At 57.0% G+C, this 57,671-nt stretch carries 45 protein-coding genes, 1 tRNA gene and 1 pseudogene (1 of these 47 running past the window's edge); 32 read left to right on the plus strand and 15 right to left on the minus strand.

The window, feature by feature from the left end; translation table 11 throughout:
- Nucleotides 1-300 precede the first annotated feature (300 nt).
- The 4 genes and pseudogenes from IM304_RS14225 to IM304_RS22290 form a co-directional block, all read right to left on the minus strand.
- Nucleotides 301-1,341 (minus strand): NADP(H)-dependent aldo-keto reductase, encoded by a 1,041-nt coding sequence (locus IM304_RS14225; RefSeq protein WP_193354907.1) that lies wholly within the window; start codon nucleotides 1,339-1,341, stop codon nucleotides 301-303.
- Between the two features lie 131 nt (nucleotides 1,342-1,472).
- On the minus strand, nucleotides 1,473-1,691 hold the full coding sequence (locus IM304_RS14230) for a YgdI/YgdR family lipoprotein (RefSeq protein WP_003862794.1): 219 nt from the start codon (nucleotides 1,689-1,691) through the stop codon (nucleotides 1,473-1,475).
- Between the two features lie 128 nt (nucleotides 1,692-1,819).
- Nucleotides 1,820-2,512 carry a DNA mismatch repair endonuclease MutH gene (gene mutH / locus IM304_RS14235; protein WP_193354906.1) on the minus strand — a complete coding sequence of 231 codons (693 nt, stop codon included), beginning with the start codon at nucleotides 2,510-2,512 and terminating at the stop codon, nucleotides 1,820-1,822.
- Nucleotides 2,513-2,667: 155 nt separating this feature from the next.
- Nucleotides 2,668-2,742: pseudogene (locus IM304_RS22290) on the minus strand (hypothetical protein); the annotation flags it as partial.
- Between the two features lie 454 nt (nucleotides 2,743-3,196).
- On the opposite strand from IM304_RS22290, the gene rppH reads away from it, so the two are divergent.
- The 12 genes from rppH (at nucleotide 3,197) to recD (ending at nucleotide 21,536) form a co-directional block, all read left to right on the plus strand.
- A complete protein-coding gene (rppH, locus tag IM304_RS14245) occupies nucleotides 3,197-3,727 on the plus strand; it encodes an RNA pyrophosphohydrolase (RefSeq protein ID WP_063451936.1) in 531 nt (176 codons plus the stop codon).
- A gap of 12 nt (nucleotides 3,728-3,739) precedes the next feature.
- The gene (ptsP, locus tag IM304_RS14250) at nucleotides 3,740-5,986 is read left to right on the plus strand and encodes a phosphoenolpyruvate--protein phosphotransferase (protein ID WP_148421130.1); all 2,247 of its coding nucleotides are present in this window, start codon (nucleotides 3,740-3,742) and stop codon (nucleotides 5,984-5,986) included.
- Between the two features lie 205 nt (nucleotides 5,987-6,191).
- Nucleotides 6,192-7,067, plus strand: coding sequence for a prolipoprotein diacylglyceryl transferase (gene lgt, locus IM304_RS14255; RefSeq protein WP_022649236.1), 876 nt, complete (start codon nucleotides 6,192-6,194; stop codon nucleotides 7,065-7,067).
- Nucleotides 7,068-7,073: 6 nt separating this feature from the next.
- On the plus strand, nucleotides 7,074-7,868 hold the full coding sequence (thyA, locus tag IM304_RS14260) for a thymidylate synthase (RefSeq protein WP_006811817.1): 795 nt from the start codon (nucleotides 7,074-7,076) through the stop codon (nucleotides 7,866-7,868).
- 184 nt (nucleotides 7,869-8,052) lie between these two features.
- A complete protein-coding gene (locus IM304_RS14265) occupies nucleotides 8,053-8,517 on the plus strand; it encodes a prepilin peptidase-dependent protein (RefSeq protein ID WP_193354905.1) in 465 nt (154 codons plus the stop codon).
- Nucleotides 8,508-9,068 (plus strand): prepilin peptidase-dependent protein, encoded by a 561-nt coding sequence (locus tag IM304_RS14270; protein WP_193354904.1) that lies wholly within the window; start codon nucleotides 8,508-8,510, stop codon nucleotides 9,066-9,068. The genes IM304_RS14265 and IM304_RS14270 overlap by 10 nt, the downstream gene beginning before the upstream one ends.
- Nucleotides 9,065-9,463, plus strand: coding sequence for a DUF2509 family protein (locus IM304_RS14275; protein WP_193354903.1), 399 nt, complete (start codon nucleotides 9,065-9,067; stop codon nucleotides 9,461-9,463). Before IM304_RS14270 ends, IM304_RS14275 begins: the two co-directional genes overlap by 4 nt.
- Entirely contained in the window at nucleotides 9,448-9,771 is a 324-nt protein-coding gene (locus IM304_RS14280) for a prepilin-type N-terminal cleavage/methylation domain-containing protein (RefSeq protein WP_148421139.1), read from the plus strand. The genes IM304_RS14275 and IM304_RS14280 overlap by 16 nt, the downstream gene beginning before the upstream one ends.
- A gap of 12 nt (nucleotides 9,772-9,783) precedes the next feature.
- Complete coding sequence (recC, locus tag IM304_RS14285; RefSeq protein ID WP_193354902.1) at nucleotides 9,784-13,158, plus strand: exodeoxyribonuclease V subunit gamma; 3,375 nt, start codon at nucleotides 9,784-9,786, stop codon at nucleotides 13,156-13,158.
- Between the two features lie 139 nt (nucleotides 13,159-13,297).
- A complete protein-coding gene (ptrA, locus tag IM304_RS14290) occupies nucleotides 13,298-16,180 on the plus strand; it encodes a pitrilysin (RefSeq protein ID WP_193354901.1) in 2,883 nt (960 codons plus the stop codon).
- Nucleotides 16,177-19,719 carry an exodeoxyribonuclease V subunit beta gene (recB, locus tag IM304_RS14295; RefSeq protein ID WP_193354900.1) on the plus strand — a complete coding sequence of 1,181 codons (3,543 nt, stop codon included), beginning with the start codon at nucleotides 16,177-16,179 and terminating at the stop codon, nucleotides 19,717-19,719. Before ptrA ends, recB begins: the two co-directional genes overlap by 4 nt.
- Nucleotides 19,716-21,536, plus strand: coding sequence for an exodeoxyribonuclease V subunit alpha (recD, locus tag IM304_RS14300; RefSeq protein WP_193354899.1), 1,821 nt, complete (start codon nucleotides 19,716-19,718; stop codon nucleotides 21,534-21,536). Before recB ends, recD begins: the two co-directional genes overlap by 4 nt.
- A 34-nt stretch (nucleotides 21,537-21,570) precedes the next feature.
- Here the strand turns inward: recD and argA are convergent, their stop codons facing one another.
- Nucleotides 21,571-22,902 (minus strand): amino-acid N-acetyltransferase, encoded by a 1,332-nt coding sequence (argA, locus tag IM304_RS14305; RefSeq protein ID WP_006811807.1) that lies wholly within the window; start codon nucleotides 22,900-22,902, stop codon nucleotides 21,571-21,573.
- A 227-nt stretch (nucleotides 22,903-23,129) separates the two neighbouring features.
- Here argA and amiC point away from each other — a divergent pair, with 227 nt between their 5' ends.
- Complete coding sequence (gene amiC, locus IM304_RS14310) at nucleotides 23,130-24,383, plus strand: N-acetylmuramoyl-L-alanine amidase AmiC (protein WP_193354898.1); 1,254 nt, start codon at nucleotides 23,130-23,132, stop codon at nucleotides 24,381-24,383.
- Between the two features lie 88 nt (nucleotides 24,384-24,471).
- Here the strand turns inward: amiC and IM304_RS14315 are convergent.
- A tRNA-Met gene (locus IM304_RS14315) sits at nucleotides 24,472-24,548 on the minus strand.
- 208 nt (nucleotides 24,549-24,756) lie between these two features.
- On the opposite strand from IM304_RS14315, the gene mltA reads away from it, so the two are divergent.
- On the plus strand, nucleotides 24,757-25,854 hold the full coding sequence (gene mltA / locus IM304_RS14320; RefSeq protein ID WP_148421151.1) for a murein transglycosylase A: 1,098 nt from the start codon (nucleotides 24,757-24,759) through the stop codon (nucleotides 25,852-25,854).
- A gap of 75 nt (nucleotides 25,855-25,929) precedes the next feature.
- Nucleotides 25,930-26,736 (plus strand): tRNA cyclic N6-threonylcarbamoyladenosine(37) synthase TcdA, encoded by an 807-nt coding sequence (tcdA, locus tag IM304_RS14325; protein WP_176609585.1) that lies wholly within the window; start codon nucleotides 25,930-25,932, stop codon nucleotides 26,734-26,736.
- Here the strand turns inward: tcdA and csdE are convergent.
- Nucleotides 26,727-27,173: a cysteine desulfurase sulfur acceptor subunit CsdE gene (csdE, locus tag IM304_RS14330; RefSeq protein ID WP_193356108.1), complete on the minus strand. Its 447-nt coding sequence runs from the start codon at nucleotides 27,171-27,173 to the stop codon at nucleotides 26,727-26,729. The two genes, tcdA and csdE, sit on opposite strands and share 10 nt — an antisense overlap.
- Nucleotides 27,173-28,378, minus strand: coding sequence for a cysteine desulfurase CsdA (gene csdA, locus IM304_RS14335; protein ID WP_193356107.1), 1,206 nt, complete (start codon nucleotides 28,376-28,378; stop codon nucleotides 27,173-27,175). The genes csdE and csdA overlap by 1 nt, the downstream gene beginning before the upstream one ends.
- A gap of 192 nt (nucleotides 28,379-28,570) precedes the next feature.
- Between csdA and IM304_RS14340 the strand changes: the two genes are divergently transcribed.
- The 4 genes from IM304_RS14340 to rlmM all read left to right on the plus strand — a co-directional run bounded on the left by IM304_RS14340 (nucleotide 28,571) and on the right by rlmM (nucleotide 31,591).
- Entirely contained in the window at nucleotides 28,571-28,798 is a 228-nt protein-coding gene (locus IM304_RS14340) for a YgdI/YgdR family lipoprotein (RefSeq protein WP_003862759.1), read from the plus strand.
- 347 nt (nucleotides 28,799-29,145) lie between these two features.
- On the plus strand, nucleotides 29,146-30,063 hold the full coding sequence (gene gcvA, locus IM304_RS14345; protein WP_003862758.1) for a glycine cleavage system transcriptional regulator GcvA: 918 nt from the start codon (nucleotides 29,146-29,148) through the stop codon (nucleotides 30,061-30,063).
- A 39-nt stretch (nucleotides 30,064-30,102) separates the two neighbouring features.
- The gene (locus IM304_RS14350; RefSeq protein WP_148421159.1) at nucleotides 30,103-30,498 is read left to right on the plus strand and encodes a DUF423 domain-containing protein; all 396 of its coding nucleotides are present in this window, start codon (nucleotides 30,103-30,105) and stop codon (nucleotides 30,496-30,498) included.
- The gene (gene rlmM, locus IM304_RS14355) at nucleotides 30,491-31,591 is read left to right on the plus strand and encodes a 23S rRNA (cytidine(2498)-2'-O)-methyltransferase RlmM (RefSeq protein ID WP_176609588.1); all 1,101 of its coding nucleotides are present in this window, start codon (nucleotides 30,491-30,493) and stop codon (nucleotides 31,589-31,591) included. The genes IM304_RS14350 and rlmM overlap by 8 nt, the downstream gene beginning before the upstream one ends.
- A gap of 97 nt (nucleotides 31,592-31,688) precedes the next feature.
- Here the strand turns inward: rlmM and xni are convergent, their stop codons facing one another.
- The 5 genes from xni to queF form a co-directional block, all read right to left on the minus strand.
- A complete protein-coding gene (gene xni, locus IM304_RS14360; protein WP_193356106.1) occupies nucleotides 31,689-32,444 on the minus strand; it encodes a flap endonuclease Xni in 756 nt (251 codons plus the stop codon).
- 112 nt (nucleotides 32,445-32,556) lie between these two features.
- Complete coding sequence (locus IM304_RS14365; RefSeq protein WP_148421165.1) at nucleotides 32,557-33,924, minus strand: L-serine ammonia-lyase; 1,368 nt, start codon at nucleotides 33,922-33,924, stop codon at nucleotides 32,557-32,559.
- A gap of 62 nt (nucleotides 33,925-33,986) precedes the next feature.
- On the minus strand, nucleotides 33,987-35,276 hold the full coding sequence (locus tag IM304_RS14370) for an HAAAP family serine/threonine permease (protein WP_148421167.1): 1,290 nt from the start codon (nucleotides 35,274-35,276) through the stop codon (nucleotides 33,987-33,989).
- Nucleotides 35,277-35,780: 504 nt separating this feature from the next.
- The gene (gene ppnN, locus IM304_RS14375) at nucleotides 35,781-37,145 is read right to left on the minus strand and encodes a nucleotide 5'-monophosphate nucleosidase PpnN (RefSeq protein WP_148421169.1); all 1,365 of its coding nucleotides are present in this window, start codon (nucleotides 37,143-37,145) and stop codon (nucleotides 35,781-35,783) included.
- A 116-nt stretch (nucleotides 37,146-37,261) separates the two neighbouring features.
- The gene (gene queF, locus IM304_RS14380; RefSeq protein ID WP_193356105.1) at nucleotides 37,262-38,104 is read right to left on the minus strand and encodes an NADPH-dependent 7-cyano-7-deazaguanine reductase QueF; all 843 of its coding nucleotides are present in this window, start codon (nucleotides 38,102-38,104) and stop codon (nucleotides 37,262-37,264) included.
- A gap of 69 nt (nucleotides 38,105-38,173) precedes the next feature.
- Here queF and syd point away from each other — a divergent pair, with 69 nt between their 5' ends.
- The 8 genes from syd to IM304_RS14420 all read left to right on the plus strand — a co-directional run bounded on the left by syd (nucleotide 38,174) and on the right by IM304_RS14420 (nucleotide 46,504).
- Entirely contained in the window at nucleotides 38,174-38,719 is a 546-nt protein-coding gene (syd, locus tag IM304_RS14385) for a SecY-interacting protein (RefSeq protein WP_148421173.1), read from the plus strand.
- A gap of 632 nt (nucleotides 38,720-39,351) precedes the next feature.
- Complete coding sequence (locus IM304_RS14390; RefSeq protein WP_148421175.1) at nucleotides 39,352-39,681, plus strand: YqcC family protein; 330 nt, start codon at nucleotides 39,352-39,354, stop codon at nucleotides 39,679-39,681.
- Nucleotides 39,678-40,463, plus strand: a complete 786-nt coding sequence (gene truC, locus IM304_RS14395; RefSeq protein ID WP_193356104.1) for a tRNA pseudouridine(65) synthase TruC — start codon at nucleotides 39,678-39,680, stop codon at nucleotides 40,461-40,463. The genes IM304_RS14390 and truC overlap by 4 nt, the downstream gene beginning before the upstream one ends.
- A gap of 15 nt (nucleotides 40,464-40,478) precedes the next feature.
- Entirely contained in the window at nucleotides 40,479-40,928 is a 450-nt protein-coding gene (locus tag IM304_RS14400) for a flavodoxin (protein WP_148421179.1), read from the plus strand.
- Between the two features lie 310 nt (nucleotides 40,929-41,238).
- The gene (gene gudP / locus IM304_RS14405; RefSeq protein ID WP_148421181.1) at nucleotides 41,239-42,594 is read left to right on the plus strand and encodes a galactarate/glucarate/glycerate transporter GudP; all 1,356 of its coding nucleotides are present in this window, start codon (nucleotides 41,239-41,241) and stop codon (nucleotides 42,592-42,594) included.
- A complete protein-coding gene (locus IM304_RS14410) occupies nucleotides 42,594-43,934 on the plus strand; it encodes an enolase C-terminal domain-like protein (protein WP_193356110.1) in 1,341 nt (446 codons plus the stop codon). Before gudP ends, IM304_RS14410 begins: the two co-directional genes overlap by 1 nt.
- A gap of 15 nt (nucleotides 43,935-43,949) precedes the next feature.
- A complete protein-coding gene (gene gudD / locus IM304_RS14415) occupies nucleotides 43,950-45,287 on the plus strand; it encodes a glucarate dehydratase (protein ID WP_193356103.1) in 1,338 nt (445 codons plus the stop codon).
- A gap of 77 nt (nucleotides 45,288-45,364) precedes the next feature.
- The gene (locus tag IM304_RS14420; protein ID WP_193356102.1) at nucleotides 45,365-46,504 is read left to right on the plus strand and encodes a glycerate kinase; all 1,140 of its coding nucleotides are present in this window, start codon (nucleotides 45,365-45,367) and stop codon (nucleotides 46,502-46,504) included.
- A gap of 85 nt (nucleotides 46,505-46,589) precedes the next feature.
- On the opposite strand, the gene barA is transcribed toward IM304_RS14420, so the two are convergent.
- Entirely contained in the window at nucleotides 46,590-49,349 is a 2,760-nt protein-coding gene (barA, locus tag IM304_RS14425) for a two-component sensor histidine kinase BarA (protein ID WP_148421187.1), read from the minus strand.
- 57 nt (nucleotides 49,350-49,406) lie between these two features.
- Between barA and rlmD the strand changes: the two genes are divergently transcribed.
- The 5 genes from rlmD to eno all read left to right on the plus strand — a co-directional run bounded on the left by rlmD (nucleotide 49,407) and on the right by eno (nucleotide 57,088).
- Nucleotides 49,407-50,705, plus strand: a complete 1,299-nt coding sequence (gene rlmD, locus IM304_RS14430; protein ID WP_193356101.1) for a 23S rRNA (uracil(1939)-C(5))-methyltransferase RlmD — start codon at nucleotides 49,407-49,409, stop codon at nucleotides 50,703-50,705.
- Nucleotides 50,706-50,756: 51 nt separating this feature from the next.
- Nucleotides 50,757-52,988: a GTP diphosphokinase gene (gene relA, locus IM304_RS14435; protein ID WP_193356100.1), complete on the plus strand. Its 2,232-nt coding sequence runs from the start codon at nucleotides 50,757-50,759 to the stop codon at nucleotides 52,986-52,988.
- 66 nt (nucleotides 52,989-53,054) lie between these two features.
- A complete protein-coding gene (gene mazG / locus IM304_RS14440) occupies nucleotides 53,055-53,846 on the plus strand; it encodes a nucleoside triphosphate pyrophosphohydrolase (RefSeq protein ID WP_193356099.1) in 792 nt (263 codons plus the stop codon).
- Nucleotides 53,847-54,069: 223 nt separating this feature from the next.
- Entirely contained in the window at nucleotides 54,070-55,707 is a 1,638-nt protein-coding gene (gene pyrG, locus IM304_RS14445; RefSeq protein WP_003862718.1) for a glutamine hydrolyzing CTP synthase, read from the plus strand.
- Between the two features lie 82 nt (nucleotides 55,708-55,789).
- The gene (eno, locus tag IM304_RS14450; protein WP_006811784.1) at nucleotides 55,790-57,088 is read left to right on the plus strand and encodes a phosphopyruvate hydratase; all 1,299 of its coding nucleotides are present in this window, start codon (nucleotides 55,790-55,792) and stop codon (nucleotides 57,086-57,088) included.
- Nucleotides 57,089-57,140: 52 nt separating this feature from the next.
- Here eno and IM304_RS14455 read toward each other — a convergent pair whose 3' ends face one another.
- Nucleotides 57,141-57,671: the 3' portion of a MurR/RpiR family transcriptional regulator gene (locus IM304_RS14455; protein WP_193356098.1), read on the minus strand. Its footprint extends 294 nt past the window's final position; 531 of the gene's 825 nt are visible here — the last part of the coding sequence; its start codon lies off the right edge, out of view — the gene reads right to left on this strand; its stop codon occupies nucleotides 57,141-57,143.

Raw genomic sequence — 57,671 nt, forward strand, 5'->3', positions numbered from 1 at the left:
CCGGGCTCCCGGCGGTAAATCGCCGCTTCGCGGTGCCTTCGGCTTATTCCTTCCGGCTTATCGGGGACGGGCGGAGGTAACCTCCCTGTAAAGCCGCCCTCTCGGCGCATCCCTGCGCCTCGCCCCGGCCTGCAGGAAACGCCTCAGCGATATACAGCCGGACCAGGGCGTCGCTGTAATTCATTTATTTTCCTGAAACAACATTCGTCGCTTTCGGTAATAAAATTACTGGGGATCCCTTAGCCCGCTGGGAGAGGGTGAAATCACAACAAACGGCAACGCGCGTTGCCGATGCTTTTATTACGGTGCCGGGTAGGTATAAACCTGATGCACCGCTTCAATCTCCGCTAACACCTCTTCGCTGAGGGTCAGGTGGAAACTCTCAATATTGGTTTTAAGCTGCTCCATGGTCGTCGCGCCCAGCAGGGTGCTGGCGACAAACGGCTGACGACGCACAAAGGCCAGCGCCATCTGCGCCGGATCGAGCCCGTGGCGCTTTGCGATGTCCACATAGGCCGCAACGGCTTTTTGCGTCTGCTCGCCGCTGTAACGGGTGAAGCGGCTGAAAAGCGTGTTTCGCGCGCCGGCGGGCTTCGCGCCGTTCAGGTATTTCCCCGTCAGGGTACCGAAGCCCAGGCAGGAATAGGCCAGCAGTTCCACCTCTTCGTACTGCGTCACTTCCGCCAGGCCCACTTCATAGCTGCGGTTCAGCAGGCTATAAGGATTCTGAATGGTGACGATGCGCGGCAGGTCGTGCTTATCGGCCAGATGCAGGTAGCGCATCACGCCAAACGCCGTTTCGTTGGAAACCCCGATGTAGCGGATCTTACCCGCGCGCTGGCACTCCGCGAGCGCCTCCAGCGTTTCCAGCAGGGTCACGGCCGGAGCACTTTCGTTCCACGCGTAGCCGAGCTTGCCGAAGCAGTTCGTCGGACGCTGCGGCCAGTGCACCTGATACAGATCGAGATAGTCGGTTTGCAGGCGCTTAAGGCTGGCATCCAGCGCGTCACGGATATTCTTGCGATCGAGGATCTGGTTAGGGCGGATCCCGGCATCGTTATTGCGGGAAGGGCCGCTGACCTTGGAGGCGATAACCAGCTTTTCGCGATTGCCGCGTTTCGCCAGCCAGTTGCCAACGTACGTTTCGGTAAGGCCCTGCGTTTCCGGGCGAGGAGGAACAGGGTACATCTCCGCCACGTCAATCAGGTTAATGCCCTGGCTGACCGCGTAATCAAGTTGTGCATGGGCATCGGCTTCGCTGTTTTGTTCACCAAATGTCATCGTGCCCAGCCCCAGTTGGCTGATCTCCAGAGCGCTGTGGGGGATACGGTGATAATGCATAGCCGGTTTCCTTTAAAGATATACAGACCGCGTCAGGAACCTCCCGACAAAGGAATATAAACATGGCAGAGGGAAGGCAAAAGGGGAAGGAAAAAATCAAAAAGGCCAGCAAGCCACTGACCTTTATCGGTTTATCGTTCGATAATCTGGGATACTTCGTCGCGATTGATTTGCATTTGATTGCCTTCCCGATCGCGGTAACTCACAAGGCCGGTATCGTCGTCGACTTCGGGTTTGCCATCGGTCAGGATCATGCGGCCATCCTTGGTTGACATGACATAGTCGCTGCTACAACCCGATACCGCAAACGCTAAACCGACTGCTGAGATAATTACTGCCCATTTTTTCATCGTTCTCATCCTCACCTGGCTCGTATCAAATCATAGTGTAGTAATAACCTGATATTACGACAGGTGAAAGGGGGGAAATCTTAAAAAGCGGGAGATTATGTTAGCCGGAGCGCATAATTGGTAAAAAACTATGTTTTCAACAGGAAATGGCGTGCCAGCAGTGCTCCGGTGAAGTTCTTTTTAAGATAGAAGCCGCGCGGCAGCGTCAGGATCGGCTCGCCACGTGCGCCAACCGCTTCAGTGAGCGCTTTGCTGTCGGCGGCCTTCGGGCGCAGTTGCAGCACCTCACCATGCCGGGCGGTGATCCGCTCCACCTGTCCCAGCACGATCATGTCCATCAGTTCCTCCCAGTCCTGGGAAAGCTGCCTCTCTTCTTCTTCGTCAGGGCTCCAGAGCAGCGGAGCGCCAACGCGACGCTCTGCCAGCGGGATCTGCCTGTCGCCCTCAACGGGTACCCACAGCACCCGCTTCAGCTTATGCCTGACGTGGCTGGTTTCCCATGTCACCCCGCTGTTACCCGTTAGCGGCGCAACGCAGACGAAGGTGGTTTCCAGCGGCCTGCCCTGAGCGTCGATGGGGATAGTTTTCAGTTCAACGCCCAGCGCCGCAAAATCTTGCTCGGGCTTACTGCCCGCGCTTGCGCCCAGCCAGCGTTCCAGCAGCACGCCGATCCAGCCCTTATCGCGCTTAAGGTCGTTAGGTATCGTCAGCCCCGCCATCACCGCCAGCTCGCCCAGCGTATAGCCAGCCAGACGCTGCGCCTGCTGGAGCAGCTGGGCTTCACTGACGGGGGCACTGGGCAATGGGGCGAGCGAATGCATGTTAACAACCTTTTTGATTAAAAAATGAGCTGATATTTTATCCCTTGTGGATAGAGTTTACCTTTTTCTGAGTAAATATTCCATGTGGATGATTTTAATAATATTTTTCAGCGCTGAAAGCGTCAGGATACGGCTAAAAAATGGGTTGTTCAATTCTGGTCACTGACAATAAACAGGATCTTACACCATGTTATCCACAGAAAAATGGGATAACTGGGAATAACCCCCACTACTGTTTCAATTTACAGCCTTGACGTGCGATGAAAATCGAATTTTCACACAATTTGTGCCTAACTTATTGGCACAATCTGTGGATAAAACCGACGCTGTTCGATCTTTCATCAGCACGGGGATCTTTGATGTGACGATCGTCACGTTAATCACCTTTTCTCCCTTTTGTATGCTATCAATGTTATGAAATTAAACGGATTTTTCAAAATGGCTAACGGTGGTGATAAGGTGGTCTGAAAGGTTGTTCATCGGTAATTCCGTACTTCTTCACAACTATATCCACAGAAAAGGTGAATAAAAATGGTCTCGATCGCCTTCATCTGTTTATAACTCCCCACAAAATTGTGAGTTATTCAATTGTTATTAGGCTGCAGGCCTGTAAGAGAGTGGTTTACCGCCTCCCTGTAGTGTGAAACAATCATTCATATATCAGATTTAGTTTGGGGTAGTCCGGTGATTGATGACGATGGCTACCGCCCAAACGTAGGAATAGTAATTTGTAATCGTCAGGGCCAGGTAATGTGGGCCCGGCGATATGGTCAGCACTCCTGGCAGTTCCCGCAAGGCGGGATCAACCCAGGAGAGTCCCCAGAACAAGCGATGTACCGGGAGCTGTTTGAAGAGGTTGGTTTAAGCCGGAAAGATGTTCGCATCCTGGCGTCGACCCGCAACTGGTTGCGTTACAAGTTACCGAAACGTTTGGTGCGTTGGGACACAAAGCCGGTTTGTATCGGCCAGAAACAGAAGTGGTTTCTTTTGCAGTTGGTGGGCAACGATTCAGATATCAATATGCAAACAAGCAGCACGCCGGAGTTCGATGGCTGGCGCTGGGTAAGCTACTGGTACCCTGTTCGTCAGGTCGTGTCATTTAAGCGCGATGTTTACCGTAGGGTGATGAAAGAGTTCGCAAGTGCTGTTATGCAGCTTCAGGAGACGCCTCCTAAGCCGCAGAGCGCACCTGCCTGGCGACGTAAAAGAGGTTAAGCTACGCAAATCATGCTCACCCGCTTGCGAGAAATAGTTGAAAAGGTTGCCAGCGCGCCTCGCCTCAACGAGGCGCTAAACATTCTGGTAACGGACATCTGTCTTGCGATGGAAACCGAGGTCTGTTCGGTCTATCTGGCCGACCATGACCGACGGTGCTACTACCTGATGGCGACCCGGGGATTAAAAAAACCGCGGGGCCGTACCGTCACGCTTGCGTTTGATGAAGGTATTGTTGGGCTGGTCGGGCGACTGGCAGAGCCAATCAACCTTGCTGACGCGCAAAAACACCCCAGCTTTAAATATATCCCCTCCGTAAAAGAAGAGCGCTTCCGCGCTTTCCTCGGGGTGCCGATTATTCAGCGCCGCCAGCTGCTTGGCGTGCTCGTTGTCCAGCAGCGCGAGCTGCGTCAGTATGATGAAAGCGAAGAATCCTTCCTCGTCACGCTGGCAACTCAGATGGCCGCAATCCTCTCTCAGTCTCAGCTCGCCGCGCTATTTGGTCAGTATCGTCATACGCGTATCCGCGCGCTTCCGGCCTCGCCGGGCGTCGCCATTGCCGAAGGCTGGATGGACGCCACGCTGCCGCTGATGGAGCAGGTATATGAAGCCTCGACGCTTGATGAAGCACTCGAGCGCGAACGGCTTACCGCCGCGCTGGAAGAGGCGGCGAATGAGTTTCGTCGCTACAGCAAACGCTTTGCCGCAGGCGCGCAAAAAGAGACGGCGGCCATTTTCGATCTTTATTCGCACCTGCTGTCCGATGCGCGCTTACGACGGGAGCTGTTCGCCGAGGTCGATAAAGGCGCGGTGGCTGAGTGGGCGGTTAAAAAGGTCATTGAAAAATTTGCCGAGCAGTTTGCGGTCCTGACCGATGGTTACCTGAAAGAGCGCGCCGGCGATCTGCGCGCGCTTGGGCAGCGTCTGTTGTTCCACCTCGATGATACCATTCAGGGTGCAAACGCCTGGCCGAACCGGTTTGTGCTGGTGGCGGACGAGCTCTCGGCGACGACGCTGGCAGAATTACCGCAGGACAGGCTGGCGGGCGTAGTGGTGCGCGATGGTGCCGCTAACTCCCATGCCGCCATTATGGTGCGCGCGCTCGGAATCCCGACCGTGATGGGCGCGGACATTCAGCCCTCCGTGCTGCACCGGCGCACGCTGGTGGTGGACGGATATCGCGGTGAATTGCTTGTGGATCCTGAGCCGGTTCTCCTCCAGGAGTACCAGCGTCTCATTAGCGAAGAGAATGAATTAAGCAAGCTGGCGGAAGATGACGTCAACCTGCCCGCGCAGCTGAAAAGCGGTGAGCGGGTGAAGGTGATGCTCAATGCGGGCTTAAGCCCCGAGCACGAAGAGAAGCTCGGCAGCCGCATCGATGGCATTGGTCTGTACCGAACCGAAATCCCCTTCATGCTGCAAAGCGGCTTCCCGTCGGAAGAGGAGCAGGTCGCGCAGTATCAGGGCATGCTGCAGATGTTTAACGATAAGCCCGTTACGCTGCGTACCCTGGACGTCGGCGCGGATAAACAGCTGCCCTACATGCCCATTAGCGAAGAGAACCCCTGCCTTGGCTGGCGCGGGATCCGCATTACGCTCGACCAGCCGGAAATCTTCCTGATTCAGGTCCGGGCAATGATGCGCGCCAATGCGGCCACCGGGAACCTCAGCATTTTGCTGCCGATGGTCACCAGCATTGACGAAATCGACGAGGCGCGGCGGCTGATTGAACGAGCAGGACGCGAAGTGGAAGAGATGATCGGCTATGCGATCCCTAAACCACGTATCGGCGTGATGCTTGAAGTGCCCTCGATGGTCTTTATGCTGCCGCAGCTGGCGACCCGCGTTGATTTTATCTCCGTCGGCACCAACGACTTAACGCAATACATTCTGGCGGTAGATCGCAACAACACCCGCGTCGCCAGCATTTACGATAGCCTGCATCCGGCGATGCTTCGTGCCCTTGCGATGATAGCCCGTGAAGCCGAGCAGCATAATATCGATTTGCGCCTGTGCGGTGAAATGGCCGGCGATCCGATGTGCGTGGCGATCCTGATTGGCCTTGGCTTCCGTCACCTGTCCATGAACGGGCGTTCCGTTGCGCGCGTGAAATACCTGCTGCGTCATATCGCACATGACGATGCGCGCGAGCTGGCCGCGCGTAGCCTTGAAGCACAGCTTGCCGCCGAGGTGCGCCATCAGGTGGCTGCGTTTATGGAACGACGCGGCATGGGCGGGTTGATCCGCGGCGGCCGCTAAACCCTCTTTATCCCGCCTGTTGAATAAGAGAGACGGGGGAGGGCATCAGTATGCACCATTCCATATACACATCTTTTACATCTCAGGCGCATCCTCCGCGCCTGCCTTATGCTATTATTCGCAACTTTGGAGCACCTGCCAGTGGCGGGAATGCAATTCAGCCGCTGTCCACTTTCAGCGGAATAACAACATCTTGTGGTGACAGATGAACAGTGGTTATCTGCATTTTCCGGAATTCGATCCGGTTATTTTCTCAATTGGTCCCGTAGCGCTTCACTGGTACGGTCTGATGTACCTGGTGGGCTTTGTCTTTGCCATGTGGCTTGCTGGCCGTCGCGCCAGTCGTCCGGGCAGCGGCTGGACGAAGAACGAAGTGGAAAACCTGCTTTATGCTGGCTTCCTCGGCGTGTTCCTGGGCGGGCGCATCGGCTATGTCCTGTTCTATAACTTCCCGGTATTCCTGAACGATCCGCTCTATCTGTTCCGCGTCTGGGACGGCGGCATGTCCTTCCACGGCGGGCTGATTGGTGTGATCCTGGTGATGGTGATCTTCGCCAAACGCACCAAACGTAACTTCTTCCAGGTGGCTGATTTTATTGCGCCGTTAATCCCGTTTGGCCTGGGCGCAGGGCGTCTGGGCAACTTCATCAACGGGGAACTGTGGGGTCGCGTCGATCCGAGCGTGCCGTTTACCATGCTGTTCCCGGGCTCCCGCGCAGAGGATATCGCGCTGCTGCCTTCGCATCCTGAGTGGCAATCCATTTTCGATACCTACGGCGTTCTGCCGCGCCATATGTCCCAGCTTTACGAGCTGGCGCTGGAAGGCGTGGTGCTGTTTATCATCCTGAATCTGTACATCCGCAAACCGCGCCCAATGGGGGCCGTCTCCGGTCTGTTCCTGATTGGCTACGGCGCGTTTCGTATCATCGTCGAGTTCTTCCGCCAGCCGGATGCACAGTTTACCGGCGAATGGGTACAGTACATCAGCATGGGGCAAATCCTCTCCATTCCGATGATTGTCGCGGGTGCCATTATGATGATTTGGGCGTATCGCCGTCGTCCACAGCAACAACTTTCCTGAGGAATCATGAAACAGTATCTTGAATTGATGAAAAAAGTGCTCGACGAGGGCACGCCGAAAAACGACCGCACCGGCACCGGGACGCTCTCCATTTTTGGCCACCAGATGCGCTTCAATCTGCAGGAAGGCTTTCCTCTGGTGACGACGAAGCGCTGCCACCTGCGCTCGATCATTCATGAACTGCTCTGGTTCCTGCAAGGCGATACCAACGTTGCTTATCTGCATGAAAACAATGTCTCAATCTGGGACGAATGGGCAGATGAGAACGGCGATCTTGGGCCGGTTTACGGCAAGCAATGGCGCGCGTGGCCTACGCCAGACGGTCGCCATATCGACCAGATCACCACGGTAATGAACCAGCTGAAAAATGACCCGGACTCGCGCCGTATCATCGTTTCGGCCTGGAACGTCGGTGAGCTGGATAAAATGGCGCTGGCCCCGTGCCACGCCTTCTTCCAGTTCTACGTGGCGGACGGCAAGCTCTCCTGCCAGCTTTATCAGCGTTCCTGCGACGTGTTCCTCGGCCTGCCGTTTAACATCGCCAGCTACGCGCTGTTAGTGCACATGATGGCCCAGCAGTGCGATCTTGAAGTGGGCGATTTTGTCTGGACGGGTGGGGATACTCACCTCTACAGCAACCATATGGAACAGACGCATCTCCAGCTGACGCGCGAACCGCGCGCGCTGCCGAAGCTGGTGATCAAACGTAAACCGGACTCGATCTTTGACTATCGTTTTGATGATTTCGAGATTGAGGGCTACGACCCGCATCCCGGCATCAAGGCGCCTGTCGCCATCTGATACGGCAAATCCTGACACAACCGGCGCTCCCTGGCGCCGGTTTTTTTTTGCGTCCGTTGCGTTCTTCGAGCCTGTTTCCAGAGAATATGCAACGCGCTGCAACAGACCACATTCTCCGGAATGCGCCTCGTAACGCTATGGTTTGCCGCTCGCGCCTAAACGGGCATTCCGCCACACTCCCGCCATGAAAAATGAACATGGCTTTACGCTGACAGAAACCCTTATTGCCATCTCGCTGGTGGTGATCCTCAGCGCCACAGGGCTTTCCGGCTGGGACCGCTGGCAGCAGCGGCAGCGGCTCTGGCAAACCGCCTGTCAGGTGCGGGATTTCCTGGTGTTCCTGCGTAATGACGCTAACCGTCACAACCGCGAACATACGATCGCGCTTCAGAGTGACGGGGAAAACGCCTGCCTGGTCAGCTCTGCGGCTTCGGGGTGTGATAGCGCCAGCCCCTTTGCGATGAAGCCGCTGTGGCCCGGGATCGCGATGGGCGACATCACGCCATCGCTGGGGTTTTACGGCTTAAGGGACACCGCGTGGGCCGGACATATACGGGTGGAGAGCCGTGCCGGTACGTGGTGGGTGATTGTCTCAAACGGCGGGCGTATCCGGCTGTGCAATGCCGCAGGAGAAGCTGGATGTCAGTAAATCAAAAAGGGTTCTCGCTCACGGAGGTGCTGATTGCAATGGCAATAGGCAGCATTCTGTTACTCAGCACGTCGCGTTTGCTGCCGGGGCTTCAGCGGAGCGTTTTGCTGCAATCCGGGCAGCTTGAGCTGGAGGATGAGGTCTGGCAGCGTCTGCTCGCGATCGGTAAACAGCTACAGAGAGCAGGCTACTGTGCCGGGCATTGCCAGGGGCAGGGAATGGTTCTCGGCAGGCAAGGGCAGTGTCTTATTGTGCGATGGGATGCCAACAGCAACGGCCAGTGGGATGCCACCGCGTCAGAAAATGACAGCACGGGGTATCGGCTTGAGGCCGGTTCGCTTGAAACGCTGCGGGGCGCGACATCCTGTGAAGGTAAAGGGTGGGATAAACTCACCGACCCTGAGCGGATCTTCATAGAGCAGTTCAGGGTCAGCAAATCCGACCATCCTGGCTTTGCACCGGTAATGACGCTTGAGTTGATCGGCCGCAGCAAAGGTGCACTGACCGTGCCCTTTTCGGCCCGCTATAGCGTAACGGGATTTAACCTGTGAGTCGCCAGAGGGGAATGGCGTCGCTGGCGCTGGTTCTGCTTATGCTGATGCTCGGCACGCTGATCCTCACCGGATTAAACCAGCAGCTGCAAACCTATAGCACGCTGGTAAGTGGCGATAGCCATTTTGTCCGCCAGCAGGCTGCCGTGCAATCTGCCCTGGAGTGGGGACGGGTTCAGCGCTGGGCTTTGCAGCCGGAGGTGCAGTGCAGGCAGGTGCAGCGTGTGCGGGTTTGCTTACGGCGGTTTGACGAGCGCGTGTTGCTCATCGCCGGCAATGACGACCTGCTGCTGTGGCGAGGAGGAGAGGTGGCGGGAGGGCAGATACGGTTTTCCACCCACGGCTGGAGCGATTTCTGCCCGCTTAAGGAGAATGCGCTATGTCAGTTACCCTGAGTAAGCAACAAGGATTTAGCATGGTGGAAGCTTTGCTGGCAATGATGCTGCTGGTTGTGGTTGTCACGGCATTGACCGGGTATTATCGCGCGCTGGCAACGCGGTTTACGGCGCTGAGCCAGTATCGGCAGCTGTGGCATCATGCCTGGAATCAGTCGCAGCTCTCAACGTTGCCGCTTCCGCCTGGCTGGCAGGTCAGTCGGGGGCAGACAACGCAGTCCGGATGTGTCAGCATCACGGTCACACTTATTTCTCCTCTGGGGCGGCAGGGCGCGTTAACGCGTCTGCATTGCCCGGTTAGCCGGTAGTCGGGAGCGTTTATGCTAAGGGTTTACCACTCAAATCGTCTGGATGTGCTGGAAGCACTGATGGAGTATATCGTCGAGCAAGAGCGTCTTGACGATCCGTTTGAGCCAGAAATGGTGCTGGTGCAGAGCACCGGTATGGCGCAGTGGCTGCAAATGTCCCTTTCGCAGAAATTCGGCATTGCGGCGAACATCGACTTTCCGCTGCCCGCGAGCTTTATCTGGGAGATGTTTGTACGCGTGCTGCCGGATATCCCTGAGCAGAGCGCTTTCAACAAACAGAGCATGGCCTGGAAGCTGATGACGCTGCTCCCGGACATGCTGGAGCAGGATGAGTTTGCCATGCTGCGCCACTATCTGAATGACGACACCGACAAGCGCAAGCTTTTCCAGCTGGCCTCACGCACCGCCGACCTCTATGACCAGTATCTGGTTTACCGCGCGGATTGGCTGATTCGCTGGGAAGCCGGTGAACTGGTGGATGGCTTGCCGGAAGCGCAAATCTGGCAGGCTCCGCTCTGGAAAGCGCTGGTTGAGCATACCGAAAAACTTGGTCAGCCTAAGTGGCACCGCGCTAATTTATACGATCGGTTTATCTCAATTCTTGAGAACACCCCGGAACGGCCCGCTCGCCTGCCGTCACGCGTGTTCATTTGCGGTATCTCCGCGCTGCCGCCGGTCTACCTGAACGCGCTAAAAGCGCTGGGTAACCATACTGATATCCATATTCTCTTTACCAACCCGTGTCGACACTATTGGGGGGATATTCAGGATCCGCGCTGGCTTTCACGACTGGTCACCCGCCAGAGAAAGCGCCTCTTTGAAGAACGCGCCGTGCCCCTGTTTAAAGACAGCGAAAACGCGGCGCAGCTGTTTGATGAAGAGGGGATCCAGAACCTGCCGAACCCGCTGCTGGCCTCGTGGGGCAAGCTTGGGCGCGACTATATCTATCTGCTTTCGGAAATCACCTCCTCAGGTGAAGGCGATGTGGATGCGTTTGCGGACATAACGCCGGACAGCCTGCTGCACAACATTCAGCTCGATATCCTGGATTTAGAAAACCGTGCCGTTGCCGGGCTCACCGCCGAGGAGTTTGCCCGTAGCGATAAGAAGCGCAGGCTCGATCCCGACGATCGCAGTATCGCGATCCACGTGTGCCACAGCCCCCAGCGTGAAGTTGAAATTCTGCACGATCGCCTTCTGGCTATGTTGCACGACGACCCAACCCTGACGCCGCGCGATATCGTGGTGATGGTGGCGGATATCGACAGCTACAGCCCGTTTATCCAGGCGGTATTTGGCAGCGCAACGGGCGATCGCTATCTGCCGTACGCGATCTCAGACCGCCGCGCCCGCCAGTCTCATCCGGCGCTGCAGGCCTTTATCAGCCTGCTTTCGCTGCCCGATAGCCGGTTTATTTCTGAGGACGTGCTGGCCTTGCTGGATGTGCCGGTGCTGGCGGCACGTTTCGATATCAACGAAGAAGGGCTGCGCTACCTGCGCCAGTGGGTCAACGAATCCGGCGTCCGCTGGGGAATTGACGATGATAACGTCCAGGAGTTCGAGCTTCCTCCGACAGGCCAGCATACCTGGCAGTTTGGCCTGACGCGCATGCTGCTGGGGTATGCGATGGAGAGCAGCCAGGGCGAATGGAATGACGTGCTGCCCTATGACGAATCCAGTGGGCTAATCGCGGAGCTGGTCGGCCATTTAGCCTCGCTGCTGATGCAGCTCAATCGCTGGCGTCGTTCGCTGATGCAGCCTCGTCCGCTTGAAGAGTGGCTGCCGATTTGTCGCGAAATGCTGAACGATTTCTTCCTGCCTGACAGCGAAACGGAAGCCGCCATGGCGCTTATCGAGAAGCAGTGGCAGGCCATCGTTGATGAGGGCGTAAATTCACACTATCACGAGGCGGTTCCCCTTTCGCTTTTGCGCGATGAGCTGACGCAGCGTCTCGATCAGGAGCGTATCAGCCAGCGCTTCCTGGCGGGGCCGGTGAATATCTGTACCCTGATGCCTATGCGTTCCATTCCGTTCAGGGTGGTGTGTCTGCTCGGCATGAACGACGGCATTTATCCGCGCGCGCTGCCACCGCTGGGCTTCGATCTCATGAGCTCGCAGCCGAAGCGGGGCGACCGCAGCCGCCGCGATGATGACCGTTATCTGTTCCTGGAAGCGCTGATTTCTGCGCAGAGCAGGCTGTATATCAGCTATATCGGGCGGTCAATTCAGGACAACAGCGAGCGTTTCCCGTCCGTGCTGGTGCAGGAGCTGGTGGACTACATCGGGCAGAGTCACTACCTGCCTGGGGATGAAGCCCTTAACTGCGACGAAAGCGAGCGTCGGGTGAAAGCGCATATCACCTGTCACCATTCACGTATGCCGTTTGATCCGGTCAACTATGTCCCTGATGAACAGCAGAGCTACGCCCGGGAGTGGCTTCCCGCCGCGAAGAAAGCGGGGACGCCGCAAACCGATTTTATTCAGGAGCTTGAGCCGCGCGTCATTGACGCTCTGACCTTTGAGCAGCTGCAGCGCTTTTGGGCGCACCCGGTTCGGGCCTTTTTCCAGCAACGCCTGCAGGTGAACTTCCGCTCCGAAGAGAGCGAAATCCCGGATGCCGAACCGTTTATTCTGGACGGGCTGGAACGCTTTAAGCTCAATTCCCAGCTTCTGAATGCGCTGGTCGATGAGGAAGATGCCAGCAAGCTGTTCCGTCGTTACCGGGCATCCGGGCTATTACCGTACGGGGCTTTTGGAGAGATCGTCTGGGATGCCCAGTGCGAGGAGATGCGAGCCCTTGCTGACCGCGTTATCGCATGTCGGCAGCCTGGAAGCAGCATTGAAATCGATCTCGATTGTAACGGTGTGCACCTCAGCGGTTGGCTCACCCACGTGCAGTCTGACGGGCTGCTGCGCTGGCGTCCATCCCTGCTCAGCGTTTCACATGGCCTGCAACTCTGGCTCGAACATCTTGTCTACAGTGCGGGTGGTAACGAAGGCGAAAGCCGGCTGTTTGTGCGTAAGGACGGCGAGTGGCGCTTCCCACCGATGAAGCCTGAGCAGGCGCTGTCGTATCTGTCGCTTTATATTGAAGGTTACCGGCAGGGAATGAACAAACCTCTGCTTTTGCTGCCTGAAAGTGGGGGGGCGTGGATAAAAGCCTGTTACGACGCGCAGAATGATGCCATGTTAACGGATGATGCTTCGCTGCAAAAAGCGCGCAGCAAGTTTTTGCAGGCCTACGAAGGGAACATGATGGTGCGTGGCGAAGGTGAAGATGTCTGGTATCAGCGCTTATGGCGCACGCTTGAGCCAGAATACTTCGACATTATCACGGAAGAGGCACAACGCTACCTGTTACCGTTGTTTAAATTTAATCAGTCCTGAGCGCTGTATAAAAATTGCGCAGTATGAGGTGTTCATTTATGATGCACCTCTTATCACGGACTGATGTACCTAAAGAAAGAGATGCTGGCACGTCCAGCACGCACGTTGTTAATGATGTAGCCGTGATAAAGAGGTCGTAATGCCAGGCAGCACCCTGTTCAAAGCGTTTGTTTTGTTTATCGCCCTTTGGGCTCCCGTCACTCAGGCAGCTTCCGGTTGGCAACCCGTTCAGGAAACAATCCGTAAGAGCGAGAAGGATACCCGCCAGTACCAGGCTATTCGTCTTGATAACGGGATGACCGTGCTGCTGGTTTCCGATCCGCAGGCGGTAAAGTCGCTCTCCGCACTGGTTGTGCCGGTTGGATCGCTGGAAGATCCTGACGCCCATCCTGGGCTGGCGCACTATCTCGAACATATGACGCTGATGGGCTCTAAAAAATACCCGCAGCCGGATAGCCTGTCCGAATTTCTGAAGATGCACGGCGGCAGCCATAACGCCAGCACCGCACCGTATCGCACCGCGTTTTACCTTGAAGTGGAAAATGATGCGCTTGACGGAGCGGTGGACCGACTGGCGGATGCCATTGCCGCACCGCTGCTGGATAAAAAATACGCCGACCGTGAACGCAACGCCGTGAACGCTGAGCTGACGATGGCGCGCACCCGAGACGGTATGCGCATGGCGCAGGTTAGCGCTGAAACCATCAACCCTGCTCACCCGGGCTCGCGCTTCTCCGGCGGCAACCTTGAAACGCTGAGCGATAAACCGGGCAGCCCGGTGCTCGACGCGCTGCATGCGTTTCGCGATAAATACTATTCCGCCAACCTGATGAAGGCCGTCATCTACAGCAACAAACCGTTGCCGGAGCTGGCTGCCATGGCGGCGAAGACCTATGGCCGGGTGCCAAATAAAAATATCGATCTGCCGAAGATTAACGTGCCGGTTGTCACCGACGCGCAAAAAGGCATCGTTATCCACTACGTGCCGGCATTGCCGCGCAAGGTGTTACGCGTTGAGTTTCGTATTGATAACAACACGGCGCAGTTCCGCAGCAAAACCGACGAGCTGGTGACCTATCTTATCGGCAACCGCAGCCCGGGCACGCTTTCCGACTGGCTGCAAAAGCAGGGGCTGGTGGAAGGTATTCGCGCTGACTCCGATCCCGTGGTGAACGGTAACAGCGGCGTGCTGGCCATCTCCGCCACGCTGACGGATAAAGGGCTGGCGCACCGTGACGAGGTCGTTGCGGCCATTTTCAGCTATCTCGCTCTGCTGCGGGAGAAAGGCGTCGATAAACGCTATTTTGACGAGCTGGCCCACGTGCTGGATCTCGACTTCCGCTACCCGTCTATTACGCGTGACATGGATTACGTTGAGTGGCTGGCAGATACCATGATCCGCGTGCCGGTGGAGCATACGCTGGATGCGGTAAATATTGCCGACCAGTATGACGCCGCAGCGCTTAACGCACGTCTGGCGATGATGACGCCGCAGAACGCCAGGGTCTGGTATATCAGCCCGAACGAACCGCATAACAAAACGGCCTATTTCGTCGATGCCCCGTATCAGGTAGAAAAAATTAGCGAACAAACCTTCGCTGGCTGGCAGAAAAAGGCTGGTGAGATTGCGCTGAAGCTGCCGGAGCTTAACCCCTACATCCCGGATGACTTCTCGCTAATCAAAACCGCCAAAGCTTATCCGCACCCGACGCTGATTGTTGATGAGCCGACGCTGCGCGTGGTTTACACCCCAAGCCGCTATTTTGCCGACGAGCCCAAAGCCGACGTCAGCGTGGTGCTGCGCAATCCAAAGGCGATGGACAGCGCCAGAAATCAGGTGATGTTTGCGCTCAACGATTATCTGGCCGGTATTGCCCTCGATCAGCTCAGCAACCAGGCCGCCGTTGGCGGTATCAGCTTCTCGACCAACGCCAATAACGGCCTGATGGTTAATGCCAACGGCTACACCCAGCGTTTGCCGCAGCTGTTCGAGGCGCTGCTGGACGGCTATTTCAGCTACACGCCAACGGAAGAGCAGCTGGAGCAGGCCAAATCCTGGTATGCGCAGATGATGGACTCTGCGGAGAAGGGCAAAGCCTTCGATCAGGCCATTATGCCCGCCCAGATGCTGTCGCAAATTCCTTACTTCCAGCGCGAAGATCGCCGCGCGTTACTGCCCTCAATCACCTTAAAAGAGGTGCTGGCTTACCGCGATGCGCTGAAAAGCAATACCCGTCCAGAGTTCCTGGTGGTGGGGAACATGAGCGAAGAGCAGGCAAAAACGCTGGCGCAAAACGTGCGTAAGCAACTGGGCTCGAAGGGCGATGAGTGGTGCCGAAATCAGGACGTGCTGGTGGAGAAAAAGCAGAACGTTCTCTTCGAGAAGGCGGGGAGCAGCACCGACTCCGCGCTGGCCGCCGTGTTTGTCCCTACCGGTTATGATGAATATACCAGCTCGGCGCAGAGCGCCGTGCTCGGACAAATTATTCAGCCGTGGTTCTACAACCAGCTGCGCACCGAAGAACAGCTGGGCTACGCGGTGTTCGCCTTCTCCATGAACGTGGGCCGTCAGTGGGGGCTGGGCTTCCTTCTGCAAAGCAGCGACAGGCAACCGGCTTATCTGTGGCAGCGCTATCAGGCCTTCTTCCCGCAGGCAGAAGCCAAGCTTCGCGCCATGAAGCCGGAAGAGTTTGCCCAGATCCAGCAGGCGGTCATTGCCCAGGTAATGCAGCCACCGCAGACGCTGGGTGAAGAGGCGTCGCAGCTGAGCAAAGATTTTGATCGCGGTAATATGAAATTCGATTCGCGTGATAAAATCGTGACCGAAATAAAACAGCTAACGCCACAAAAGGTTGCCGATTTCTTCCATCAGGCGGTGGTAAAACCGCAGGGTATGGCCATCCTCTCCCAGGTCTCTGGTAGCCAGAGCGGGAAAGCGGACTACGTGAAGTCGAAGGAGTGGACCCTCTGGAAGAGCGTTAGCGCACTGCAACAAACTATGCCCTGGAGTAAAAAAGAATGACCCATACCGCTGAGCCGCTTGATCCCCTCAGATTACCACTACAGGGTGAGCGACTGATTGAAGCCTCAGCGGGAACGGGAAAAACCTACACTATCGCCGCGCTATACCTGCGCCTGCTGTTAGGGCTGGGCGGTAACGCGGCTTTTTCACGCCCGCTAAGCGTGGAAGAGCTGCTGGTGGTGACGTTCACCGAAGCGGCCACTGCCGAGCTGCGCGGCCGTATCCGCAGCAATATTCATGAACTGCGCATCGCCTGTCTGCGCCAGACCACGGATAACCCCCTCTACGCAAGCCTGCTGGACGAAATCGCGGATAAGCAGCAGGCTGCGCAATGGCTGCTGCTGGCCGAACGGCAAATGGACGAAGCCTCGGTCTTCACCATTCACGGCTTTTGTCAGCGCATGCTGAGCCTGAATGCGTTTGAATCCGGCATGCTGTTTGAGCAGCAGCTTATCGAAGATGAATCCGAGCTTCGGTATCAGGCCTGCGCGGACTTCTGGCGTCGTCACTGCTACCCGCTGCCGCGCGATATTGCCGAAGCGGTTCACGCCCTGTGGAAAGGCCCCGAAGAGCTCCTGCGCGCCATCGACCGCTATCTGCAGGGCGAAGCGCCGGTCATTAAATCCCCGCCGCCTGCCGATGAAACGCTGGCCTCGCGTCATGAAAAGATCGTCAGCAAAATTGCCGCGCTTAAGCAGAAGTGGAATGAGTCGGTCGGTGAAATTGAAGGGATTATCGAAAATTCCGGTATCGACAGGCGCAGGTTCAACCGCGGAAACCAGGGGAAGTGGATCGAAAAGATCAGCGCCTGGGCCCAGGAGGAGACGCGAGGCTACCAGCTTCCGGACGCGCTGGAGAAATTTTCCCAGCGGTTTTTGACCGAGCGGACCAAAGCCGACGGCATCGTGCCGGAGCATCCCCTGTTTGTGGCGATTGAAGCGCTGCTTGCCGAGCCCTTAACGCTCAACGACCTGATGATCGCCCGCGCGATGAAGGAGATCCGCGACGCCGTAGCGCGTGAAAAACGTCGCCGGGGCGAGCTGGGGTTTGATGACATGCTGAGCCGCCTGGACGAGGCTCTGTCCAGCGAGAACGGCGACGCGCTTGCCAGCGCAATTCGTACCCGATTCCCGGTGGCGATGATTGACGAATTTCAGGACACCGATCCCCAGCAGTACCGCATTTTTCGCCGCATCTGGCGACAGCAGCCAGACACGGCCCTGCTGCTGATTGGCGATCCCAAGCAGGCGATTTATGCCTTCCGTGGTGCAGACATCTTTACCTACATGAAAGCCCGCAGCGAGGTTGTCGCGCACTACACGCTAGACACTAACTGGCGCTCCGCCCCGGGCATGGTTGAGAGCGTCAATACGCTGTTCAGCCGCATGGAGACGGCGTTTATGTTCAGTGAAATCCCTTTCCTGCCGGTGAAATCCGCCGCGAAAAACGCGACCTTACGCTTTGAAGTGGGGGGCGCGACGCAGCCCGCCATGAACTTCTGGCTGCTGGAGGGGGAAGGCTTTGGCGTGGCAGAGTATCAGGCGGCGATGGCCCAGCACTGCGCCGCACAAATCCGGGACTGGCTGAGCGCGGGCGCGCGCGGCGAGGCGCTGTTATGGAAGGGGGAGCAGGCAAATCCTGTTAAGGCCTCCGATATCACCGTGCTGGTGCGTAGTCGTCAGGAAGCGGCATTGATCCGCGATGCGCTCACGCTGCTCGATATTCCGTCCGTTTATCTCTCTAACCGCGACAGCGTGTTTGATACGCTGGAAGCTCAGGAAATGCTCTGGCTGCTTCAGGCGGTGCTGGCACCGGAGCGTGAAAGTACGCTTCGAAGCGCGCTGGCCAGCTCCATGCTGGGGCTGAACGCGCGGGATATCGATGTGCTCAACCATGATGAGAATGCATGGGATACGGTGGTGGAAGAGTTTGTCCATTACCGCGAGCGCTGGCAAAAGCGCGGCGTCATGGCGATGCTGCGCGAGCTGATGACGCGCCGTCAGATTGCCGAGAATATGCTTGCGACATCCGGCGGCGAGCGTCGTCTTACCGATATTTTACATATCAGCGAACTGTTGCAGGAAGCCGGTACCCAGCTTGAAAGTGAGCATGCGCTCGTGCGCTGGCTGGCGCAGCAAATAGCCGATCCCAACAGCAATTCCTCAAGCCAGCAGATGCGTCTTGAAAGCGATAAGCACCTGGTGCAAATCGTGACCATTCACAAATCGAAAGGGCTGGAGTATCCGCTGGTCTGGCTGCCCTTTATCGCTAACTACCGCGTACAGGACCAGGCCTTTTACCACGATCGTGAATCTTTCGACGCGGTGCTCGACCTCAGCAAAGCGGAAAGCAGCGTTGAGCTGGCGGAAGCGGAGCGTCTGGCGGAGGATTTGCGCCTGCTTTACGTAGCGCTGACCCGTTCCGTCTGGCATTGCAGCCTCGGCGTGGCGCCGGTTTTCCGCCGTCGCGGTGAGAAAGCCGGGGAGAGTGATTTCCACTTAAGCGCGTTAGGGCGGCTTATCCAGCGTGGCGAGCCGAAAGACGCGGCGGGGCTGCGTCTGTGTATTGAATCCCTTTGCGGCGACGATATCGCGCTGCATATTCCCGCGTTGCCAGACAATAGCCGCTGGCAGATGGCGGAAGAGCCAGAGTCCGATCTTAACGCGCGCCAGATCACGCGGGTGCTTGCCGACGACTGGCGGGTTACCAGCTATTCCGGCCTTCAGCAGCACGGGCAAAGCATCGCGCAGGATCTGATGCCGAAGCTCGACGTGGATGCCGCAGGGGTGGGTGATGTGCCGGCTGAGCCGACGTTAACCCCGCATCAGTTTCCGCGCGGCGCGTCGCCGGGAACCTTTTTACACAGCCTGTTTGAAGAGCTTGATTTCACCCAGCCCGTCAGCGAGGAGTGGGTATTAAAGATGTTGCAGAGCGGAGGCTATGACGCGCACTGGCAGCCCGTCCTGACAGAGTGGATCAAGGCCATTTTGCAGGCGCCGCTGACGGAGCAGGGCATCTCTCTTAGCCAGTTAACGGCCAGAAATAAGCAGGTTGAGATGGAGTTTTATCTGCCCGTCGCGGGGCCGCTTAGGGCCGACGCGCTTAACGCGCTGATCCGCCAGTACGATCCGCTGTCAGCCGGCTGTCCGCCGCTGAACTTCCGTCAGGTGCAGGGCATGCTGAAAGGGTTTATCGACCTGGTCTTCCGTCACGAAGGGCGCTATTACCTGCTGGATTACAAATCTAACTGGCTGGGCGAGAACAGCGAGGCCTATACCCAACAGGCGATGGCGGCGGCTATGCAAATGCATCGCTACGATCTCCAGTATCAACTCTATACCCTGGCTCTCCACCGCTACCTGCGCCACCGCATTGCGGATTACCGCTATGACGACCATTTTGGTGGCGTTATCTACCTGTTCCTGCGCGGGGTGGACGCAGCCGATCCGCGTTCGGGCATCTTCAGCACCCGCCCGGATGCCGACCTGATCGATAAAATGGACAGCCTGTTTGCAGCAAACGCGGAGGAGATGGCATGACGATGCAGGAACTATTGCTGGAGGCGGTAGAGCAACGCGTGCTGCGTCAGCTGGATGTGCAGTTTGCCATGATGATTGCCGCTGACCAGCCCGCCGTGATGCTTGCCGCTGCGCTGTTGAGTAAAGACGCCGGGGAGGGCCACGTCTGCCTGCCGCTCTCGCGCCTGAAGTGTGACGAGAAAATGCCGCCTGTCCTCCAGTCCTGCTTTGCGCTGCTGGGAGAGGCGGTGGACTGGCAAAATATTTTGCGCGAATCGTCGGCCGTCGGGCCGGGAGAAAACCAGGCGCCGCTGATCCTGACGGGAGAGCGCTTGTATCTGAACCGCCTGTGGCGAAACGAGCTGACCGTTGCCCGCTTCTTTAGCGAGACCAATGCGCCGCTCCCCTGTGACGAAGCGCAGCTTCGCCAGACGCTGGACGTGCTGTTTAACTCTGGCGAAGCAACAGACTGGCAGAAAGTGGCGGCGGCCGTTGCCCTGACGCGGCGGATCTCGGTGATTTCCGGCGGGCCGGGGACCGGCAAAACAACGACCGTGGTAAAGCTGCTGGCAGCGCTGATTCAGCTCTCTGGAGAGCAGCGGTGCCGTATTCGTCTCGCTGCGCCCACCGGGAAGGCGGCGGCGCGTCTGACCGAATCGCTGGGCGGTGCGCTACAGCGGCTGCCGCTGACGCAGGAGCAGCTCGCGCTGTTCCCGGGAGAAGCCAGCACCTTACACCGGCTGCTCGGCGCCCAGCCGGGTAGCCAGCGGCTGCGCTACCATGCCGGGAACCCCCTGCATCTGGACGTGCTGGTGGTGGATGAAGCCTCCATGATTGACCTGACCATGATGTCGCGCCTGATCGACGCCCTGCCGCCGCATGCGCGCGTGATTTTCCTGGGCGACCGCGACCAGCTCGCCTCCGTAGAGGCCGGGGCGGTGCTGGGGGATATCTGCACCTACGCCAGCTACGGTTATACCCCCGCGCGGGCGCAGGAGCTGGCTCGTCTGACAGGTTGCTCCCTTGAGCCGGACGCTACGCCGGTTGCGGGTGCGCTGCGCGACAGCCTGTGCCTGCTACAAAAAAGCTACCGTTTCGGTAGCGACTCCGGCATTGGCCAGCTGGCAGCGGCAGTCAACCGTGGCGATCGCCATACCACGCGCACGGTGTTTGACGGCACCTTCACCGATATTGAAAAGAAATCGCTGCAAAGCGGGGAAGAGTACCAGGCCATGCTTGAGGACGCTCTTCAGGGATATCAGCATTTCCTGAGCCGCGTGCAGCAGCGCAGCGATCCTGAGCAGGTCATTGCCGCATTTGGTGAGTACCAGCTTCTGTGCGCCTTGCGGGAAGGGCCGTTTGGCGTTGCGGGCCTGAACGACAGGCTGGAGCAGCTGCTGGTGCAGAAACGCAAAATTCACCGACAGCAGCATTCGCGGTGGTATGAAGGCCGGCCAGTGATGATTTCGCGCAACGACAGCGCGCTGGGCCTGTTCAACGGGGATATCGGGATTGCGCTCGATCGCGGTAACGGACTGCGCGTCTGGTTCCAGCTGCCGGATGGCAGCGTGAAGTCCGTACAGCCGAGCCGCCTGCCAGAACATGAAACGGCGTGGGCAATGACGGTACACAAATCGCAGGGCTCCGAGTTCAACCATGCGGCGCTGATCCTGCCGACACAGCTTTCGCCGGTGGTGACCCGCGAGCTGGTCTATACCGCCATTACCCGCGCGCGACAGCGCCTCTCGCTGTACGCGGATGAACGCGTGCTGGTACAGGCGATTGCCACCCGTACCGAGCGCAGAAGCGGACTGAGCGCGATATTTGAATCTGTCTGAGCGAGCGCCCTCTCCGGGAGGAGAGGGTAGTCCGTCATCCCAGGTCGGCCATCAGCACCTTCGAGCGGCGCTGATAGTTGTACATCTCTTTCTTGCTTTCCGGCAGCGAATCAATGTCTACCGGCGTAAAGCCGCGCTCCTGGAACCAGTGAATGCTGCGCGTGGTGAGCACAAACAGCTTGCTCAGCCCCATCTGGCGCGCCTGCGCCGCCACGCGTTCGAGCAGCAGTTCGCCCCGCGAGGAGCTGCGGTAATCGGGGTGCACGGCGACGCACGCCATTTCCCCAATCTGCTCCTCCGGGAACGGGTAAAGCGCCGCACAGGCAATGGTCAGGTTATCGCGCTGAATAATGGTGAACTTGTCGATCTCCATCTCCAGCTGCTCGCGGGAGCGGCGAACCAGAATGCCCTGTTGCTCCAGCGGACGGATCAGCTCCAGAATGCCGCCGATATCGTTGATCGTCGCGCGGCGGATCTGCTCGGCGCTCTCCATTACGATCTGCGTACCGATACCGTCCCGGGAGAAGAGTTCCTGCAGCAGCGCGCCGTCTTCCTGATAGCTGATCAGGTGGCTACGACGCACGCCGCTGCGGCACGCTTTAACGGCACCGCGCAGAAAACGCACGGTTCCGGAGTAGTAATCGCCCTGTGCTTCCAGCGCTTCGACGCGCGCCTGGGCTTCATTCGGGAAGAGTTCGGGGACGATAACGCCTTCATCATTCACAACACCCTGCGAGGAACAAAAGCCGATCATCTTTTCCGCTTTCAGCTTGATGGCCAGCTGGGTGGCAATCTCTTCTGACGTCAGATTAAAGCTTTCGCCCGTGACGGAGACGGCAACCGGCCCCATCAGAACGATCGCGCCGTTGTCTAACTGGCGGTGAATGGCCTCTTCATCGATACGACGAATGCGGCCGCTGTGGCAGTAATCCACGCCATCGTCCACGCCGAGCGGCTGGGCAATGATAAAATTGCCGCTCACCACGTTGATATGCGCGCCCTGCAACGGCGTATTATTCAGGCTCATCGACAGGCGGGCGGTGATATCCAGCTGCAGCAAACCGGCCGCCTGTTTGACCAGCTCGAGGGTTTTCGCATCCGTTACGCGGGTATGTTTATGGTAAATCGGCTCATGGTGATGGGCCGCGAGGTTAGCTTCTATCTGCGGGCGTGCGCCATACACCACGACCAGCCGGATACCGAGGCTATGCAACAGGCCGATGTCATTGACGATGCTGGAAAAGTTTTCGTGCTCAATGGCTTCGCCACCCAGCATAATGACAAACGTTTTTCCGCGATGGGTGTTGATATAGGGAACAGAATGGCGGAATCCCTGGACCAGTTCGGTTCTACGTTCCTTCACCATGACACAACCCTTAATGAATGTTTATTCGTAATTTATGTATTTTTATTCGATTGTGGCCGCGTGTGCAAGCCTAAATTTTCTGCGACCCACAGAAAATAATAAGTAATCCGTGCGTTAACGTTTGAATGTTTACCCTTTTATAGATGACAGCTTATGCGTCATTCGTTAAAGTTTTCGGTCAATTTGGGCGTTTTGTTCATTCATCAGATTTCTTGCTCGGGAGAAGCATGTCGGGATCCAATTCAGCAATAAGCCGCCGCCGCCTGTTAAAAGGGGCCGGGGCGATGTGGTTGCTTAGCGTCAGCCAGGTGGGTCTTGCCGCCACAAGCCAGGTAGTCGCGGTGCGCGTCTGGCCGTCGTCGACCTATACGCGCGTGACGGTCGAGTCCAACCGCGTGCTGAAATACAAGCAATTTGCCCTCAGCAATCCTGAACGTGTGGTGGTTGATCTCAAAGGTGTAAATCTCAACTCCGTGCTTAAGGGCATGGCGGCGCAGATCCGCGGCGACGATCCGTTTATTAAATCGGCGCGCGTCGGGCAGTTCGATCCGCAAACCGTGCGCATGGTGTTTGAGCTGAAGCAGAACGTAAAACCGCAGCTTTTTGCGCTCGCACCGGTTGCGACGTTCAAGGAGCGGCTGGTGATGGATCTCTATCCTTCGAATGCGACGGATATTCAGGATCCGCTCCTCGCCCTGCTGGAGGATTACAACAAAGGCGATCTCCAGCGGCAGGTACCGCCTGCGCAAAGCGGGCCGCAGCCGGGCAAGGCGGGACGCGATCGCCCGATTGTGATCATGCTCGATCCCGGCCACGGGGGCGAAGACTCCGGCGCGGTGGGGAAATACCACACCCGCGAAAAAGACGTGGTGCTGCAAATTGCCCGTCGTCTGAAGGCGTTAATCGACAAAGAAGGCAACATGCGCGCCTATATGACGCGCAACGAAGACGTGTTCATCCCGCTGAAGGTCCGCGTAGCGAAAGCGCAGAAGCAGCGCGCGGATCTGTTTGTCTCTATCCACGCGGATGCCTTTACCAGCCGTCAGCCGAGCGGATCTTCCGTATTTGCCCTGTCAACGAAAGGGGCGACCAGTACCGCCGCAAGATACCTGGCGGACACGCAGAACGCCTCGGATTTAATCGGTGGCGTAAGCAAAAGCGGTGACCGCTATGTCGACCATACGATGTTCGATATGGTGCAGTCGCTGACCATTACCGACAGCCTGAAGTTCGGTAAAGCGGTGCTGGGTAAGCTGGGCCGCGTCAATAAGCTGCACAAGAACAGCGTCGAGCAGGCCGGATTTGCGGTACTGAAAGCGCCGGATATCCCGTCCATTCTGGTCGAAACCGCGTTTATCAGTAACGTGGAAGAGGAACGCAAGCTCAAGACGGCTAAATTCCAGCAGGAGGTGGCGGAGTCAATTCTGGCGGGGATCAGAGCCTATTTCTCTGACGGAGAAACGCTGGCGCGGCGAGGATAAATCATCAGGCCGGGTATGTTGCCCGGCATTTTTATAAGCTACAGATACAAAAAAACACCCGGAAGGGTGTTTAATGTTTTAGAAGTATTGGTTGCGGGGGCCGGATTTGAACCGACGACCTTCGGGTTATGAGCCCGACGAGCTACCAGGCTGCTCCACCCCGCGTCCGTGGAAGCGCACTATACTCGGATAGGTTTGTGATGCAACCCCTTTTTCACATAATTCATTATTTTGTATGCAAAATGAACGGTAATAGCCACTTTGGACTATTTTTTGTCCAGAATTTGCCAAAGGGAAGGCGATTGCATTTCATTAGCACGGTGGGTTTGTTATCTTCATCACGCGGAATTGGGCAACTAAAAGACGAGATATAATGAAAGGACGTTGGGCGAAGTATCTGATGACAGGCGCAATGGTAGCTATTCTTGCGGCCTGCTCCTCCAAACCGACCGATCGCGGTCAACAGTATAAAGACGGGAAGTTATCCCAGCCTTTCTCGTTAGTTAACCAGCCAGATGCCGTGGGTGCACCGATCAATGCCGGCGATTTCTCCGAGCAGGTCTACCAGATCCGCAAAGCGTCTCCGCGTTTATACAGTTCGCAAAACAACGTTTATAGCGCCGTCCAGGACTGGCTGCGCGCGGGCGGCGATACCCGCAATATGCGCCAGTTTGGCATTGACGCGTGGCAGATGGAGGGGGCGGATAACTACGGTAACGTTCAGTTTACCGGTTACTACACCCCGGTTGTCCAGGCGCGACACACGCGTCAGGGTGAATTCCAGTATCCGATTTACCGCATGCCGCCAAAACGCGGTCGTCTGCCGTCACGCGCCGAGATCTACGCCGGTGCGCTAAGTGAAAACTATGTCCTGGCCTACAGCAACTCCCTGATGGATAACTTCATCATGGACGTGCAGGGCAGCGGCTATATCGATTTTGGCGACGGTTCGCCACTTAACTTCTTTAGCTATGCCGGCAAGAACGGCCACGCCTACCGCAGCATCGGTAAGGTGCTCATCGACCGTGGCGAAGTGAAGAGAGAAGATATGTCGATGCAGGCGATCCGCGAGTGGGGCGAAAAGCACAGCGAAGCCGAAGTGCGTGAACTGCTTGAGCAGAACCCATCGTTTGTTTTCTTCAAACCGCAGAACTTTGCGCCGGTGAAGGGGGCGAGCGCCGTACCGCTGATTGGCCGTGCGTCGGTAGCGTCGGATCGTTCTATCATTCCTGCGGGCACCACGCTGCTGGCGGAAGTTCCTCTGCTCGATAACAACGGCAAGTTCAACGGCAAGTACGAGCTGCGTCTGATGGTGGCGCTGGACGTTGGCGGGGCGATCAAAGGGCAGCACTTTGATATCTATCAGGGCATTGGCCCGGATGCCGGCCATCGCGCAGGCTGGTATAACCACTACGGACGCGTATGGGTGCTGAAGACCGCGCCGGGCACCGGAAACGTATTCAGCGGCTAATTGTGGTATTCTGAGCGCAATACGGATTAGGGTTCAGGGTGAGGAAAACCTCACCCTTTTTACATCTGAGGTTTTATGTCTGTGGTAATCAGCGATGCCTGGCGCCAGCGATTCGGCGGCACGGCACGGTTATACGGTGAAAAAGCCCTGCAGCTGTTCGCGGATGCGCACGTGTGCGTGGTGGGCATTGGCGGCGTCGGCTCCTGGGCGGCAGAAGCGCTGGCGAGAACCGGCATTGGCGCAATCACGTTGATTGATATGGATGATGTTTGCGTCACTAACACTAACCGTCAGATTCACGCCCTGCGTGATAGCGTCGGCCTGGCGAAGTCTGAGGTGATGGCGGAGCGTATTCGTCTGATCAACCCGGAGTGCCGCGTGACGGTGATTGACGACTTCGTGACGGCGGATAACGTCGCGGAGTACATGAGCAAAGGCTACAGCTACGTTATTGACGCCATCGACAGCGTGCGCCCGAAAGCGGCGCTGATCGCTTACTGCCGTCGCTATAAGGTGCCGCTGGTGACCACCGGCGGGGCGGGCGGACAAATCGATCCGACGCAGATCCAGGTGGCGGATCTGGCGAAAACCATTCAGGATCCGCTGGCCGCTAAGCTGCGCGAGCGCCTAAAAAGCGACTTCAACGTCGTGAAAAACAGCAAGGGCAAGCTGGGCGTTGACTGCGTGTTCTCCACCGAAGCGCTGGTGTATCCGCAGGCGGACGGCTCGGTCTGTGCGATGAAAAGCACGGCGGAAGGACCGAAGCGGATGGATTGCGCCTCAGGTTTTGGGGCAGCCACGATGGTGACTGCCACCTTCGGGTTTGTGGCGGTCTCGCACGCCCTGAAGAAGATGATGGCGAAGGCGGAGCGTCAGGCCTGAACCTGACGCGCGGCGTCCTGCACCGCGTCGCTGAGCGCGATTAACCCCTGTCCGCGCGAGGCGCTAAGCTGCGCGCGCAGTCCCAGCTCATCGAACAGCGCCAGCGGTGACTGCGCCAGCAGCGCCGCGGCGCTTTTTCCTTCGACCGCGGTCAACAGCACCGCCAGCAGGCCGCGAACGATGCGCCCTTCGCTGTCGCCAAAGAAATGCAGTTTCTCACCGGATACGCTAAACCCAAGCCAGACGCGGTTCTCGCAGCCTGCGATCTCTTTCGCCTGCGATTTCAGATCGTCCGAAAGCGCGGGCAACTGTTTACCCAGCAGGATCAGCTGACGGTATTTATCTTCCCACTGCGTGAGCGGGGCGAAGGTCTGTTTTAGCGTCTCTTCGGTAATAACGGAGCCGAATGGGTGTCCGGCTAAAGCTGAACTCGTCATTAATCCACCAGTAATTCAAGGGCGCGGTCAACGGCGGCAACCAGCGCGTCGACGTCACTTTTAGTGTTGTAGGGGGCAAAAGAGGCGCGCAGCGTACCGCTCACGCCCAGAGCCGCCAGCAGCGGCTGTGCGCAGTGCTGTCCGGCGCGCAGGGCTATGCCGTATCCGGCAAGCAGCGTCACCATATCGCTATGGTGCACCCCCGCGAAATCGAAGGCGAGCAGGCTGGAATCCTGCACGCGGAACGAACGAAAGCCGGGCCGTTTTTTAAGCTCCTCTTCAGCCAGCGTCGCCAGGCCACGGCTCCAGCTTTCTGCCTGAACCACGTCGGTTTCCGCCAGCCATTCGAGCGCGGCGCTCAGGCCGATGACTCCGGCCACGTTCGGCGTACCGGCTTCCAGACGGTAAGGCACCTCCTGGGTTTTAAACCCGTCGAAGGATACTTCGGTTATCATCTTGCCGCCACCGAGCCACGGCGTCATCCGGGCAAGCAGCTCGGGTTTACCGTACAGCGCGCCGATCCCGGTTGGGCCGTACAGTTTGTGCCCTGAGAACGCATAGAAGTCGATATCCAGCGCCTGGACGTCAGCCGGGAAATGCACTATCCCCTGCGCGCCGTCGACCATCACCACCACGCCGCTGGTGTGGGCAATCTCGATGGCGCGAGCCAGATCGGGGCAGCCGCCGGTGACGTTGGACATCTGCCCCAGCGCCAGAATGCGGCTGCGCGGGGTGATCAGCTCAGGCAGACGCGCTACGTCCGGCACAAGGTCTGCACCCAGCGGGAGCTTTACCACCCGCGCTCCCGTTTGTTCAGCCACCATAAGCCACGGCACCAGGTTGGCGTGATGTTCCGCCTCGCTGACGATAATTTCATCTCCAGCCCGCAGCAGCGGACGCGCGTAGCATTGCGCCACCATGTTAATGGCTTCGGTAGTGCCCCGCGTCCAGACGATGTTCTTACCGCTGTCGGCATTGATCAGGCGCGCGACCTGGTCGCGTGCGGCTTCGTATTGCGCCGTTAAGCGGCGGGCTTCGGCATACTGACTGCGGTGCACGCTCCCGGCGCTCAGGCTGTAAAACTGGCGGGTTGCCTCAATCACCGCCTGCGGTTTAAGGGCCGTGGCGGCGCTATCAAGGTAAATGCCGGCATCGGCCAGCGCGGGAAACTGTGCGCGAAACTGCGCGGGACTGAAAGCGTTCATGGCATTCCTCATATCGATCCTGCGATCGTCGCGCAATTTCAGCGGCAGGGCAAGGAAGTTGATATCTATCAGATTTGTCTGCTTATCCTGGCGAGTCTGAAAAAGCAGGTTATGCTAAATAGTGTTAGGCGGATGTTTTAGCCTGTTATAAATCGAGGTTTGAATAGCATTAATTGCTAAAGGAGAATAATCATGAAAAAGACAGCTGCAATCATTTCTGCCTGTGCGTTGACCTTTGCCCTGAGCGCCTGTTCTGGTAATAACTACGTAATGCATACCAACGATGGTCGATCTATCGTCTCTGAAGGGAAACCGACAACCGATAATGATACCGGTATGATTTCATACAAAGATGCTAACGGGAATAAGCAGCAGATTAACCGCACGGACGTGAAAGAGATGAAAGAGATCGAGCATTAACAGATCTCAGGCAAAAAAAAGCACCGCAAGTTGGCGGTGCTACATTAATCACTATGGACAGACAGGGTAAATGTACAGGAAGTGAAAAATTGGTAGCGTTGCTACCGTGGTCTGAATCGCAGACCAATTGCAAACACAACAACACAACATCACAACCGTAAGCCAAAAGCCCTTCAGAACACGCATTCCAAAAAAACTTTTCGTTCCGGCTCAGGAAGTGCCGCCACTATAGGTATTTGCTGGTAGTTCCTCAACGGACAAATTATAATGGCTCAGATAAAAAAAACTAATAGGTTAAACGTTGTTTCCTATATGTTAAATCTCGTTAACATCTAAGCCAGATAACCATGTCCAAGCGATTGCCACCCCTTAATGCATTACGTGTTTTTGATGCAGCAGCACGTCACCTTAGCTTCACCCGAGCAGCCGATGAGCTTTTTGTGACGCAGGCCGCAGTAAGTCATCAAATCAAGTCTCTGGAGGATTTTCTGGGCCTGAAGCTGTTCCGTCGCCGCAACCGATCGTTGCTGTTGACCGAAGAGGGACAGAGCTATTTTCAGGATATTAAAGAGATTTTTTCCCAGCTTACGGAAGCCACTCGCAAACTGCAGGCCCGCAGTGCAAAAGGGGCGCTCACCGTCAGTTTATTGCCCAGTTTTGCCATTCAGTGGCTGGTGCCGAGGCTCTCAAGCTTTAACTCAACTTATCCGGGAATCGACGTAAGGATCCAGGCTGTGGACCGTCAGGAAGACAAGCTGGCGGATGATGTGGACGTGGCAATTTTTTACGGTCGCGGTAACTGGCCGGGCTTGCGCGTGGAGAAATTATACGCAGAATATCTGCTGCCGGTCTGCTCGCCGCTGCTGCTGACGGGAGACAAAGCGCTTAAAACGCCCGCCGATCTGGCGCAACATACGCTTTTGCACGATGCTTCGCGCCGTGACTGGCAAACTTATACCCGCCAATTAGGTCTTAACCATATAAACGTGCAGCAGGGGCCCATCTTTAGCCATAGTGCGATGGTGCTACAGGCTGCCATTCACGGGCAGGGCGTGGCGCTGGCCAATAACGTCATGGCGCAGTCCGAAATTGAGGCAGGCCGACTGGTTTGCCCATTTAATGATGTTCTGGTCAGCAAGAATGCGTTTTATCTGGTTTGTCATGACAGTCAGGCAGAACTGGGTAAAATAGCCGCTTTCCGGCAGTGGATACTGGCGAAAGCGGCAAGCGAGCAAGAAAAATTCCGCTTCAGGTATGAACAATAACTTTTGTGTGCCGGGCACGCATCACTTCAGGACATAAACATGACCAGCCGATTCATGCTGATTTTCGCCGCGGTGAGTGGCTTTATTTTTGTAGCTCTGGGCGCGTTTGGCGCGCATGTGTTAAGCAAGTCTTTGGGCGTTGTGGAGATGGGCTGGATCCAGACCGGCCTTGAGTATCAGGCGTTCCACACGCTGGCGATTTTTGGGCTGGCGGTGGCGATGCAGCGCCGCATCAGCATCTGGTTTTACTGGAGCAGCGTCTTCCTGGCGCTGGGTACCGTACTGTTCAGCGGCAGCCTCTACTGTCTGGCGCTGTCGCATTTACGCCTGTGGGCGTTTGTTACACCCGTCGGCGGCTTTAGCTTCCTGGCGGGTTGGGTATTAATGTTTATCGGAGCCATCCGTCTGAAACGCAAGGGCGTTGTTCATGAATAAGGTTGTTTTATATTGTCGCCCGGGGTTTGAGAAAGAGTGCGCCGCGGAAATCACCGATAAAGCGGCGAAGCGTGAAGTCTTCGGATTTGCTCGCGTCAAAGAGAACGCGGGCTACGTGGTATTTGAATGCTATCAGCCTGATGACGCCGACAGGCTGGCGCGTGAACTGCCGTTCAGCTCGCTGATCTTCGCCCGCCAGATGTTCGTTGCCGGCGAGCTGCTGAAGGATCTTCCGCCTGAAGACCGCATCACGCCGATTGTGGGCATGTTACAGGGCGTGGTGGAGAAGGGCGGCGATTTGCGCGTTGAGGTGGCCGACACCAACGAAAGCAAAGAGCTGATGAAGTTCTGCCGTAAGTTCACCGTGCCGCTGCGCGCAGCGCTGCGTGATGCGGGCGTGCTGACGAACTACGAAACGCCAAAGCGTCCGGTTGTGCATATCTTCTTTATTGCACCAGGCTGCTGCTATGCCGGTTACTCCTACACCACCAATAACTCGCCGTTCTTTATGGGGATCCCGCGTTTGCGCTTCCCGGCGGATGCGCCGAGCCGTTCAACCCTGAAGCTGGAAGAGGCGTTTCACGTCTTTATCCCGGCGGATGAGTGGGACGAGCGCCTGGCAAACGGCATGTACGCGGTCGATCTGGGAGCGTGCCCCGGCGGCTGGACCTATCAGCTGGTAAAACGCAACATGTGGGTGTCGTCCGTAGACAACGGCCCGATGGCGCAAAGCCTGATGGATACCGGACAGGTGACCTGGCTGCGTGAGGACGGTTTCCGCTATCGCCCGAACCGCAACAACATCTCCTGGATGGTGTGCGACATGGTAGAGAAACCGGCGAAAGTGGCGGCGCTGATGGCCTCCTGGCTGGTAAACGGCTGGTGCCGTGAGACGATTTTCAACCTCAAGCTGCCAATGAAAAAGCGCTACGAAGAGGTTTCTCAGAACCTGGCCTACATCCAGGAGCAGATGGATGAGCACGGCATTAACGTCGAGATCCAGGCGCGTCAGCTTTATCACGACCGCGAAGAGGTGACGGTACACATTCGTCGCTGGTGGGCCGCGGTGGGTGGGCGTCGCGACGAGCGATAGCTTCAGCTCACCCCTCACCCTAACCCTCTCCCCAAAGGGAGAGGGGATTCCTTGGTGCAGTCTCTTCCTCCTCACCCCTTTGGGGAGAGGTAGTACATTACCGCTCTAACCTTAACTGCTGCAAATTCCCGTCCAGCCGTAAATCCGTCTGCAGCGTCGCCACATCCCGGCAGGTAAACGCCATCTCTTTATGCGCCTCCAGCTTCTTGCGCCATTTTTCCGGCACCTCATCCAGCCTGGCGTAAATTCCTTCCAGACTCTGAAAATCCGTCAGCAGCTGCGCGGCGCTCTTCGGCCCAATACCGGCAACACCCGGAACCTTAGAGCTGCTGATGCCTGCCAGCCCCCAGTAATCCGGCAGCTGCTCAGGCGAGACGCCGAACTCGCCGGCAATAAACGGCGCGTCCAGCCAGCGCTTTTGAAAGTAGTCGCGGATGCGGATTGTCGGAGAGAGCAGCTGGCAGTAGCCTTTATCGGTTGAAACGATAGTGGCCTGATGCCCGGCGCTCGCGATTTTGACCGCCAGCGTTGCGGCTAAATCGTCAGCTTCGTTGCCGTGCGCGCCCCAGCACGGCACGCCCCGCTGCTCAAAGGCCGCGCGAATAACGGGCATTTCAGCGTGGAGATCGTCCGGCATGGGGGCGCGTCCGGCCTTGTAGTCCGGCAGGCGCTGGTGCCGCCAGCCGGTATTGCGGGCCTCGTCGTCGAATACGGCAACGGCATGGGTGGGTTCGCTATGGCGGATAAGCTGTTCCAGCGCGTGTAAACAGGTGTCCTTGCAGGGGGGGCCCTGGACCGCATGGATGCGGCGAATCAGGTTAAGTGCATCGACGATAAGCAAATGAACGGCCACAGATAATCTCCCTTCTGTCTAATGGCTGAAGGGTAACATTGTCAGGAGAGGGAAACTATTCGCAGCGGGGAAAAGAGGAAGAAGCCTCGCAAAACGAGGCTTCCAGAGCGGCTTAGTCGCAGGTAACGATCTTCATCGCCAGGCCGCCGCGGGAGGTTTCGCGGTATTTGGCGTTCATGTCCTTACCGGTTTCGTACATGGTTTCGATAACCTTGTCGAGGCAGACGCGCGGCTCGCTGGTGCGGCGCAGCGCCATACGGGCCGCGTTGACCGCTTTCACAGAGGCGATAGCGTTACGCTCGATGCACGGCACCTGTACCTGTCCGCCGACCGGGTCACAGGTCAGCCCCAGGTTATGTTCCATGCCGATTTCCGCCGCAATGCACACCTGCGCAGGGCTTGCGCCCAGCAGTTCGGCCAGTCCCGCCGCCGCCATAGAGCAGGCTACGCCCACTTCACCCTGACAGCCCACTTCCGCGCCGGAAATGGAGGCGTTCATCTTGTACAGTGAGCCAATCGCACTGGCCACCAGCATATAGCGCGCCAGGGAGTTTGCGTTTACTTCACGGATGAACTTGTCGTAATACGCCAGCACCGCCGGAACGATACCGCACGCGCCGTTGGTTGGCGCGGTAACCACGCGGCCACCCGCGGCGTTCTCTTCGTTCACCGCCAGCGCAAACATGTTGATCCAGTCAACGACGGCCATCGGGTCGGTGGTGGTTTTGTCGGTGCTGACCAGCATGCGGCGCAGCGCGGCCGCTCGACGCGGTACGCGCAGCTTGCCCGGCAGCACGCCTTCGGTGGTGATCCCGCGTTCGATACCGCTGCGCATCACCTCCCAGACGTTAGCGAAGTGCTGTTCCAGCTCCTCTTTGCTGTGCAGGGCCAGCTCGTTTTTCATCATCAGGCCGGAGAGGGAAAGGCCCGTCTCCCGGCAGTGACGCTGTAAATCGGCCGCGTTTTTGTACGGGTACGGCACGTCAACGGCGGAACTGTTGGTTTGACCAAAATGGTCTTCGTCAACGATAAAGCCGCCGCCGATGGAGTAATACGTCTGGCTGTAAACCGCTTTATCGCCGACCAGCGCGGTAATACGCATACCGTTTTCGTGCAGCGACAGGTTGTCCGCATGGAAATTCATGCAGTGGTCAACCGGGAATTCAACCTCGTGTTCGCCGTTCGCCAGCAGCAAACGACCGTGGGTGTTCACGTCCTGGATAAAGCCAGGTATTGCATCTATATCAACGGTATCCGGCAGATTACCCGCCAGCCCCATGATAATGGCAATATCGGTATGGTGGCCTTTACCGGTCAGGGAAAGGGAACCGTATACATCGACAACCACGCGGGTGATGTCGTGCAAAATGCCGCGTGCAATCAAGTCATCCGTGAATTGTTTACCGGCTTTCATTGGCCCGACGGTGTGAGAGCTGGAAGGACCAATACCGATTTTGAAGATATCGAATACGCTAATCATGATGCGTCCATTGCTTCAGTCAGAGGGGAGGAGTGCGCCGCCCGAGGACGGCGCAGGAGGTCTTAGCTGAACAGCGAGTAGAAAATGGCGGAGATGGCAATCAGACCCATCACAACAACGAACACGTTGCTGATGTGGCCGCTGTATTTACGCATCGCAGGCACTTTCTGAATCGCGTACATCGGCATCAGGAACAGAATCATCGCGATAATCGGGCCGCCCAGGGTTTCAATCATACCCAGAATGCTTGGGTTCAGGGTGGCTACTGCCCAGGTGGTCACCAGCATGAACAGCGCAGTGATTTTGTTCAGTCGGTTGATTTCAATGCTCTTGCCTTTACCGCGCAGAGATTTAATCACCATACCGTTGAAGCCTTCACGTGCGCCCAGATAGTGGCCCAGGAAGGATTTGGTGATAGCAATAATCGCGATAATAGGCGCCATCCACGCAATCAGCGGTGCGTTAAAGTGGTTTGCCAGGTAAGACAGAATAGAGATGTTCTGCTCTTTCGCCGCCGCCAGGTCTGCCGGGGAGAGGCTCAGCACGCAGCTGAACACGAAGAACATCACGGTCAGTACCATCATGATGTGCGCGCGAGCCAGGATGCTGGAGCACTTCTTCTCTGCGCCATTGCCGTACTCTTCACGCTTCGCAACCGCGAAGGAGGAGATGATTGGCGAGTGGTTGAAGGAGAACACCATTACCGGGATTGCCAGCCACAGGGTCAGCAGCAGGCCGTTACCGGTCGCGGATGCGCTGCTCAGGGACAGCGTTTCCAGCGCGGCGCCGTTCCACTGTGGGATCAGGTACAGCGCCAGCAGCATCAGGGCAGCAACAAACGGGAATACCAGCACGCTCATCGCTTTCACGATCATCTGTTCGCCGAAGCGGACGATGGTCATCATGCCGACGATCAGGATCAGGGACAGGATCGCGCGCGGCGGCGGAGTCATCTGCAGCTGGTGCATCATGAAGCTTTCAACGGTGTTGGTAATAGCCACGCTATAAACCAGCAGAATGGGGTAAATCGCGAAGAAGTAGAGCAGGGTAATCAGCTTACCCGCGCCAACGCCGAAGTGTTCTTCAACGACTTCAGTGATGTCTTCGCCCGGGTTTTTACCGGACAGCACGAAGCGGGTCAGACCGCGGTGTGCAAAGAAGGTCATCGGGAAGGCGATGATGGCCATGATGATCAGCGGAATCAGACCGCCGACACCCGCGTTGATAGGAAGGAACAGTACACCAGCGCCGATTGCCGTGCCGTAAAGGCCAAGCATCCACATGGTATCCGTTTTGCGCCAACCGCTTCGGGATTCAATCGAAGCAACGGTGCTGGTTTGAGTGGTTTCCATCTGTATCTCCTGGAGGAAGCAAATTGTCAGGTTTTTAGTCAAATCCGATGAAAAAGTGCCTGACGGTAATATGAAATTCGTTCAGTGACGGTTTTTTAATAATTTTTGCCCGTAACTATTGGCGGGCGGAAAGATACATTCTAGTTATGAATCTATCAGTGATCTCGATCCCAAATGCAATAATCCACTTATGAAGTGGGCATATTTAGTCCATTTATCTGTTAAAAAAACGTCAAAGAGGATTTACGGGCGCGAAGGCTACCATTAACGACATGTTTTCGAAAAGGCTGCCCCGCGAGATAGGTGTCTTTCGCTGAAAAGAAATGGGTTTTTAGGATTTTCTGGCAGGTTATTTTGATTAAGGCTAATTATTTACGGTTTCAAAAACCATGTAATCGTTTGCGTTGGCGGCGGATTTGTTAATAGCATTAAAGATGTCTATGAATTGCATCACTAATAAAAAAGCCGGATAACAATCCGGCCTGAGGGGAAGGTGCAAACGGGTTACTTGATGATTTCGTAACACGGAATATAGGCAGAGCCCGGAAGCTTCATGCGGTGCTGAGCCACAAAGCCCTGCAGCATGTCATCCATGCGGCGCATCATCTCCGGGTCACCGTGGATCTTATACGGCCCGAACTCCTCAATCGCGCGGATCCCAACCTCTTTAACGTTGCCCGCCACGATGCCCGAGAAGGCGCGACGCAGGTCGGCAGCCAGCACTTCTACCGGCTGATCCGGGTAGAGCTTCAGGTTCGCCATGTTCTCATGCGACGGCTCGAAGGGGATTTGCAGGTCCGGTGCGATACGGATGGACCAGTTAAAGCTGTAGGCATCCCCGGTATCACGACGGTTCTCTTTCACCAGCGGCATCGCTTTTTTCATCTGGCGCGCCACTTCTGCGGCATCGTCGATGATAATGCGATAGTGACGGCGCGCGTCTTCCCCCAGCGTATGAACGATAAACTCGTCCAGCACGCGGAAGTAGTCGGCACTCTCTTTCGGCCCGGTCAGGATCAGCGGCAGAACCTGATCTTTGTTGGCCGGGTTCATCAGGATCCCCAGCAGGTAAAGCAGCTCTTCCGCCGTACCGACGCCGCCCGGGAAGATGATGATGCCGTGAGCGATACGGACAAACGCCTCAAGGCGTTTTTCGATATCCGGCATGATAATCAGTTCGTTAACCAGCGGGTTAGGTGGCTCCGCTGCGATGATGGACGGTTCGGTCATGCCGATAAAACGCCCCTCTTTATAGCGCTGCTGAGCATGGCCTACCGCGGCACCTTTCATCGGGGCTTCCATCGCTCCCGGCCCGCAGCCGGTACAGATGTTCAGCTCGCGCAGGCCGAGCTGATTACCCACGCGGCGGGCGTACAGGTATTCGGTTTCGTTAATGGAGTGACCACCCCAGCAGACGACCATGTTCGGCGCTTCGCCAACGTGCAGGGCGCGGGCGTTACGCAGAATGGAGAAGACCAGGTTGGTGATATGAACGGAGCTTTCCAGGTCGAGATGCTGGAAACGACCGGCGTTGCTGATCTGCCCGTTAACAAACAGGATGTCGCGCAGCACGGCAAACAGGTTGGCCTGAAGGGAGCGAATAATACGCCCGTCAACAAACGCCTCTTCCGGCGGGTTAATGACCTCAAGCTTCACGCCGCGCTCGCGGCGCAGCACGTTGATATCGAAACTTTCGAAGCGGGACAGCAGCTCTTTACTGTTGTCGGTCAGGCTTCCGGAGTTCAGTACGGCAAGTGAACAGTTACGAAACAGTTGATAAAGGTCGCTACTGGCGGTGCGTTTAAGCATGTCCACTTCCAGCTGCGACAACATATCCATAGAGCCAAGCGGGCTAATATGTGTAATCAAGTGAGCTCCTTATGGGACGATTATCGTCTTTCCCTGTTGATTACAATAGCCCTGGCTTATGACGTTTCACAACACTTCGGGCGGAATACCGCCCGCATATTGTGAAAATATTTATCTTACTGACGCACCAGCCGTCCGGTAGCGGGCACAAAATCGGTATTGGTGCGCCACGGGTTGATATCCAGACCGCCGCGGCGGGTATAGCGGGCGTACACGCTGAGCTTTTCTGGCCGGCAGAAACGCTGAATATCGTTAAAGATGCGCTCCACGCACTGCTCGTGAAACTCGTTGTGATGGCGGAACGACACCAGGTAACGCAGCAGCTTTTCCCGGTCAATTTTCGGGCCGCGATACTGAATCTGAACGGAGCCCCAGTCCGGCTGGTGGGTGATAAGGCAGTTGGATTTCAGCAGATGGCTGACCAGCGTCTCTTCCACGATCTTTCCGCTCGCTGCGTTTTCGAGGTAGTCGGCGCTGAATTCGTAGCTCTCTATCTCAATATTCTGGTCGTCGATGCAGGTGCCGTGGAAATGGGCGATGGGCTGCCCCTCCAGTTCATGCAGACGGTATAACGACACGGACACGTCTCCCTGCGCGCAGGCGCGTAAATCCCGCTCAAGGGTCTGCTGAACGTCGTCCCAGCTGTTGAATCGGGTCTGGTTGAAGCTGTTGAGATAGAGCTTGAAGCTTTTGGACTCGACCAGGTTCACGCTGGCGTAGTCCAGCTCAACGTGGCCCACGGCCACCTGCGGCAGACCGCGCGCGTTCAGCCAGGAGAGTTCATACAGCGTCCAGATGTCGCCGCCGACAAACGGCAGCGCGTCGGCGTGAAGGCAAAGCGGATCGCGGTTCAGGCTGCGCGGCACGCCCTGAAGCAGGCTTGCGTCGTAGGTGTCGCGGTAATCGGTCGATTTACCCAGCGTTAAGCCCGTTAACGCCTGATGATTTTCGTAAGACATGTTTCATAGCCACTTTACAGGTACACTTAAGGGCTGAGTTTATCCTGTCTTACAAGAAGAGAGAAATCGGTGGATATCGAAACTGCAAATGCCCTGACAACCTTCACGACCCGCTATTGCGATGCCTGGCATGAAAAGCAGGGGACGTGGCCGCAAAGTACCGAACTGCATGGCGTGCCGTCACCGTGCATTATCTCTTCGCAGGATGATTACGTTATCTGGCAGCCGAAACCGTTTACCGGCGAGCAGAACGTAAAGGCGGTTGAACGCGCCATGGACATTGTGATACAACCTGCGCTTCATGCGTTTTATACCACGCAGCTTGCCGGGGATATGAGCGCATGCTTTGCTGAGCAGCCGCTGACGCTGCTGCAAACCTGGAGCGAGGACGATCTCCAGCGCGTTCAGGAAAACCTCATCGGTCACCTGGTCACGCAAAAACGCCTTAAGCTCTCTCCGACTCTCTTTATTGCGACGCTCGACAGTGAACTGGACGTTATTTCCGTCTGCAATCTGTCTGGCGAGGTCATTAAAGAGACGCTCGGCACCCGCAATCGCGATGTTCTCGCGCCTTCCCTTGCGGATTTCCTTAACCGACTTGAGCCGCTTCTGTAATCCATGATGCTACTGTGTGTGTGAGAGATCTCTTACACGCTCTGTGAGACATCGCCGAAACAATTAGTATTGTCTTAGGGATTTCAGAATAATATTAACTTCGGTTTCAACAGGTTAGCGCTTTTCTTAAACGATACCCCCCGTTTCGTCTGGCTTACATTGCTTACAGGGTGGGTTGTAAGACGAAGCAGAATAGCGGATTCTATCTCTGTCGACAGGACGCCGACACGAGAAACGAACATCAGGATGATGGCGTTTCTTAACAGGAACACGTCAGGATGACGCCGCAGGAAGGCTTCAGGATGAAGCGAAGTGGAGCACGCAGGATGCGTAAGGGACACCTCCAGGAAGGAGAACGAGAGCCGGTCAGGATGGTCGGTGGGTCAGGATGGCCAGGACGTTTCAGGAAGAAACATACACGTCAGGATGATGTGTGCAGGATGCAAAAGGTAAACGGATGACCAGGCCTTCGGGCATCAGGAAAAGTTGTCACGGATGAGCAGGGAGCACGTATTGTAGCTGGATTGCTGCGAAACGAACCGGGAGCACTGTTTTTACAGTGCTCCCTTTTTTTATTTCTGACTTCCGCAATGCTATGCTTCGCGCCATTCCGTTTTTCAGTTGAGGTTACTATGACGCATCACGATAGCGTTCGTGCACAGCTGCACGCCATCGAAGCCCTTATGCGCCAGCATCAGCTGTGGCAGGATAACGCGCCGCAGCCGGAAGCGTTCGCCAGCACCCAGCCGTTTTGTCTGGATACCCTGGCCCCGTTCGAGTGGCTCCAGTGGGTATTACTTCCGCGCATGCACGCGCTGCTGGAAGGTGGCCACGCGTTGCCACAGTCGTTTGCCGTCTCCCCTTATTACGAAATGGCGCTGGAAGCGACCCACCCGGCGCGCGCAGTGATGCTGGCGGAGCTGGAAAAGCTGGATGCGCTTTTCGCCGGTGACGATGCATGACGCTTGAGATCCTGTATCAGGATGAGTGGCTCGTGGCGGTGAATAAGCCGTCCGGCTGGCTGGTGCACAGAAGCTGGCTCGATCGCGATGAGAAGGTCGTGGTCATGCAGACCGTGCGCGATCAGATCGGTCAGCACGTCTTTACCGCCCATCGTCTGGACCGGCCTACCTCCGGCGTGCTGCTGATGGGGCTGTCCAGTGAGGCCGGGCGCCTGCTGGCGCAGCAGTTTGAACAGCACCAGATCCAGAAACGCTACCACGCCATTGCGCGCGGCTGGCTGACGGACGCCGCCACGCTTGATTATCCGCTGGTGGAGGAGCTGGATAAAATCGCCGATAAGTTTGCCCGTGATGATAAAGGCCCGCAGCCAGCGGTGACCGATTATCGCGGGATGGCGACCGTCGAGCTGCCGGTGGCGACCGGTAAATTTCCCACCACGCGCTACAGCCTGGTTGAGCTTTTGCCCAAAACCGGGCGCAAGCACCAGCTTCGTCGTCACCTTGCGCACCTGCGCCATCCAATCATCGGCGACAGCAAGCACGGCGATCTGCGCCAGAACCGCAGCGCGGCAGAGCACTTCGGCTGTAACCGGCTGATGCTGCACGCCAGCGAGCTGTGCCTGACGCACCCGTTCACCGGTGAACCGCTGACTCTCCGCGCGGGGCTGGACGATGTCTGGATGCAGGCGCTGTCACAGTTTGGCTGGCTGGGACAACTCCCCGAAAATGAAAGGGTTGAGTTTGCCGCAGGCAACGTTCAGGATGAACGGCAGGCGCAATAATTACGGGAGCAAAGCATGGCTGAAGTAGGCATTTTTGTCGGCACGATGTACGGCAACTCGCTGCTGGTGGCGGAGGAAGCGGAAGCGATCCTCGCAAATCAGGGCCATAAGGCGACGGTCTATGAAGATCCGCAGCTGGAGGACTGGGAAAAATACAAAGACAACTACATCCTCATCGTGACGTCTACCACGGGGCAGGGCGATCTGCCGGACAGCATCATGCCGCTTTTCCAGGGGATAAAAGATCGGCTTGGCTACCAGCCAGACGTGCGTTACGGCATCATCGCGCTGGGTGACAGCTCCTATGCTAACTTCTGCGGCGGCGGCAAGCAGTTCGACGCGCTGTTGCAGGAACAGAGCGCTCAGCGCGTCGGCGAAATGTTGCTGATTGATGCCGGTGAGCATCCTGAACCAGAAAGCGAGTCAAATCCGTGGGTTGAACGCTGGGCAACCCTGCTGAAATAACCCTGACGATACGACACGCAGGCCGGGTAAGGCGTAGCCGCCACCCGGCCATACAGCCCGCCCCAAACCCCAATTCCGTGAACCACCTTCCACTTCCTTGGGCTTATGCCATAAACAACCTCTCACACACCCTTCAATACTGTGTTTTTGCACGGTGAGAGAACGCGTCACTCCTTCATATACTTTTCCCGTCACTATAAAACGGCTCAAGGCCGTACCAAAACGATCCAATACAACTCTCTCATTCTGATTACCCTACAGGTGCCGTACAGAATGAACCAGGCGAAAGCTATGATTCAGGAGTGCAACTATGAGTACATTAAGCCAGGCGGCGAGCAGCGCTGAAAAGCGCACCAATGCTCGCTACTGGATAGTGGTGATGCTGTTTATCGTCACATCCTTTAACTACGGCGACCGCGCGACGCTGTCGATTGCCGGTTCTGAAATGGCAAAAGATATCGGGCTCGATCCGGTTGGTATGGGTTATGTTTTCTCCGCGTTTTCATGGGCCTATGTTATCGGCCAAATTCCTGGCGGCTGGCTGCTGGACCGCTTCGGCTCCAAGCGGGTCTACTTCTGGTCCATCTTTATCTGGTCGATGTTTACCCTGCTGCAGGGCTTCGTCGATATCTTTAGCGGCTTCGGCATTATCATTGCGCTCTTTACTCTCCGCTTCCTGGTGGGCTTAGCGGAAGCGCCATCCTTCCCCGGTAACAGCCGCATTGTGGCAGCCTGGTTCCCGGCGCAGGAGAGGGGAACGGCGGTAGCCATCTTCAACTCGGCGCAATACTTCGCGACGGTTATTTTCGCCCCAATCATGGGCTGGCTGACGCACGAGGTGGGCTGGTCACACGTCTTCTTCTTTATGGGTGGACTGGGGATCGTTATCAGCTTTGTCTGGCTGAAAGTGATCCACGAACCGAACCAGCACCCGGGCGTGAACAAGAAGGAGCTGGACTACATTGCTGAAGGCGGGGCGCTGATCAATATGGATCAGAAAACCCAAAAAGCCAAAGTTCCGTTCAGCCAGAAATGGGCGCAGATCAAACAGCTCGTCGGCACACGCATGATGATCGGTATCTATCTCGGCCAGTACTGCATCAACGCCTTGACCTACTTCTTCATCACCTGGTTCCCGGTTTATCTGGTGCAGGCGCGCGGCATGTCGATTCTGAAGGCGGGCTTCGTCGCCTCCGTTCCGGCCATCTGCGGCTTTGTGGGCGGAGTGCTCGGCGGGGTCATTTCCGACTGGCTGATGCGCCGTACCGGTTCGCTGAATATTGCGCGTAAAACGCCAATCGTGCTCGGCATGCTGCTCTCCATGACCATGGTGTTCTGCAACTACGTCAGCGCGGAGTGGATGATCATCGGCTTTATGGCGATGGCCTTCTTCGGTAAAGGCATTGGCGCGCTGGGCTGGGCGGTGATGGCAGATACCGCGCCGAAAGAGATCAGCGGCCTGAGCGGCGGCCTGTTCAACATGTTTGGCAACATTTCCGGCATTGTCACCCCAATCGCGATCGGTTACATCGTCGGCACCACCGGCTCCTTCAATGGCGCGCTGATTTACGTTGGTGTCCATGCGCTGGTAGCGGTGCTCAGCTATCTGGTACTGGTGGGCGACATCAAGCGTATCGAACTCAAACCTGTCGTGGAGCGCGGATGATGACAACGCAATCAAGCCCGGTCGTCACTGAGATGAAGGTTATCCCGGTGGCGGGGCAGGACAGCATGCTGCTCAACATTGGGGGCGCGCATAACGCCTGGTTTACCCGTAATATCGTGGTGCTGACCGACAGCGCAGGCAATACCGGCGTGGGTGAAGCGCCGGGCGGAGAGGTGATTTACCAGACGCTGGTCGATGCCGTCCCGCAGGTGGTAGGGCAGGAAATCGCCCGCCTGAATAAGGTGGTTCAGCGGGTGCACAAGGGTAACCAGTCGGCGGATTTTGACACCTTCGGAAAAGGCGCCTGGACGTTTGAGCTGCGCGTTAACGCGGTGGCGGCCCTGGAGGCGGCTCTCCTCGATTTACTCGGCAAGGCGCTGAACGTGCCGGTCTGCGAGCTGCTGGGGCCTGGCAAACAGCGTGATGCGGTAACGGTGCTGGGCTATCTGTTCTATGTTGGCGACCGGACGAAAACCGATCTGCCGTATCTGGAGCGCTCGCCGGGCAGCCACGAGTGGTATCACCTGCGTCACCAGGAGGCGCTTTCCGCCGACGCGGTTGTGCGCCTGGCGGAAGCGGCGCAGGATCGCTACGGCTTTAAGGACTTCAAGTTGAAAGGCGGCGTCCTGCCGGGCGAGCAGGAGATTGACAGCGTGCGCGCGTTGAAAAAACGTTTCCCGGAGGCGCGCATCACCGTCGATCCGAACGGCGCATGGCTGCTGGATGAAGCCATCGCGCTGTGTAAAGGGCTGGGCGACGTGCTGACCTACGCGGAAGACCCGTGTGGCGCGGAGCAGGGTTTCTCCGGCCGCGAAGTGATGGCGGAGTTCCGACGCGCCACCGGGCTGCCGGTCGCGACCAATATGATCGCCACCAACTGGCGCGAAATGGGCCATGCGGTGATGCTGAATGCGGTGGACATTCCGCTGGCGGACCCGCACTTCTGGACCCTTTCCGGCGCGGTGCGCGTGGCGCAGCTGTGCGATGACTGGGGGCTCACCTGGGGCTGCCACTCCAATAACCATTTCGACATTTCGCTGGCGATGTTTACCCACGTTGGCGCGGCGGCACCGGGCAACCCGACCGCCATTGATACGCACTGGATCTGGCAGGAAGGCGAAGCGCGCCTGACCAGGAATCCACTTGAAATCAAAAACGGCAGCATCGCCGTACCGGATGCGCCGGGGCTGGGCGTGGAGCCTGACTGGGATCGGATCCACCAGGCGCATGAAGCGTATAAAAAACTGCCGGGCGGCGCGCGCAACGACGCGGGCCCGATGCAATACCTTATCCCCGGCTGGACATTTGACCGTAAGCGCCCTGTTTTTGGACGTCACTGATAAAAGGATCGAACGATGAGCACTTTTTCTACCCCTGTAGTCACCTCCATGCAGATTATCCCCGTCGCGGGACATGACAGCATGTTGATGAACCTGAGCGGCGCTCACGCGCCGTTCTTCACCCGCAATATTGTGGTGATCAAGGACAACTCCGGGCACACCGGTGTGGGTGAAATCCCGGGCGGGGAGAAGATCCGTAAAACGCTGGAAGACGCCGTTCCGCTGGTGGTGGGCAAAACGCTGGGGGAATACAAAAACGTTCTGAACAGCGTGCGTAACACCTTTGCCGATCGCGATGCGGGCGGTCGTGGTCTGCAAACGTTTGACCTGCGTACCACCATTCACGTGGTGACGGGCATCGAAGCCGCAATGCTGGATCTGTTAGGCCAGCATCTGGGCGTCAACGTCGCATCCCTGCTGGGTGACGGCCAGCAGCGTAATGAAGTGGAGATGCTCGGTTACCTGTTCTTTATCGGCAACCGCAAGCTCACCCCGCTGCCGTACCAGAGCCAGCCGGACGAAAAATGCGACTGGTACCGGGTACGCCACGATGAAGCGATGACCCCGGACGCGGTGGTGCGCCTGGCAGAAGCCGCGTATGAAAAATACGGCTTTAATGACTTCAAGCTGAAAGGCGGCGTGCTGGCCGGTGAGGAAGAAGCGGAGGCGATCTCCGCGCTGGCGAAGCGCTTCCCGCAGGCGCGCGTGACGCTGGATCCGAACGGTGCCTGGTCCCTTGATGAAGCCATCAAAATAGGTAAGCAGCTAAAAGGCGTGCTGGCCTACGCGGAAGATCCGTGCGGCGCAGAGCAGGGTTACTCCGGGCGTGAGGTTATGGCGGAGTTCCGTCGCGCCACCGGACTGCCAACCGCCACCAACATGATCGCGACCGACTGGCGTCAGATGGGGCATACGCTCTCCCTGCAGTCGGTGGATATCCCGCTGGCAGATCCGCACTTCTGGACGATGCAGGGCTCGGTTCGGGTGGCGCAGATGTGCCACGAGTTTGGCCTGACCTGGGGTTCGCACTCCAACAACCACTTCGACATCTCGCTGGCGATGTTCACCCACGTGGCGGCCGCTGCGCCGGGCAAGATCACCGCAATTGATACCCACTGGATCTGGCAGGAGGGCAACCAGCGCCTGACCAAACGGCCGTTTGAAATCAAAGGCGGCATGGTGCAGGTTCCTTCCACGCCGGGTCTGGGCGTTGAGCTGGATATGGATCAGGTGATGAAAGCACATGAGCTGTATCAGAAACACGGGCTGGGCGCGCGTGACGATGCGCTGGCAATGCAGTACCTGATCCCTGAGTGGACATTCGACAATAAACGTCCGTGCATGGTACGATAAGCGCATTGGGACCGCTCCCACAAGCGGTCCCTTACGTGGTGTATGCTTAACGTAACTAACATGCGTAAGGATGGCTTATGAAAATTGTAATCGCTCCGGACTCGTATAAGGAAAGCTTGAGCGCGCTTGAGGTGGCGACAGCGATAGAGGACGGTTTTCGAGAAATTTTCCCGTCAGCTGACTATGTCAAATTGCCGGTTGCCGACGGTGGCGAAGGGACGGTAGACGCCATGGTGGCAGCCACTCATGGGCGCATTGTCCATGTTCCCGTCACCGGCCCCCTGGGTGAACGTGTCGAGGGGTTCTTCGGCTTATCCGGAGACGGTAAAAGCGCGTTTATCGAGATGGCGGCGGCGAGCGGTCTGGAGCTGGTGCCTCCCGCCAGGCGTAACCCGCTGGTCACCACCTCGTGGGGGACGGGCGAGCTCATCCGTCATGCGCTTGACGCAGGCGTTAAGCATATCATTATTGGCATTGGCGGCAGCGCGACCAACGACGGCGGCGCGGGCATGGTGCAGGCGCTGGGCGTAAAACTGCTGGATGCCAGCGGGCAGCCGGTAGGGCCGGGCGGCGGCGAACTGGCACGCCTTACGCATATTGACGTGGGCGGGCTGGATAAGCGGCTGGCCGCGTGTCGAATTGAAGTGGCCTGTGATGTGACCAATCCCCTGATCGGTGAAGCCGGCGCCTCAGCGGTATTTGGCCCGCAGAAAGGGGCGACGCCGGAAATGATCGGGGCGCTGGATAACGCGCTTGCCCATTACGCACAGATCATCGCCCGGGATCTGGATATTGACGTCTTAAACCTCGCGGGCGGCGGCGCGGCGGGCGGAATGGGCGCCGCGCTGTATGCATTTTGCGGCGCGCAGCTGCGTCAGGGCATTGAGATTGTCACTGATGCGCTGCATCTTGATGAACAGGTTGCGAACGCCGATCTGGTGATCACCGGTGAAGGCCGCATCGACAGCCAGACGATCCACGGCAAGGTGCCCGTTGGCGTGGCGCGAGTCGCGAAACGCTATAACAAACCGGTTATCGGCATTGCTGGCAGCCTGACGGCGGACGTTGGCGTGGTGCACGAGCACGGGCTGGATGCCGTATTCAGTGTGATATACACCATCTGTTCCCTGGAAGATGCGCTGGAAAATGCGCAACAGAACGTGCAGATGGCCGCACGAAATATTGCGGCGGTACTGAAAATGGGGCAGGGGATGTAGTTTCCCCTCACCCTGACCCTCTCCCCAAAGGGGCGAGGGGACTGTTGGTGCGGCCTTTATCCTTTGCCCTGAGGCCTCACCAGCGCTAGTTCCCTAACACCTTCATCGCTTCCCGCGTCACATTGTCCATCTCGTCCAGCAGCTCCAGGAACTCCGGTTCAAGCTCTGACTCTGGCGTTCCCGCGCGTAGCTGCTGCTCAAGCAGCTGGCAGAGATTTTTCAGCCGCGGTACGCCGCTGTAGCCGCAGCTACCGTGCAGCTTATGAATGGCTTCCAGCAGCCCGTCAGGGTTTTCTCCCACCAGCTGCTCTTCAACCTTGTTCCGTATTTCCGGCAGGAAGTCTACCAGCATTTGCAGCATATCCCTTGCCAGGTCGGCTTTGCCCGCCGCCTGGCGCAGCGCCAGCTGCCAGTCGAACGTGGCATTCTGGTTCACGCCGATCTCCGGCGATTCAGCGGAAACGGTGTATGTCCCGCCAATATGTCCCGGCTTGTAGCGCAGCAGCAGGCTGTGCAGCTTCTCTTCGTCGATCGGTTTCGCCAGATAATCGTTCATGCCCGCACCCAGCAGCTTCTCCTTCTGCCCGGCCATCGCGTGCGCCGTCACGGCAATCACCGGCGTCTGCTGCTGGTGCGGAAGCTGGCGGATCAGCTCACAGGCGCGGATGCCATCCATTCCCGGCATCTGAATATCCATCAGGATCAGGTCGAACTGCATCTGTTTGGCCTGTTCAACGGCTTCGGCACCGTTGGTACACAGCTCCACGTGCTGAACCTGATCCTCAAGCAGCACGCCAATCAGCTTCAGGTTTGCCGGGTTGTCGTCTACTGCCATCACCGTCATCGGGAGCTTGTGCTCATCGTTCGCCGGCAGAAGGGGCTGATGCGTCAGGCGACAATACTCGGTCAACGCAGGCAGCAGACGGGTTGCGGTGAGCGGTTTCAGCAGACACGCCGCCGCCCCGTCGTTTTTCAGCTCTTCGGCGTTGATTTGCGCGTGACACGGCAGAGCCAGCAGCAGGTAGTCCGTCATGGAAGCCGCCTTCGCAAGGCGCTCCTGCTGCATGGTCAGCTCGCCTGTAAATGTCACCGGAATACCCATCAGCAGGATATCGTAATGGTCGCTCGCCAGCGCCGAGAAGGTCGGGCTGTAGACCACCTCCAGCGGTGTAGTGCTCAACACGTCCAGCGTGCACTGCGCCGCGGCGGCGTTAGGTTCTACATAGGCCAGACGCATCCCTTTCAGGCAGTCGGTGACCGGGCCGTCGGTCTGCACGTTCGGGTTAAGATCGAGATTGATATGGAACCAGAAGGTTGAGCCCCGGTTAGGCTGGCTGTGGAAGGAGATATCGCCCCCCATCTCTTTCACCAGTTTTTGGGTGATCACCAGCCCCAGGCCCGTTCCGCCGTGGCGACGGGAAATGCTTGCATCGGCCTGGCGGAAAGCCTGGAACAGACGCGACTGATCGCGCTCCGGTATGCCAATACCGGTATCGCGGATCTGCACTTCTATCTGGACCTTATTATTACTGAGCGCCCGTTTTTCGACCAGGATGTCAATATTGCCGCTCTCGGTGAACTTAATCGCGTTGCCCACCAGATTGGTAATAACCTGCTGCAGGCGCAGCGGGTCGCCAATGACGTTATCCGGCACGTCGTTTTTGATATTGAGCGTCAGCTCCAGCCCTTTATCGTGCGAGGAGTGGGCAAGCAGCGTGACCACGTCATCCAGCGTGCTGCGCAGCGGGAACGGGATGCTTTCCAGAATCAGCTTGCCCGCTTCCAGCTTCGAGAAGTCCAGCACGTCGTTAATAATGGTCAGCAGGTTATTGGCCGAGCGTTCAATGGTATGCAGGTGGTCACGCTGGGTCGGATTCAGCTCGCTTTTGAGCGTCAGGCGGGTAAAGCCAATCACCCCGTTAAGCGGTGTACGCAGCTCGTGCGACATGTTCGCCAGGAACTCAGACTTAATGCGCGCCGCCTCCTGCGCGCGTTTTTTCGCCAGGTCCAGCTCCACGTTCTGGATCTCCATCTGCTCCAGCGTTTCACGCAGGTCCGAGGTGGCCTGGTCAACGTTGTGCTGCATCTCTTCGTGATAGGCCGCCAGCGACATTGCCATTGAGTTGATGCCGTTTTTCAGCATATCCAGTTCGCCGAGCATAAAGCCTTCTACGCGGCTGTCGAGCTGGCCGCGGCGGATCCGGTCAACGGTATTCACCATGTTGCGGATAGGTCCCGTGACGTCGCGCATCAGTCGCCAGCCGAAGATCAGCGCGATACCGATACAAAAGAGCATCATCACGCCGGAAATGAATATTTCTTTGTACTGCTGGAGACGCACCGACTTGAGATCCAGCTCCAGCGCCACATATCCCAGCATATTGTTGCTGGACTTGGCATCGGACTGGGCGGATTCATCAGGTGAATAGCTTTCCGAGACGATCGGCGTACGCAGGATCATGATATCGCCGCGCCGAAGAACCGTGAGATGGCGCGGGAAGGGGGTACCTTCCGGGATTTTCAGCGACGTGGGATCGAGATGAAAATTCGAGGTCACGAACAGCCGGTTATGCTCATCGTAAACGGAAATGGCGCGGACAATCTCTGAATGCCGGCGGTGCAGCACGCTGATTAACTGACCAATGGATTCGCGGTTTTGCAGGTTCATGCCGTACTCGCTGGAGACGGCCAGCGGTTCGATAATGCTGGCACCGGCATCTTCAAGCTGCCTCTGCAGATCGTTATAGCGGTGCACCACAAAGAAGATGCTCAGCAGCAAACCGATAAGAACGGTAGGAGCGAGGATCAAAATCATCATGCGCGCGCGCAGGCTGTAGTTGGTCATGGAGTTCCGTTATGGGACAATCAGGCTAATTATGTTTATTTGAGAAAAATCTCGGCGATGGCGCAATTCTACTCTGCAAAACGACGCGTGACGACGCGTCAGATCATAACTGTTGAAGCCACGGACCTCGATCCTTTCGGACAGGGGGTGACGCGTCACAATGGTAAGACCCTGTTTATCACAGGTTTGCTGCCGGGTGAACGAGCAGAAATTACGCTGACGGAAGACAAACGCCAGTACGCGCGCGGCCAGGTCAAGCGCCGTCTTGGTGATAGCCCGGATCGCGTAACGCCTCGCTGCCCCCATTTTGGCGTCTGCGGCGGCTGTCAGCAACAGCATGCCAGCACAGAATTACAGCAAAAAAGTAAAAGCAGCGCGCTGGCTCGCCTGCTTAAACACGACGTCAGTGACGTTGTTGCTGACCAGCCGTGGGGCTACCGCCGCCGCGCTCGCCTGAGCCTCAGCTATCAGCCAAAAACCGGGCGGCTGGAGATGGGTTTTCGTAAAGCCGGCTCCAGCGATATCGTCAATATCACGCGTTGCCCTGTTTTGGTGCCCCGTCTTGAGGCATTGCTTCCGGACGTGCACCACTGTCTTGCATCGCTGGATGGCGTGCGTTCGCTGGGCCATGTCGAACTGGTGCTGGCAAACAACGGTCCGCTGATGGTGCTGCGCCATACCGCGCCGCTGTCGAAGAAAGATCGCGAAAAACTGGAACGCTTTTCGCATTCTCACGAGCTTGCGCTTTTCCTCGCGCCGCAGAGCGAGATACTTGAGCAGGTAACGGGAGAAGCCCCCTGGTATGCGTCAGACGGGCTACGCTTAACGTTCAGCCCGCGGGATTTTATCCAGGTTAACGACGGCGTAAACCAGCAGATGGTAGCAAACGCGCTGGCGTGGCTTGACGTACAGCCAACCGATCGGGTGCTCGATCTGTTCTGCGGTATGGGGAACTTCACCCTGCCGCTGGCCCGCAGAGCAGAGAGCGTGGTCGGGGTGGAGGGCGTTGAGGCGCTGGTGGCGAAAGGCCAGGAGAACGCCCAACAGAACGGGTTGCAAAATGTGACATTCTTTCATCAAAATCTGGAGGAAGATGTCACGCAGCAACCGTGGGCTAAGCAGGGCTTCGATAAGATCCTGCTCGATCCGGCGCGCGCGGGTGCGCCGGGCGTGATGCAACATATAATTAAACTCGCGCCTGAACGCGTGGTCTATGTTTCCTGTAATCCGGCGACGCTTGCCCGGGACAGTGAAGCATTATTGAGCGGGGGTTACCAGATTCGGCGTCTGGCAATGCTGGACATGTTCCCGCACACTGGACATCTGGAATCGATGGTGTTGTTTGAGCACATCTAATGAGTTTGGCTTGTCGACTTCGACAGGCCCTTGTCCCTAAAGGAGAGGACGATGGTTGCGGTAAGAAGTGCACATTTAAATAAAGCTGGTGAGTTTGACCCTCAAAAATGGATCGCAAGTCTGGGGATTTCCAGCCAGCAGTCGTGTGAACGCTTAACCGAAACCTGGGCCTATTGTTTACGGACTACGCAGGGACATCCGGACGCTGAACTGCTGCTGTGGCGCGGCGTGGAGATGGTAGAAATTTTATCCATGCTGAACATGGATATCGAAACGCTGCAGGCCGCGCTGCTGTTCCCGCTTGCGGACGCCGACGTGGTAACCGAAGACGTGCTGCGTGAGAGCGTCGGCCAGCCCGTCGTGGCGCTTATTCACGGCGTACGTGACATGGCCGCCATCCGCCAGCTGAAGGCCGCACAAACGGATTCCGTTTCCTCCGAGCAGGTCGATAACGTTCGCCGCATGCTGCTGGCGATGGTGGATGATTTCCGCTGCGTGGTTATCAAGCTGGCGGAACGTATTGCCCACCTGCGCGAAGTGAAGGATGCGCCGGAAGACGAGCGCGTTCTGGCCGCCAAAGAGTGTACCAACATCTATGCGCCGCTGGCGAACCGCCTGGGTATCGGCCAGCTGAAGTGGGAGCTGGAAGATTACTGCTTCCGCTACCTGCATCCGGCGGAATACAAGCGCATTGCAAAACTGCTGCACGAACGCCGCATCGACCGCGAGCACTATATCGACGAGTTTGTCGGCGGGCTGCGCCAGGCGATGAAAGAGGAGAATGTGCGCGCCGAGGTTTATGGTCGTCCTAAGCACATCTACAGCATCTGGCGCAAAATGCAGAAGAAACATCTCGCCTTTGACGAGCTGTTCGACGTGCGCGCCGTGCGTATCGTGGCGGAACGTTTGCAGGACTGCTACGCCGCGCTGGGGATCGTACACACCCATTTCCGCCATCTGCCGGACGAGTTTGATGACTATGTCGCTAACCCGAAACCGAACGGCTACCAGTCTATTCATACCGTGGTGCTCGGCCCTGGCGGCAAAACGGTGGAAATTCAGATCCGTACCAGGCAGATGCACGAAGACGCCGAGCTGGGCGTGGCCGCGCACTGGAAGTATAAAGAGGGCACCTCCGGCGGCGCTCGCTCTGGTCACGAGGATCGTATCGCCTGGCTGCGTAAGCTGATTGCGTGGCAGGAAGAGATGGCCGACTCTGGCGAAATGCTCGACGAAGTGCGCAGCCAGGTCTTCGACGATCGCGTCTACGTCTTTACTCCGAAAGGGGACGTGGTTGACCTGCCGGCTGGCTCCACGCCGCTTGATTTTGCTTACCACATCCACAGCGACGTGGGGCACCGCTGCATCGGCGCGAAAATTGGCGGGCGCATCGTCCCGTTCACTTACCAGCTGCAGATGGGCGACCAGATTGAAATCATCACCCAGAAGCAGCCGAACCCAAGCCGCGACTGGCTTAACCCGAACCTGGGCTATGTCACCACCAGCCGCGGGCGCTCCAAAATCCACGCCTGGTTCCGTAAGCAGGATCGGGACAAAAATATCCTCGCCGGTCGCCAGATCCTGGACGACGAGCTGGAGCATATCGGGATCAGCCTGAAAGAGGCGGAGAAATTCCTGCTGCCGCGCTACAACTTCAACGAGCTGGACGAGCTGTTGGCGGCGATTGGCGGTGGTGATATCCGGCTGAATCAGATGGTGAACTTCCTGCAGGCGCAGTTCAACAAGCCAAGCGCGGCAGAGCAGGACGCGGCCGCGCTGAAGCAGCTACAGCAAAAAACCTACGCCCCACAGCAGCGCAGCAAGGACAATGGCCGCGTGGTGGTCGAAGGGGTCGGGAACCTGATGCACCACATCGCCCGCTGCTGCCAGCCGATTCCGGGTGACGATATTGTCGGCTTTATCACTCAGGGGCGCGGGATCTCGATACACCGCTCCGACTGCGATCAGCTTGCCGAACTGCAGTCGCATGCGCCGGAACGTATCGTGGAAGCGGTCTGGGGGGAGAGCTACTCTGCCGGCTACTCGCTGGTGGTCCGCGTCACTGCCAACGACCGCAGCGGTCTGCTGCGCGACATCACGACCATTCTCGCCAACGAGAAGGTCAACGTGCTGGGCGTAGCCAGCCGCAGCGATACCCGCGAGCAGCTTGCCACCATCGATATGACCATCGAAATCTATAACCTGCAGGTGCTGGGCCGCGTGCTCGGCAAGCTGAACCAGGTGCCGGATGTGATTGACGCGCGCCGTCTGCACGGCGGTTAATCCTTCGTTTCTGTAGGCCGGGTAAGGCGAGGCCGCCGCCCGGCATTTTTTTATCAGGACAGAACTATGACCCAAATCGACCGCCTGCTTGGCATCATGAAACGTCTTCGGGACCCGGAAAACGGCTGCCCGTGGGATAAAGAGCAAACTTTTGCCACCATCGCCCCGTATACCCTTGAAGAGACCTATGAGGTGCTGGACGCGATTTCCCGCGAAGATTTCGACGACCTGCGCGGGGAGCTGGGCGATCTGCTGTTCCAGGTGGTGTTCTACGCGCAGATGGCGCAGGAAGAGGGCCGCTTTAACTTTGACGATATCTGCGCCGCCATCAGCGACAAGCTGGAACGGCGTCACCCGCATATCTTTGGCGATGCCACCGCTGGTAACAGTACCGAAGTGCTGGCGCGCTGGGAGCAGATCAAAAGCGCCGAGCGCGCGGAAAAATCCCAGCACTCGGCGCTGGACGATATTCCCCTGAACCTGCCCGCGCTGATGCGCGCGCATAAAATTCAAAAGCGCTGTTCGGCGGTAGGGTTTGACTGGACCTCCCTCGGCCCGGTGCTGGAAAAAGTGCATGAAGAGATCGACGAAGTGATGCACGAAGCGCAGCAGGCCGTGGTGGATGAAGCAAAACTGGAAGAGGAGATGGGCGATCTGCTGTTTGCGACCGTCAACCTTTCGCGCCACCTCGGCGTAAAAGCGGAAACCGCGCTGCAAAAAGCGAACGTTAAATTCGAACGACGCTTCCGTGAAGTGGAGCGGATTGTGGCCTCGCGCGGCCTCGAAATGAGCGGGATTGACCTCGATGCAATGGAAGAGGTGTGGCAGGAAGTAAAACGCCAGGAACATGATCTCTAACGGAATTTTGCGATCAAGCGCAATTTGTGTGATTTTTTAAATGACAAGCGCTTGATTTGCGTCAAAAACATTTACCCAAAAGGGGCTATTTTCTCACTCCTTATGTTTGTCATGGCCTGGGAAGGAGACGGAGAATGAAAGTTTGTGGCGCTCGCCGTGTTCGGGTATACTACTTTCCCGTCCTGGTTATTCCATCGTTTCACCCTAACTTCTCAGGTTCAGCATGACAACGAACTATATTTTTGTGACCGGCGGGGTCGTATCCTCTCTGGGTAAAGGCATTGCCGCAGCCTCCCTCGCAGCCATTCTTGAAGCCCGTGGCCTCAATGTGACCATGATGAAACTGGATCCGTATATTAACGTCGATCCTGGCACCATGAGCCCAACCCAACACGGGGAAGTGTTCGTTACTGAAGACGGCGCTGAAACCGATCTGGATCTTGGCCACTACGAGCGTTTCATCCGTACCAAAATGACCCGTCGTAACAACTTTACGACTGGCCGTATCTACTCTGACGTTCTGCGTAAAGAGCGCCGTGGTGACTACCTGGGCGCAACCGTGCAGGTTATCCCCCACATCACCAACGCCATTAAAGAACGTGTTCTTGCCGGTGGCGAAGGGCATGACGTTGTGCTGGTTGAAATCGGCGGTACCGTTGGGGATATCGAATCCCTGCCGTTCCTCGAAGCGATTCGTCAGCTGGCGGTAGATATTGGTCGTGAGCACGCGCTGTTCATGCACCTGACGCTGGTGCCTTACATGGCGGCAGCGGGTGAAGTGAAAACCAAACCGACCCAGCACTCTGTTAAAGAGCTGCTTTCTATCGGTATTCAGCCTGACATCCTGGTTTGCCGTTCCGATCGCGCGATTCCGGCGAACGAACGTGCGAAAATTGCATTGTTCTGTAACGTGCCTGAAAAAGCCGTTATTTCAATGAAAGATGTCGATTCCATTTATAAAATCCCGGGCCTGTTGAAATCACAGGGTCTGGACGATTATATTTGTAAACGATTCAGCTTGAACTGTCCGGAAGCTAACCTGTCTGAATGGGAACAGGTGATTTACGAAGAAGCCAATCCGGGCGGTGAAGTGACTATCGGTATGGTCGGTAAGTACATTGAACTGCCGGACGCCTATAAGTCAGTTATCGAAGCGCTGAAGCACGGTGGTCTGAAGAATCGCGTCTCCGTTAACATCAAGCTGATTGATTCGCAGGATGTTGAAACGCGCGGCGTCGAAATTCTGAAAGATCTGGACGCTATTCTCATCCCTGGCGGCTTCGGCTACCGTGGTGTTGAAGGCAAGATCGCCACTGCACGCTATGCGCGTGAAAACAATATTCCATACCTCGGCATCTGCCTGGGTATGCAGGTTGCGCTGATTGAATTTGCGCGCAACGTAGCGGGAATGGAAAACGCGAACTCTACGGAATTTGTGCCAGACTGTAAGTACCCTGTAGTGGCGCTGATTACGGAATGGCGCGACGAAGACGGTAACGTCGAAGTCCGTACCGAGAAGAGCGATCTGGGTGGCACCATGCGTCTTGGCGCACAGGCCTGCCAGCTGTCCGACGATAGCGTGGTTCGCAAGCTTTACGGCGAGCCGGTCATCACCGAGCGCCATCGTCACCGCTATGAAGTCAACAACATGTTGTTGAAACAAATTGAAGCGGCGGGTCTGCGTGTTGCTGGCCGCTCCGGGGACGATCAGTTAGTCGAGATCATCGAGGTGCCTAACCATCCGTGGTTCGTTGCCTGCCAATTCCACCCGGAATTTACTTCAACGCCGCGTGACGGACATCCGCTGTTTGCAGGCTTCGTGAAAGCCGCCAGCGAGTACCAGAAGCGCCAGGCGAAGTAAAAAAAGTTAGAACGGCAACGCGTACCCCTGGTACGCGTTGTTTGTCTGGAGTTTTAGTTTAACTTGTACTGAGGAAAATCTAATGTCCAAAATCGTTAAAGTCATCGGTCGTGAAATCATCGACTCCCGTGGTAACCCGACCGTTGAAGCCGAAGTTCATCTGGAAGGTGGTTTCGTCGGTATGGCAGCTGCTCCATCAGGTGCTTCTACTGGTTCCCGCGAAGCGCTGGAACTGCGTGACGGCGACAAATCCCGTTTCATGGGCAAAGGCGTACTGAAAGCGGTTGGCGCTGTTAACGGTCCTATTGCTCAGGCTATCGTTGGCAAAGATGCCAAAGATCAGGCTGGCATCGACAAGATCATGATCGATCTGGACGGTACTGAAAACAAATCTAACTTCGGTGCGAACGCAATCCTGGCGGTTTCCCTGGCGAACGCCAAAGCAGCAGCGGCTGCTAAAGGTATGCCACTGTTCGAGCACATCGCTGAACTGAACGGCACCCCAGGCAAATACTCCATGCCTGTACCAATGATGAACATCATCAACGGTGGTGAGCACGCAGACAACAACGTTGATATTCAGGAATTCATGATTCAGCCAGTTGGCGCGAAAACCCTGAAAGAAGCAGTACGTATGGGTTCTGAAGTGTTCCACAACCTGGCTAAGGTTCTGAAAGCTAAAGGCATGAACACTGCCGTTGGTGACGAAGGTGGCTACGCGCCAAACCTGGGTTCTAACGCAGAAGCACTGGCTGTTATCGCTGAAGCGGTTAAAGCAGCAGGCTACGAGCTGGGCAAAGACATCACTCTGGCGATGGACTGCGCAGCATCTGAATTCTACAAAGACGGTAAATACGTTCTGGCTGGCGAAGGCAACAAAGCGTTCACCTCCGAAGAGTTCACTCACTTCCTGGAAGACCTGACCAAACAGTACCCAATCGTTTCTATCGAAGACGGTCTGGACGAGTCTGACTGGGATGGTTTCGCATACCAGACCAAAGTACTGGGCGACAAAATCCAGTTGGTTGGTGACGATCTGTTCGTAACCAACACCAAGATCCTGAAAGAAGGCATCGAGAAAGGCATCGTTAACTCCATCCTGATCAAATTCAACCAGATCGGCTCTCTGACCGAAACCCTGGCTGCGATCAAAATGGCGAAAGACGCTGGCTACACCGCTGTTATCTCTCACCGTTCTGGCGAAACTGAAGATGCAACCATCGCTGACCTGGCTGTAGGTACCGCAGCAGGCCAGATCAAAACTGGTTCTATGAGCCGTTCTGACCGCGTTGCTAAATACAACCAGCTGATTCGTATCGAAGAAGCGCTGGGCGAAAAAGCACCATACAACGGTCGCAAAGAGATCAAAGGTCAGGCATAAGCCTGAGCTTTCGTTTCAATAAAAAAACCCGCTTCGGCGGGTTTTTTGTTTTCTACAACAGAAGCGGCAGCGTCGCGCTGGCCGTTTGCTGACTCACCTCGCCGTAACGGCCGTCAATGGCAATAAGGGAGGTGGTAAGCAGCTCGATCAGCAGCATGACCCCAACTTTGGCATTGAGCGCGCCCGCGCTCAGCGGCCCCTCTGGTTTTGCCGCAACCAGCTGCATATCGCTCAGGGAAGCCAGCGGGCTGCGCGGCGTATTGCTTAGCGCCAGCACCTGCACGCCGCGCTTGCGGGCAAGCTTCACGACGTGGAGTAAATCGCGGGTTGAGCCCGAACTTGAGATAGCGACCACCAGCGTCTCGTCTGAGAGCGTTGCCGCATTCATGGCCGCGCGATGCATATCGCTGAACAGCTGCGCGGGTTTGCCCAGCCGCAACAGCTTGTAATGCAGATACTCCCCAAGGATCGCGCTGGCGGCCACCCCGTAAATCTGTACCGACCGCGCCTGATGCAGCGCCTGCGCGGCCTTTTCCAGCAGCGCTCTGTCGAGCAGCCGGGCCGTATCCTGCAGAGCCTGCAC

The organism is Enterobacter cloacae complex sp. P40C2 (genome assembly GCF_014930695.1).
GTDB lineage: Bacteria > Pseudomonadota > Gammaproteobacteria > Enterobacterales > Enterobacteriaceae > Enterobacter > Enterobacter pasteurii.

Excerpts from the sequence above, each read along its gene's own strand:
- IM304_RS14225 (WP_193354907.1), bottom strand. The coding sequence starts at position 1,341 with ATGCATTATCACCGTATCCCCCACAGCGCTCTGGAGATCAGCCAACTG.
- IM304_RS14230 (WP_003862794.1), bottom strand. The coding sequence starts at position 1,691 with ATGAAAAAATGGGCAGTAATTATCTCAGCAGTCGGTTTAGCGTTTGCG.
- mutH (WP_193354906.1), bottom strand. The coding sequence starts at position 2,512 with ATGCATTCGCTCGCCCCATTGCCCAGTGCCCCCGTCAGTGAAGCCCAG.
- ptsP (WP_148421130.1), top strand. The coding sequence starts at position 3,740 with ATGCTCACCCGCTTGCGAGAAATAGTTGAAAAGGTTGCCAGCGCGCCT.
- lgt (WP_022649236.1), top strand. The coding sequence starts at position 6,192 with ATGAACAGTGGTTATCTGCATTTTCCGGAATTCGATCCGGTTATTTTC.
- thyA (WP_006811817.1), top strand. The coding sequence starts at position 7,074 with ATGAAACAGTATCTTGAATTGATGAAAAAAGTGCTCGACGAGGGCACG.
- IM304_RS14265 (WP_193354905.1), top strand. The coding sequence starts at position 8,053 with ATGAAAAATGAACATGGCTTTACGCTGACAGAAACCCTTATTGCCATC.
- IM304_RS14270 (WP_193354904.1), top strand. The coding sequence starts at position 8,508 with ATGTCAGTAAATCAAAAAGGGTTCTCGCTCACGGAGGTGCTGATTGCA.
- IM304_RS14280 (WP_148421139.1), top strand. The coding sequence starts at position 9,448 with ATGTCAGTTACCCTGAGTAAGCAACAAGGATTTAGCATGGTGGAAGCT.
- recC (WP_193354902.1), top strand. The coding sequence starts at position 9,784 with ATGCTAAGGGTTTACCACTCAAATCGTCTGGATGTGCTGGAAGCACTG.
- ptrA (WP_193354901.1), top strand. The coding sequence starts at position 13,298 with ATGCCAGGCAGCACCCTGTTCAAAGCGTTTGTTTTGTTTATCGCCCTT.
- recB (WP_193354900.1), top strand. The coding sequence starts at position 16,177 with ATGACCCATACCGCTGAGCCGCTTGATCCCCTCAGATTACCACTACAG.
- recD (WP_193354899.1), top strand. The coding sequence starts at position 19,716 with ATGACGATGCAGGAACTATTGCTGGAGGCGGTAGAGCAACGCGTGCTG.
- argA (WP_006811807.1), bottom strand. The coding sequence starts at position 22,902 with ATGGTGAAGGAACGTAGAACCGAACTGGTCCAGGGATTCCGCCATTCT.
- amiC (WP_193354898.1), top strand. The coding sequence starts at position 23,130 with ATGTCGGGATCCAATTCAGCAATAAGCCGCCGCCGCCTGTTAAAAGGG.
- mltA (WP_148421151.1), top strand. The coding sequence starts at position 24,757 with ATGAAAGGACGTTGGGCGAAGTATCTGATGACAGGCGCAATGGTAGCT.
- tcdA (WP_176609585.1), top strand. The coding sequence starts at position 25,930 with ATGTCTGTGGTAATCAGCGATGCCTGGCGCCAGCGATTCGGCGGCACG.
- csdE (WP_193356108.1), bottom strand. The coding sequence starts at position 27,173 with ATGACGAGTTCAGCTTTAGCCGGACACCCATTCGGCTCCGTTATTACC.
- csdA (WP_193356107.1), bottom strand. The coding sequence starts at position 28,378 with ATGAACGCTTTCAGTCCCGCGCAGTTTCGCGCACAGTTTCCCGCGCTG.
- IM304_RS14340 (WP_003862759.1), top strand. The coding sequence starts at position 28,571 with ATGAAAAAGACAGCTGCAATCATTTCTGCCTGTGCGTTGACCTTTGCC.
- gcvA (WP_003862758.1), top strand. The coding sequence starts at position 29,146 with ATGTCCAAGCGATTGCCACCCCTTAATGCATTACGTGTTTTTGATGCA.
- IM304_RS14350 (WP_148421159.1), top strand. The coding sequence starts at position 30,103 with ATGACCAGCCGATTCATGCTGATTTTCGCCGCGGTGAGTGGCTTTATT.
- rlmM (WP_176609588.1), top strand. The coding sequence starts at position 30,491 with ATGAATAAGGTTGTTTTATATTGTCGCCCGGGGTTTGAGAAAGAGTGC.
- IM304_RS14365 (WP_148421165.1), bottom strand. The coding sequence starts at position 33,924 with ATGATTAGCGTATTCGATATCTTCAAAATCGGTATTGGTCCTTCCAGC.
- IM304_RS14370 (WP_148421167.1), bottom strand. The coding sequence starts at position 35,276 with ATGGAAACCACTCAAACCAGCACCGTTGCTTCGATTGAATCCCGAAGC.
- queF (WP_193356105.1), bottom strand. The coding sequence starts at position 38,104 with ATGTCTTACGAAAATCATCAGGCGTTAACGGGCTTAACGCTGGGTAAA.
- IM304_RS14390 (WP_148421175.1), top strand. The coding sequence starts at position 39,352 with ATGACGCATCACGATAGCGTTCGTGCACAGCTGCACGCCATCGAAGCC.
- truC (WP_193356104.1), top strand. The coding sequence starts at position 39,678 with ATGACGCTTGAGATCCTGTATCAGGATGAGTGGCTCGTGGCGGTGAAT.
- IM304_RS14400 (WP_148421179.1), top strand. The coding sequence starts at position 40,479 with ATGGCTGAAGTAGGCATTTTTGTCGGCACGATGTACGGCAACTCGCTG.
- gudP (WP_148421181.1), top strand. The coding sequence starts at position 41,239 with ATGAGTACATTAAGCCAGGCGGCGAGCAGCGCTGAAAAGCGCACCAAT.
- IM304_RS14410 (WP_193356110.1), top strand. The coding sequence starts at position 42,594 with ATGACAACGCAATCAAGCCCGGTCGTCACTGAGATGAAGGTTATCCCG.
- gudD (WP_193356103.1), top strand. The coding sequence starts at position 43,950 with ATGAGCACTTTTTCTACCCCTGTAGTCACCTCCATGCAGATTATCCCC.
- IM304_RS14420 (WP_193356102.1), top strand. The coding sequence starts at position 45,365 with ATGAAAATTGTAATCGCTCCGGACTCGTATAAGGAAAGCTTGAGCGCG.
- barA (WP_148421187.1), bottom strand. The coding sequence starts at position 49,349 with ATGACCAACTACAGCCTGCGCGCGCGCATGATGATTTTGATCCTCGCT.
- rlmD (WP_193356101.1), top strand. The coding sequence starts at position 49,407 with ATGGCGCAATTCTACTCTGCAAAACGACGCGTGACGACGCGTCAGATC.
- relA (WP_193356100.1), top strand. The coding sequence starts at position 50,757 with ATGGTTGCGGTAAGAAGTGCACATTTAAATAAAGCTGGTGAGTTTGAC.
- mazG (WP_193356099.1), top strand. The coding sequence starts at position 53,055 with ATGACCCAAATCGACCGCCTGCTTGGCATCATGAAACGTCTTCGGGAC.
- pyrG (WP_003862718.1), top strand. The coding sequence starts at position 54,070 with ATGACAACGAACTATATTTTTGTGACCGGCGGGGTCGTATCCTCTCTG.
- eno (WP_006811784.1), top strand. The coding sequence starts at position 55,790 with ATGTCCAAAATCGTTAAAGTCATCGGTCGTGAAATCATCGACTCCCGT.